Below are 57,671 nucleotides of genomic sequence, written 5' to 3'. Positions count from 1 at the left end.
GGTTATAATGTAATCCTCCATCGGAAAATGAATCCGGGGTCACATTCAGTATACCCATGATCTGTGTGGAATGTCCGAGTGTAAGCTCGGCATCCCCCATTCGGTAACTACGTTGATAAAGGGTCGGTATGTTCACTTGATCCCTGCTTTCTGTCTATAATCGTGCAACAGCAAAGCTGTTATGGACCTGGGCTGCGTCAAGGGAACCGAAAAATGATTCGTTGTTCCTCCCGGCTCCAACAACAAATCCACGGGCCGTATTTCTTGTATAGAGTTGGTCATAAAAATTTCATCAGCCTGTTTCAACTCGTCCCAGCGGTACAGGCCCTGCTCACAAGGAATGTCTCGCAGATGCGCCAGCTCCAAAATGAATTCACGCGTAATGCCTGGCAGAATCCCTGTAGACAAGTCAGGTGTATACAGCGTATTATTCCGCACAAAGAACAGATTGCTGACCATTCCCTCTGCCAGGAAACCATTGGCCGTAAGCATCATTCCTTCAGCCTTATAACGGACAGCTTCGGCATACTGCTGAAGTTCCCGTTTCGCAAGAATATTATTCATATAATGGAGCGACTTCAAGCGAACCTCACCCTCTGGAGTGTTTCTGGGGATTCGCAACAACTGAAGCGCCGATGGGGAAGTCGATTGCCCAATTTGTGTATTGGTAGAGGGCAACGGCTTGGCAAACAAAATATGGTTGGGACGCGTATAGTCACCCGTCGGCAATCCTAGCACCTCTTCACCCGCTGATACGGTGTAGCGGATGTAGGCTTCATCCAACCCATTTGCCACCATCAGATGCTGGATGTGTTTCGTAAGCTGCTCCTCATCAGGTTGAAAAGGAATGCCGAGCATTCGGCAGCCTTCCTGTAGTCGATGCAGATGCCGATCCAGCAAGAATGGGGCGCCCTTGTAGGTGCGGAATGTTTCAAACAAGCCCATTCCGTATAAAAAGCCGTGATCACTTACGTGAACCACGGCTTTTGCGGCTTCCGTGAGGACGCCGTTGACTCCGATATATTTCATGAATCAAACGCCTACCTTGCGTTTTAGGAAATTGCGTAACAGCTGATGCCCGTAATCCGTAATAATGGATTCTGGATGGAACTGAACTCCTTCTACGGCAAATTCTTTATGCCGCAAACCCATAATTTCACCTTCTGCGGTTTCAGCGGTAATCTCTAGACACTCAGGTAGACTCTCGCGCTCTACCAGCAATGAGTGATACCGGGTTGCTGTGAACGGAGAAGGCAAGCCTTCAAATACTGACGTATTGTGATGAAGAATCGGTGAGGTTTTACCGTGCATGAGTCGTTCAGCCCGGATAACCTTACCGCCAAAAGCCTGTCCGATGGCCTGATGGCCGAGGCAAACGCCAAAAATCGGAATGCGACCTTTAAAATGGCTGATCACATCCAGTGATATCCCCGCCTCATTCGGCGTGCATGGACCCGGCGAGATCAAAATATGCTCTGGTGCCAGCTCTTCTATGCCTTTCACATCAATCTCATCGTTCCGTTTTACGATTACTTCTTCGCCAAGTTCACCCAAATACTGAACAAGATTGTACGTAAACGAATCATAATTATCAATCACCAAAATCATACGACTCACCCTCCTGTGATACCGCTTCTGCTCAAAGCGGCTTCTTCTTCACCACATTGTACCGCCTTCATGACAGCTTTGGCCTTGTTCCGACATTCCCGATATTCCCTGTACGGGTCTGAATCAATGACGATCCCCGCACCTGTCTGTAAATAGGCAGTGCTGCCTTTAACAGCTAGTGTTCTTATTATAATATTTAATTCCATATTACCGTTATAGTCAATCCATCCAAGGGACCCAGTATAAGGCCCCCGCCGGACAGGCTCTAATTCTTCGATGATTTCCATCGTGCGCACCTTGGGTGCCCCGGTAATGGTTCCGCCTGGAAAAGTAGCCGCAATTACATCTATAGCTGTACGACCTGAGGCTAACTTCCCCTCCACCTGAGAAACCAAATGCATAACGTGCGAATAATACTCGACAGTCAGCAGTTCAGGTACATGCACCGATCCGTATTCGGCAATCCGTCCGATATCGTTACGCTCCAGATCGACGAGCATAATATGCTCGGCGCGTTCTTTTTCGCTTGATAGAAGCTCCGCTGCCATAGCGGCATCTTCGTCCGGTGTTAGCCCCCTTCTTCTCGTACCTGCAATAGGTCGGGCGCTCACACGTCCATCCTCCAGCTTCACCAACAATTCTGGCGATCCACTGACGATCCGTAAATCCGGCATACGCAGCATACCCATATAAGGGGATGGATTCAGCAGACGAAGCCATTCATATATATTCTCAGGAAGGGCTGCAAGCGTACGTTGCTGACGAATCGACAAGTTAACCTGGAATACATCCCCTTGGGCAATATATTCCTGCACACGTCTTACGGCCTGTTCAAAATCTTGTTGGCTGAATGCCGCTGTCCAACCTTCAGATTCTTGATGAGCAGCCTCTAATCCTTTTTCGGACAGCCGAGCACAACGGCGAGGATGAGCTGGATCAGTCTCTCCCGCATGTATGATGTTCTTCCACTGAGTCAGCATGCGTTCTGCACGTTGGACCGCTTCGGCATAAAGTTTGCCAAGTATCGATATGGTCTCATCCACCATAAGCTCATTAGCCAAATCAGTCTGGCTACTGAATTCACCGGAGCGGGCAGGATTGGGCATATGAACAGCACAATATATGCAGGATTTTTCGTGATCATAAATCCATAACTCATTCACCCTCATCCATACATAATCAGGTATGCCCGTATCGTCTGCAGCTTGAGATGGCAAACGCTCCAACGAGCGAGCTACATCGTATCCAAGATAACCCGCAAATCCTCCAGAGAAAAAGGGCATGCCAGGTACACGCGGTGCACGGTAAGGAGCGATCCAGTTGTTCATGACTTTCAAAGGTTGACCATGTATATCTCCATGCTTCCCACTTTGCAAGTCAGTCCAAACTGCATGTTCTCCCTTGCCTTCCAATACAGCAACCGGATTTAAGGCCAGATAGGTGTACCTCCCACCTTTAGCGCTCTCCAGCAAAAAGGCATATGGCGACGAATCCTCCCAAGCCTTCCGCCACGATGACGGTAGCCCTCCCACGGGTAATGGGTACTCAGCGATATAGGGAAGTATGCTCCAGCCTTCCTCCTGCCAAACCTGCCACTGCGCCTCCGTCACTCTAGCTGTCGATTTCATCAGTGTGTGCTTCCCCTTCCCAACTTTTCAATAAGTCTACATTCTCTCCTTAAAAAGAAACCCCCACTCCCCTGCAACAGGGAAATGAGGGAATCCTTACGTATAGTATACACAATTACGACATAATTACAGCTCGAAATTGTACAGTGGTGTACTCAGGTAACGTTCTCCATTACTTGGAATAATGACAACGATCCGTTTACCCTTGCCCAATTGCTTAGCAAGTTTCAAAGCCGCATGGACAGCCGCGCCAGATGAAATACCGGACAAAATGCCCTCTTCCTTGGCCACTCTACGTGCTACCTCGAAAGCTTCGTCGTTTTCTACATGAATAATTTCATCATAGATATCACGGTTTAAAATTTCAGGAATAAAGTTGGCACCCAACCCTTGGATCTTGTGGGGTCCTGGCTTACCGCCTGCTAACAGCGGGGAAGAGGCAGGTTCTACGGCCACAACTTTAATATCAGGGAATTCTTTCTTAAGCACTTCACCGGCTCCAGAAATGGTTCCGCCAGTACCTATTCCCGCTATAAAAGCGTCCAGAGTTCCGCCAATGGAATGAATGGCTTCCACAATCTCAGGACCGGTCGTTTCACGGTGAATTTTGATATTAGCTTTGTTCTTGAACTGCTCAGCAGCAAAATAATCCGGATTTTCACTCAGCAATTCTTCCATTTTCTTAACGGACCCGTTCATGCCTTCTGATCCTGGTGTTAACACAAGTTCGGCTCCATAAGCGCGCAACAAATTACGACGCTCTATGCTCATCGTTTCTGGCATAACGATGACTGCCTTATAGCCCTTCGCAGCAGCAACCATAGCCAAGCCGATTCCTGTATTACCGCTAGTTGCTTCAATAATGGTACCGCCTGGCTTAAGCAGACCTTCACGTTCAGCTTCTTCTACCATACTAATCGCAATACGGTCTTTTACACTGGAGCCTGGGTTCTGATATTCCAGTTTCAAATAGATTTCAGCGCTATCTTCCGGTACGATCCGGTTGAGGCGAACGAGGGGGGTTTCCCCGATAAGTTCGGTGATGTTATTAACAACTTTAGCCATGATAATTCCTCCCTGACTGTAGATGATATATTAAAAAATGCGAAATCATATTGTAGATCAATCTTAGTCAATCACTTTAATTTTGTACCGTTCATTTAATTTCCGATAAAAATAGTGGGTTTTATACGCTAATCATAACAATCTTCAATTCCAATGTCAATACGAGTGAGTAAGCTGCGATGCTGTCAACCCGCGTTATCAGCATCGCGCTTCCTTCAAACCAATGTTCTTTCACTACGTTACAGAGAAGCGGAGGATGCATTCTTTCCAGATAAAATACGCGCTCCATACTTATCACGCAGACTCTTCTCAACCTCTTCCAAAGGAGCGGCTTGTGCAAGCGCAAGAGATCGACGAATTTGCTGCCGGATCTGCTGCTTATCCGGAGAATTCTTCAACCGGACATCCTGTACATAAATGACAGCATAGCCATCGTTAACAGAGATTGGACCCGCAACATCCCCAGAGCTTAGCTCTCTCGCCGCCTTCATAATCGCCTCCGGTTGCAATGGATCATATTCATCCACCCATCCCAGCTGTCCACTGCTATCTTTGTCGAAAGGCTTACCTGAATGCTCTTGAATCAGCACATCGAAGCTCTCCCCCTGCTTAACCCGGTCTAGCAACGCTTCTGCTTCCTCCGCATTATCCACATAAAGAGCTGTCAATTGGATCTGCTTACCGACGGCAAATTCCTCGGGATGCTGCTCCCAATACTCGTCAATCTCAGCTTCCTGAACTTGAATACCCTGCGTAGCTATTTTCTCCAAACCAATCCGGTATTCCGCTTCATTCCGCAAGTCAACCGGATCTAAGCCAAACTGTCGCTGCATTTCATCAAAGTAGGTATGATCTGATTCATACCCTTTACTATCCTGCTCCAGCACCTGCTGTAAATCCTCTTGGGTGATCTTGATACCGAGACGCTTGGTTTCAGCCTGCACGGCTTTACGATTCAACATTTGCAACAGCGTATTGGTTCCATATCGCTTTTTCAGTTCCGCTACCCACTGTTCCTCCGATATGCCTTCCTGACCCATCTCCGCCACAGTATGATCGCCGTCATCCTTGCTTACATCACCCGGCTTTGGCAGCCCCCGAAGCATGATAAGACCACCCAAGGCGGCGACGCTAACGGTCAGAATAATGACAGCTGTCCATAATCCCTTTTCCCGTGTAGTCATCGCTTGCACCGCCCATCCGGTTAGGCTTTGGCTTGATCTAACAGATTTTGCAGCTCATCTTTATTAAACTGATAAGCCTCATTACAAAAGTGACATACGACCTCAGCCTGTCCTTCTTCCTCAATTAACTGCTCTAATTCGCTTTCTCCCAAACTGATCAATGTTTTTTCCACGCGCTCACGTGAACACTCACATTGAAAATGGATATCCAATTCATCGAGAATCCGAACGTCCGGCAACATCCAGCGCAGCATTTCATCAAGTTCCAACCCTTGATCCAGCAAAGCGGTAACGGGCGGAATGGAGCTGACTGCATTTTCGATCGCAGTTATCTCATCATCATTCAAGCCTGGAAGCAATTGAATAATAAATCCACCGGCCACAATAACCGAGTTATCAGTATCTACCAGCACACCCAAGCCCACCGCTGACGGGGTCTGCTCCGATTTGGCAAAATAATAGGTAAAGTCCTCACCCAGTTCACCGGAAATAATCGGAGTACTGCCGCGATACGGTTCTTTTAACCCCAAATCCTTGATGATATGAATGAACCCCTCTGTACCTACAGCACCCGCTACATCCAGTTTGCCCATACTATTGCTCGGCAAATGCACATGTGGTTCAGTAACATAACCTCGCACTTCCCCTACAGCATTGGCATCAACGACGATTTGCCCAATCGGTCCATCACCTTTAACTTGAATGGTTAATCGCTCTTTGCCTTTTAGCATAGAACCCATAATAGCTCCTGCTGTGAGGGTTCGCCCCAAAGCAGCGGTAGCCGTTGGATACGTATCATGTCTTCTCCGCAATTCCTCTACCAATTGAGTTGTCCGAACAGCAAAAGCTCTAACCCTCCCATCCATGGCTGTGCCACGAATAAGTCGATCCTGCTTATTTTCCATATTGATATCCTCCCCTATTCTCCAGGACAGCTATGCTGCTTATTTTCGTTAGTATTGCTCATCATTGAAGCATAATTTCCTACTATATAAACAACCTGCATCGACAGATCACGCGAATTGTTCAAAAACGTAACATATTTCAGTATAGACGAAAAACGCCGCTAATCCAAACCGATAAGATCATCGGTTGGACGCAGCGGCAGCTTATATCCACTTTTTTATTCAGCGTTACGTTGGTAAATGATACGTAATCCTTCGAGCGTCAACATCGGCAACACTTTCTGAATGCTCTCTGTCTCTGATGCGATTAGCTCTGCAAGACCTCCGGTAGCAATAACCGTAGGCTCCGCCTGCATTTCTTCCTTAATGCGCCTCACAATGCCATCCACTTGCCCAGCATAACCGAAGATAATCCCAGCTTGCATGGCATGAACCGTATTACGACCAATAACCTTTTTGGGTTTCTCCAACTCGATGCGGGGCAGCTTGGAAGCCCGTTGATACAGTGCCTCTGTCGAAATCCCGATACCCGGTACAATTACACCACCCAGGTAGTTTCCCTTATCGTCAATACAATCAAACGTCGTCGCGGTTCCAAAATCCACCACAACCAGCGGCCCGCCGAACCGTTCGACAGCCGCAACAGCGTTCACGATCCGATCCGCACCTACTTCACGCGGATTCTCATAACGCAGGTTAAGACCGGTCTTGATTCCCGGTCCGACGATTAACGGCGTTTTGCCTATGTATTTATCGCACATTTCTTCTAATACACGGACCAATGGCGGAACGACAGAGGAAATAATAACTCCTTGGATGTCATCCTTTAATACGCCACCCATACTAAAAAGATTATGTATGAGTACGCCGTATTCATCTGCGGTTGCCTGTCTGGAGGTACTTATCCGGTAATGGTGCAACAGCTCCCGCCCTTCGTACATCCCCAGAACAATATTGGTATTACCTACATCCACTACAAGAATCAATGGGTGTCACCTATCTTTCTTTGCGTTAAGGTCAAGGCTGATATCCAGACTATGAAAAGAGTATGTCAGCCTGCCTACAGAAATCACATCTACGCCACTCTCAGCCATCTCACGCACTGTATCCAGCGATACATTGCCCGAGGCTTCTGTTTTGACATGTGGTGCCCGTTCCCGAATGAACCGAACGGCTTCCTTCATATCTGGGGCAGACATGTTATCCAGCATAATGATATCCGCCCCAGCTTCCAGGGCTTCCTGCACTTGTTTCATGTTTTCCGTCTCTACTTCAATCGTCATCGTATGCGGTATATTAGCACGCGCTCGACTCACAGCTTGTTCAATCCCACCTGCGCCCTTAATATGATTATCCTTAATCATAACAGCATCGTACAGGCCAAAGCGATGATTCGAGCCACCGCCTACACGAACAGCATACTTCTCCAGCAGCCGATGTCCTGGTGTTGTTTTGCGTGTATCCACCAAGCGGGTGGACAAACCATGCAATTGATCTATAAAAGCTCGAGTCCGCGTGGCAATGCCAGACATTCGTTGGAGCAAATTTAACGCCAGTCGCTCTCCAGTCAAAATCGCATGGGTACTTCCATTTACTTCAGCCAAAACGCTTCCCTTTTCAATCCACTGTCCATCGGTCACCAGCGGAGTAAACGACAAGGAAGGGTCCACTACCTGAAATACAAGGGCAGCCACGGGTAAACCCGCAACTACGCCGCTCTCCTTGGCATGAATGACAGCTTTGGATTGGTGGCCCTGCTCAATCGTCCAGCGCGTGGTCACATCACCAGAGCCTGTATCTTCTCGCAGCCAGCTGCGAATTTGTGCCGTCAGTTCCTCCTGATATCCACTAAACTCTCCATAAAGCTCGCTGTTAGATGTCATGAACGTACTCCTCCGTTATCCCTTGATCACGTCGCTGCTGAACATGCTTTCGCCAGGCGCTATCATCTGTCTCAGGAAAATCCTCGCGATAATGCGCTCCCCGGCTCTCCTCACGCAGTAACGCACCATCTGTTACTAATAAAGCACATGTGAGCAAATTGGCAAATTCGATCTCTTCCCGGCTAGCGATCACAGCCTCGAAAATAGGCAATTGCCCTTGCAGCTCATCTAATGCTGCTTGCAGCCCCTCGCCGTGCCGACGAACTCCAGCATAACGAACCATTACTTCTTGCAGCTTATGCCGTTGCTCCGTGACGGATGAAGCCGGGAACTCTGTGCGGTTATCGCTATAAGATATCAACGTATGGCCGACCAGCGGTGGCAATGAATGCAGTCGCTCAATAATCCTGCTGGCGAATACAATAGCTTCAGATAATGAATTGCTCGCAAGACGATTAGCTCCGTGAACACCTGTAGAAGAGGTCTCCCCGCAAGCGAATAAACGCGCAATGGAGCTTTCCCCGTGTAAATTGGTCTGAACACCACCCATCATATAATGGGCAGCAGGCGCAATGGGAATCCAGTCTGTCGTCATATCCAAACCAAATGACAGACATGTCCGATAAATAGTTGGAAAACGTCGCTTCACCCGCTCAGGCGGCTCATGCGTAATATCCAAGTATACAAACGCAGCTTGGGTGCGTTCCATCTCATGAATGATAGCACGAGCTACGATATCTCTGGGTGCAAGCTCCTGCCGTGAATCATACTTGTCCATGAAGCGTTCTCCGTGAATATTGCGTAACACGGCTCCCTCTCCCCGTACAGCTTCGGAAATTAGAAACCTTGGAGCGCCCGGATGGCACAACGCCGTAGGATGAAACTGTATGAATTCCATATCCCGGACAATCGCCCCAGCACGATACGCCATAGCAATACCATCCCCGGTTGCAATATCCGGGTTGGTCGTATAACGGTATAATTGCCCGCTACCTCCTGAGCACAAAATCGTTGCATTAGCAGTGATATACGACCTTTCCCCACCTGGCTTTTGGACGAGGGCCCCAATACACTCACCATGCTCAGTCAGCAGGTCGATGACCATGCACTCTTCCCACACTTCGATACCGGGATGAGCAGCAACCTGCTTTGACAACGCACGAACAATTTCATAACCCGTAGCGTCCCCATTCGCATGCAGAATACGCCGATGGCTATGCGCTCCTTCCCGTGTCAATGCTAGTTCACCATCCACACGATCAAAAGCCGTTCCCATACGTATTAACTCTTGAATACCACCTGGACCTTCATGGACAAGCGTTCTGACCGCCTCAGGTTCGCACAAACCTGCACCAGCAATCAGGGTGTCCTGCATATGATAAGCAGGTGTATCCTCATCCGATGTGACAGCAGCAATGCCGCCTTGAGCATAACGTGTGTTGCTTTCCATCAAAGTCTTCTTGGTGATCAGCAACACTTTCCGATTCTCTGCAGCCTTAATGGCTGTATATAAGCCCGCAATGCCCGAGCCGATAATTAACACGTCGGCTTCCAATCGGGTCAATTCCGCTACATCAAAATCAACTAGATATCTTGGAATCATGACTTCACCTGATTTCACAGAAGAATAGCGCACACCATAGGTTCTACAGTATGCGCTCACGTATATGTTCAAAATAATAGAAAGTCGATTGCAGCAGCTGTTGGCTTTTATAAGCTAAGAAGACGACAGCCGTTTATTTAACAATAAATGTACACAACGTTCCGGTGTCTGTCAAATCACGTTAGCAATAATCTTCCATTTAAAAAGCTCCGGAAAACCAATAATACCTGGTTCCCCGGAGCTTGCATATAAGCTTATTCAACTATCCATTGAATGATTAGGTTGTTGTCGGTGGAGTACCACCGGAGTTGCCCGAATTGTTATCATCCTCTGGCTTTTGCAGATTAGGGATATCATTCGGTTGATCTGTTGTATTCTTAGGCTCTTCATCCTTACCTTGAATACGTACACGGACGTCTCCAATGTTGTCGATCACAGGCTCACCGTTTTCCGGTGTTCCTTCTCCTTCAGTCGTGCCACCATCCAAAGAACCTGTCTCAATCAAACGTTTGATTTGTTCAAGTTCCAAGGTTTCTTCTACCAGCAAGGTTTGAGCAATCAAATGAACCTCTTTGGAATACTTGGTCAGGAGTTCTCTAGCACGCTCATAAGATTCAGTGATGAAACGATTCATCTCCTGGTCAATCTGATAAGCAATCTGATCACTGTAGTTCTGCTCATGACCGATATCGCGTCCAAGGAATACTTGGCCTTGTGAAGTACCGAACTGCATCGGACCAAGTTTCTCACTCATACCATATTCTACGATCATGCTACGTGCGATGCTTGTTGCTTGTTGGAAGTCGCTATAGGCTCCTGTTCCGATCTCACCAATGAACAGTTCCTCGGATACGCGTCCACCCAACAATCCAGTGATTTTGTCCAGCAATTCCTGCTTAGTTGTCAGCATGCGGTCTTCCTTCGGAAGCATGATGACATATCCGCCTGCACGTCCACGTGGAATAATCGTTACCTTGTGAACCATGTCGGCATTTTCCAAGAAGAAACCAATAATCGTATGGCCTGCTTCATGATAAGCAACAATTCGTTTCTCGCGGTCACTGATTACGCGGCTGCGTTTTTCTGTACCTACGATAACACGGTCGATGGCTTCATCTACTTCTCGCATCGAAATATCCCTGCGGTTACGACGAGCCGCCAACAAGGCAGCTTCGTTCAACAGATTTTCGAGATCAGCGCCTGTAAAGCCTGTTGTACGTTTCGCAATTACGTCCAATTTAACATCCTTCGTTAACGGCTTGTTGCGAGCATGTACATACAATACTGCTTCACGGCCTTTAACATCTGGACGGTCAACCGTAATTTGCCGGTCAAAACGTCCTGGACGAAGCAACGCCGGGTCTAGAATATCCGGACGGTTTGTAGCAGCTACGATGATAATACCTTCGTTTGCGCCGAATCCATCCATTTCTACGAGCAATTGGTTGAGCGTCTGCTCACGTTCATCATGTCCGCCACCCAATCCAGCGCCACGTTGACGTCCAACGGCATCAATCTCATCAATGAAAATGATACAAGGTGCGTTCTTCTTAGCGTTCTCGAACAAATCGCGAACACGGGAAGCACCGACCCCGACGAACATTTCTACAAAATCAGAACCTGAGATACTGAAAAACGGTACTCCAGCCTCGCCTGCAACAGCTCTTGCCAAGAGTGTTTTACCCGTACCTGGAGGGCCCACTAACAGAACACCTTTCGGGATACGAGCGCCCACAGCTGCAAACTTGCGTGGGTCCTTCAAGAATTCTACGACTTCGACAAGCTCCTGCTTCTCTTCGTCAGCCCCTGCCACGTCCTCGAACGTAACCTTCTTCTTCTCTTCGTTATACAGACGGGCTTTGCTCTTGCCGAAGTTCATAACTTTGCCGCCACCGCCCTGTGCCTGATTAAACAGGAAGAAGAACAACAGGAACATGATCACCAAAGGAATGATAGAAGTCAAAAACGTCAGCCAGATGCTTTCGCCTTCCATTTTCTTCTGTACATATTCAAACCCGTTCGTTTCGCTGGCATTTACCAGTTCACTTAGTGCTTGATCCGTTGGTGGAACATATACGGAAAAATTGGTCGATTTAGCATTAGCCGGCTGCTTCTTATATGCACCGGTTACAAGATAGGCGTAACCGTCAAATTGGACCGTTACTTTAGAGATGTTATTAGCTTTAACCTCTTGCCGTAATTGGTCATATCTAGGGAGATCGGAGGCTTCGTTACTGTTACTAACAAACTGAACGATACCCACCACAACTAAAAAAAGAATCAAATAAAAACCAGAATTCCGGATGAACCGATTCATCCCCTACCTCCTCTCGAGACACTTAAGTTATTTTACCATAGCCTGTAAGTCCTTCTCAACAAAGGGCCTTATTTAGTCCTAGGACTGGAGGCTGAGATTAGCTGGTATAGATTTCCGGCTTCAAAATCCCTATGTATGGGAGGTTCCGGTAGTGCTCGGCATAGTCCAGACCATAGCCGACAACAAACGAATCTGGAAGCGTAAATCCAGTATAATCTGCTTCAAGATTAACCGTCCGGCGTGCAGGCTTGTCGAACAAGGTTACGACACATACCGAATTGGCATTACGATTCTTGAGCAGTTCAATCAAATGTGTCAGCGTCAGGCCGCTGTCGATAATATCTTCGACAATCAGAACGTCGCGTCCTTCCACAGATGCGTCCAAATCCTTAATGATTTTGATGATACCTGAGGATTTTGTGGACGCTCCATAACTTGATACAGCCATGAAATCAAGCTCCAATGGCACTGTAATGGATTTAACCAAATCAGCCATAAAGATAAACGCACCTTTCAGTACGCAAATCACCAATGGATTTTTCCCTTCATATTTTACGCTGAGCTGTGCACCCAATTCCTTAATTTTACTCTGAATTTCTTCTTCGCTGATCAATATTTCCTGAATATCATTTTGCAACGGTGTAAACCTCCTAAGTTTATACTATGAAAGCCGTTCCTGTGCAATTACCGGTGCCCCGGACTCTCTCGTCTTTGCCATGACATATATATAACCGAAGACGTGTGCTCTTGCACCGCGGCATGTACAGAACGTCGTACGCCCGGAATCCAGAGAATAGCTCCAGAGTGGTCGCAGACGATGGGAATAACGGAACGCATTGAAGGAGGTATTTTTTCATTAATAAAAATATCTTTAACCTTTTTTCTTCCGTTTAATCCCATTACATACATGGTATCTCCAGGTAATCGCGAGCGTACAGTCAAAGGCAGACTCAATTGATCTGCGTCGAACCACGCTTCCTCCTTATTGGCCGGATGATCCCCATCCAAATAGGAAGCCCTTCGCCACCGGAGTATACCACCTGCCTCAGGCAACTCTAGCTCACCGGAAATAGGCAATACACTTAGTCCATAGCACCATTCGCCCATAACGACTTGCGTACGGTCAAACAAAACCGCTTGGTCATATTCGCGGACTCCAACCGCACCGCCTCCCAAATCCAAACTCCATGTAGACGATGCCTCTTGGAGAAGTCTTAGTCGAACGGTCTCAATTTTACGAAAATCAAAATTTTCACTGTCCGAAGGCAGATAATTTAATATTAGTTTAATCAACCTCCGTTGTAAAGCAACGGGTAGCTTACGGTATGAAGCGATGGGAAACATGTACCTGCCATTATCCAAGCTCACCATTTTCTCGTATGCTGACAGCGTAGATGCCTCCATAAAGTCATTTTCGTCAGCCATCGTTTCGGCCAGCCGGTTTAGAGACGGTGTCAGTCGCTCATTATATTGCCCCAAAAAAGGAAGCACATCCATGCGAATGGCGTTACGGCGGTATTTGGACGATAAATTAGTGCTGTCTATCACGTAAGAAAGACCATACAAGTTACAAAACTCAATCAGGTCAGCCTTGTACATACGTAGCAGCGGGCGAATGAGTTGCACATTTTTTTCATTGCGTGCCAAACGCATACCCGCCAAACCTGCTGGGCCGCTACCACGCAGCAAGTGCAAAAGAACCGTTTCAGCTTGATCGTCGCCGTGGTGAGCCATTGCAATATGCTGTGCTTCCCACTTTGTAGCCATATCATGTAAAAAGCTGTAGCGCAGCTCGCGTGCTGCTTCCTGTGGTCCCTTCCCACTCTCCTTCATATAAGCGGGTACATCAACCCGAGTCATTTCAAATGGAAGTTCTAGCTTTCGAGCAATATTGCGTACCACTTCAGCCTCCGCATCCGATTCCTCTGGTCTGAATCCATGATGAACGTGAGCGCAGACGAGTTGTAAAGGCATATGTATAACGGATATTTCATGTAAAATGTGCAAAAGGGCCACCGAATCCGGCCCACCGGATACAGCAACCACAATGCGGTCTCCGGGGCTCCACAGTGAATGATCTCGCGCCAAGGCGAGCACTTCCTGTACAACACCGGTCGGTTTTGTTGTTCCCATTCCCGACCCTCTTTTCTCCCTACCGTAAAAATGATGATCATCTGTTATCTTATGTAAGTCATGCTGCTACCTTAACGCAATCCAGAGCGCTCCGGCAAGCAGCAAAAGCGATACCGTGAAAGCATATCCCAGCCAGCGTGGATTCCCTCTTTTGACCGACGATTGCCTGACATGTGCGGAAGCCAAACGTGACCAAGATCGGGCCGCTGCACGAGTATCGGAATATTCTCCACGCACAGCACCCAGTAGCCATTCGGCATAGGGGCGTAATACACGGCTGCGGCGAATGATGACCGTCAATTCTGCCGTATTACGCAACTGTGGCAGCCTGCTGGCAGCCGCCTTTAACGATTCGCTCTCCAATATATGAATCGTTAGAAGAGCGAAGGCAAACAGGTCATACTGGGAATCGGCATTTCGGCTGCCAGCATTCCAAAATCCCCTGTCATACCATTCTGTAAATTGTTTAACACTCCGGCCAGCAAGAGACACCCCACCGTAGTCAATTAATTCAGCCTCTCCATAGGCATTGACCAAAATATTCTGCGGCTTCAGGTCGCCAAACACCCACCCTGCCTGATGGAGATCCGCCAGACGATTCAGTATACCGGTTCCAGCCACGCCATACCATTCCGGCCCTTTGGCTGCCACAAAGCGATGAAGTGGATCACCCTTAACGTACCGCATAACATAAAAGGGTATCTCTCCGCTGTGTAACACTACATCATCCACCTCAAACAAAAAGGAAGGATTTCCATTTCGCTGGAGGGCGGCCTGAGTGCCCTGAGACTGCAATGTGGTCAGCACATTAATCTCCGATTGCAGATCAAGCGTGTTCTTCCCCATTTTCAGAGCAAATTGCCGATCGGCCTGTGCTTCTTTTACCAAATATACAGTTCCGTTCGCTCCCCGGCCCAGCAAGCGCTGGATGACATAGCTGCTCCGCTTCCACTTGCCCTTGATGACCGTTCCGGGTGCAAGAACGGGATCAGACGACGTAGTCACCGAGCATCCCTTCTCCTTTGCCATAGGATTCTTCCAGATCTTTCTGTTCTCCTAGTGTAACATATCGGTAATAATCAATCACTTGTAAAATGGCAGGACCTGTCGGCGTCGCCCCTTTCATCCGCAAGCGTCCAAATATCGATTTGATCTGGTTAAGCTCAGAGGTCCAACCGATATCCATGACTGCGTCTTCTCCCATTTTGCCGCCCGGAAAATGAAATACCGATAGACGGCTGTGTCCGCTTCTCGACTGCAAGCTGAGCAGCAAATCGCGAATGCTGTCCTCTACAGCAGGCAGCTTGGGCTTCATGCTCGCACTTGCATCAATGAGCAAGGCAATCTCCAGGGTGCTTGTTTCTGTCAGCTCGTCCATCACCTCAACTACTTGGGCTCGTTTTGCCGGAGGAAGTTCACCGATATGTTTGGCGCCACCCTCGCCCAAAATGTGCGTTAACTCTCTATTAACCGCCTGCTGAATGGTTTGAACCACCGTTTTGCGCGTCATCATCTGCATGGTCTGTGCCAACTGCTTCGTCCCAACGATTTGGCTAAACCCTCCCCCTGCTTTAGCAATTTCTTGAATCTCCGCGCTGCCAAGCTCGCCAATAGTTCCATAATCTATGACTCCGGCGACATTCACTGTAATACCTTCCCGTAGAGCTTGGGCAGCCGCCATGACTGGACTAACACCTACATTTGAGCACCCGTCTGTAATGATCAAAATTTGCTTCATCGTTTTTTGACCTCCGCTTCCTCTTAATCTATTCCGATAGATTCTATCTTTGCCTAATCCGGAACGATTCAAACGAAGGATGCGGATTTTTAAAAAACGAATAAGGAATTTCCCGGGCAATGTCGGATTAGCTCACCGTCCGTGGACGTTCCAACCACCTCATGCCAGGTACATGGAGAGTTGCCCATTCTGGGCGGAAGTGATCTATTTTACTAACGACTACTGTCATATCGTCATAGATTTGATTTTGTTGGTATCGAATAACCCTTTCTAGTAAACAGTCGGCCAACTGCTGAGGATCTTCGCTTTCAATTTCCTGAATCATGCGTTTCATCCATATTTCCTTATTAACCGCATAACCCGGTGAGTCGTATATACCGTCTGTAATCATAATGAGAATATCACCCGGCTGGAGCTGCAGGGATACCAAATCAATTTCAATATCCTGTATAATGCCAATCGGCAAATTGCTGGCAGATACGGGAATGACCTCCTCTCCTCTTTTAATAAAGCTTGGCGTAGACCCAATTTTCATAAAGGTTGTCTGGGCCGTATACTGATCAATCAGCGCCATATCGACCGTAGCATACATTTCCTCAGGTGATCGCAGCATCAGGACAGAGTTAACCGACTTGATCGCCAATTTTTCGTCCATACCCGATTGCAGTAATTCCTCCAAAATGTTAAGTGCTGCACTGCTCTCTTGCTGCGCGCGCTCTCCGTTTCCCATGCCATCGCTTAAGGAGACTGCAAAAGTCCCGTTCCCTAGCTCCATCATGCTGTAGCTGTCTCCTGAGAAAAAATCGCCTCCTTTGGCGGCGCTAGCTACCCCTGTAGCAATCTCATACGTTTTAGCAGAGCCGAACATGACTGTAGCCAAGCCTTGGCGGCGATCTGCCTCCGTTTCGCGCATCACAGCTATATGCTCGTCCAGTATGTCCGACAGCAGTGGAGCAATGATTTTCCGACATTCATCAAATCCCCTTGTATAGGCATGGACAATCTCAATTTCTACCTGACCTGCATCCAGATTAATAATCTCAATAGATTGGATGGACAAGCCCAGTCTATCAAGAGCCTCCCGTATTTGCTCCTCCTGCCGATGCATGGTCTGCCCTTCCCGCTGAATTTCTCGCGCTAAATCCTCCATGATTTGTGATACGCCCGATAGCTGGTCAGCAACAAGCTGACGACTATCGTATACTTGGCGCTTCCACTGCATATTATGTTGGTAGAGGCTATACTGCTGCTTCATCACTTGCAGGACAGCGCCCGTTTTAGCACATGCCTTACTCCATTGCGGGGGAATCTGTTCCGGCTCCAAATCCGGGTTATCCTCAATGGCGCTCATCATTTCAGTCATATACTGATGGGTTTGCATGAACTTGCCGTCCCAGCACTGCTCACACTTGAAGCAGGAGGCACATGTCCCTTCGGCCACCGCATTCATAAAGTGTTCGATTTCACCATCCGACTTCGCGCCCTCACTCGCAGATATCTGGTGAAAGCTGCGGGATAACTGACTGAATACACGGGAAAACTTCGTTACCCGCTCTGCGGTGAGATCGCGAACCCTTTTGGCATATTCATGCTGATATTTAGCATGGTCCTGCGTACCGGGAACATAGGTAGAAACCGCTTTAAAGAAACTTTTTGGGGTCATTAAAAATAATAGAATCGCCGCACAGCTCTCCCAGGTTGACGTCAGCACGTCCCCGGTCCCATCCAAATAGATCGTCAGAATGGAGGAGCCTAGCAGCATCCCAAGCGCAACAGCACCTTTTTTCCCTTCACGCAGCATCCCTGCCAGCAAACCTGCAAAAGCGAGTAAACTCATCTGCACAATTGCAGACATATTGGCCAAGCTTAAAATTAAACCGGTAATTACACCGACCGATGCACCCAGCGAAGCACCTCCCACCAAAGCAAACACCAAGACCAAATATCGCGACAATACATGATCGACAGACAATGAATGAACAGTCCATCCTACTGCTCCCGTCATCACAGAGGCTAATAATATAATAAGACATAAAATTTCCTCATTTTTGAGCTGGCTTGTCTTCTTGCGGTACGTAAACAACGGTATGGCCTGTGTAAATACCAGCGTAAGCATAAAGCTGAGAACCGCATCCGTTCCCACAATGATAAGTTCATACCATGTGAAAGTTGGAGCCATCACGGCGTTAAATAAATTGACCATAAACACAGACAAGAAAACCATAAGCGGAGCATAGGATAGTTCCAGACGATCGAAGGTTCGTAACCCGCGATACAGGAGATAAAATACCAGTAGCTCACCACCAATCATAAATAACGATGGGTAAGGAGCTAACAGGCTGCCTAACACAACGGACACAGCTACAGGCAGCATCAGGTCACGCCGAAGGAACGTTATGACCGCAAAATAAGCGAGGGCAAAAGGAGAAAGCTCGTCCAAAATAGTGGCGCGTCCCAGTAGAACTCCCATAGCCGACAATAGCAGCATCCATCTTTGCGCTGTTACCCATTGCACCACTTTATGTGAATCCAGCCGTTTTCTGAGTCTGGAAGACCAACCTTCCGTACGCTCTTTGGATTTGGACTTTCTAGATTTTAACCCCGGAAAATGTACCACGTTCCATTTCTCCATCATGCGTCAGGCACCCCATTCATCAATTTGATGTTCCCATCTTAAACCGGAATGATTGAGAAAGTTTGTCAGAACCTCACGTCTTATTCCAAGAAATTTCCGACAAAAAAACGTTCTGCGCGAAAGGACAGAGCATCACCTTGAACATCAAGCTACGCCCGTATGGAAGCAGATGGAAGTTGCGTCTCTTAACTCCTTGCTTGACCTCTCTATGTCGTCCATCACTATGACCAAGACTAGCGATTTGCACAGAAGATAGACGGAAAACCGTTGGAGTTTGTCGGACGATTATGTCCTCACGACAAAAAAAACATTCGCTTTCCAGCACGAATGCTTCCTCGTCTTCATCAAAATTGCGAATCTCATAAAATACATGTATAACGATAACCGGATTTATCGCCCACAGCCATTGCATGTCGCATCTATTGTCGGTAGAACGCAAAAAAACCGTAGCAGTCTTTCGACTGTACGGTTTTCCGTGTATGGTTGATACGGTTGTCAAAGTGAATTAAACACGCTTCGCGCCGCGTCCCCCGCGTTTACCTTCGGTGTTCTTTTTCAGCGACGAAATGCGTTCCTCACTATCTTTCAGGAAGCGTGACATTTTATCCTCAAATGAAGGTTTACCCGGTGCAGGCTTGAAAGAACGGCCTCCACGATCGCGGTTGAAACCACCGCCACCACCACCGCGTCCTTGACTTGGACCTGAACCTCCACCGCCGAAACGGTCGCCTCCGCCTGGTCCTCCTGTACGCTCCGGTCTTGGAGCTCTTGGGGGACGGGCTTCACTTGCCGGCTTGTCAATCGTTTGCTTAATGGAAAGTCCGATTTTGCCATCTTTGTCAACATTAATGACTTTCACCGTCACGACATCATTAATCTTCAGGTGGTCGTTAACATCCTTAACATAGTTATCGGCGATTTCCGAGATGTGAACGAGACCCGTGACACCTCCAGACAAATCCACAAATGCTCCAAAATGCGTGATGCCTGTCACTTTGCCCTCTAACTTGGTGCCCACTTCAATTGCCATAGAATAAAATGATCCTCCCTTAAAATATACAACCGATTTTTTTGCAAAAAAATCCCGCTGTGGTGATTTGATTATACAAAATGGCGGAACCAAGGTCAACTAAGCATTGGCCCGATAATGTTCCTATTTCTGATCTCCGATGATTGGCGTCTCTTCCGGTTTGTAAAGACCGTACTTGCTTCTGGCAATCTCGCCAATGTACTCAGGGTCCTTGAGACGATTCACTTCGGTTTGAAGCTGTTGTTCCGTTTGTGTAGCAGCTTGCTTCTGCTTTTCCTTCTGGATGAGCTGTTCATTTCGATCGGCCATAATCATGCCTTGAGAAAAAAAGGTAAAAATTGCCCAACTACCAAAGGCGGCAAGCGATAGCAACCAAATCATGATTCGCCTGCGCCCGCCCGCGTTGGACTTGGACGTAGAAGATGAATGGCGATCTACAGACGAATTACGCATGATACTACCTCCTTCCAAACCATCTTTTCGCTGTGTTTTTCAGTCTGATACCCAGCTTTACGAGCGACTCTGGAGTCCCCCAGCGCGCTTTAAGTGGACCGATCAGCCATAGGATCGGCTTCCAAACCGGCATCAGGATGTATATCAGCATCCTTCCCAGGAACACAATAAGTGCCCATGTCCATCCGACTAGCTTGCGTAACAGCCGATACAGCGCTAACACCGGAAGAACAATCAGGATGCGCAGTATGCTGTTCACGATCAACGTCAGTCTGCGAACTATCTCTAATAACATTACCACAAAACGTTGGGTTGTAACACTAAAGGCCCAAAAATAGAGCCAAACCCCCAAAAGTAGTCCTAAAAAGACATAAAACCGCAGCTCACCGCGATTACTCGCGTATAGCACACGGAAAATAAACAAAGCCGAGGCCACCCAGTACAGCACGTCCAATATATGAACGCTCCAGCGGGCAAAATGAAAGCGGATGGACAGCACCCGGTAGCTGTCAAACACCACTCCCATGGCTATGCCCGACACCAGCATCCACGTTAACGTCAGCCATTGCGTGTAAGGGTTCATTTGAAGATCTTGCCGAATAGGCTTTTTCCGTTTTTAGCCGGGGCCCCGGGCTCCAGGTAGACGAGGGAAGTAATCAGACCTTCAATGGACAACAGTCCCTCTTCTAGGCTGAGGTTTTTGATATGTAAATGTTGTCCGCGAATGGTGAGATGGCCCAGCTCGGTCTGAAGCAAAAATTCTTCACTGTCAAAGCTCTCCACATTGCTGACGCCTGAAATATCGAGTTGCTTGCGGCTTTGCATGCGCAGATCATGGTGCTTCGACTTCCCTTGTTCAATCATGGCATGTACCCCTCCTTCTGTTCTTAGCTTATGAAGGGGGCCGTATGATTTAGAACCGCTTTTGCTGTTAATCAGCATATGATGGACGAAAACTCGTCATCTAAAGAAAAAAAGCATTCCTTCATAAAATAATGAAGGAATGCTTTCATGTACAGTTGTGAGAAAGTCAGATGTCTGCTTACCAGTTTAAACCATTGTCCCTGGCAATAGGCTCTTCCTTTACCAACGTGTACATACTTGCAGCCTCGTCCTTGCGTGTAGTGTCGGCGAGCCGTTCCACTCGCACGGTCACCAGCTTCTGGCCAAACTGGACGGTAATTTCATCGCCTACTTTGACCGCACTGCTCGGCTTGGCTTCGCGTCCGTTCACCAGCACTCTCCCTTGTTCGGAGACGTCTTTGGCTACCGTACGCCGCTTAATCAGCCGCGAGACTTTCAAGAATTTATCAAGACGCATTAGTTAACGGCTTCTTTAAGCTTATTACCGGCTTTAAAAGCAGGAACGGTCGATTCTGGAATTTCAATCGTGTTACCGGTTTGTGGATTGCGGCCTGTACGGCTGGAACGCTTGCGTGTTTCGAAAGTACCAAAGCCGATCAGTTGCACTTTGTCACCGCTAGCGAGTGCATCTGTAATTTCACCAAGAACGCCATTCAATACAGCTTCAACGTCACGTTTGCTCAAACCGCTTTTGCTGGAAATATTGTTGATCAGATCTGTCTTGTTCATAAGATAAAAGCCTCCCAAATGTCAAAAAATAATCATCACGCTACATGTCCATTGATGGAGCAGACGTGAGGTCCAACTGTGGCCGAAGCCCTTCTGAATGTCACTGTAACACGCTTAACTATAAGCTACAGTTATTTTCAGAATTACTACAAGTTATTCTGGCTTGTCCGTAAAAATCCTGCAATGACAGGCGTTTTTTTATTCGACCCCAGTTAAGCCAACATCCTACTACAAAACTCTGCCCATTGGCAAGTCCTCTCAAACTGGGCCTTCTTTCAACCCTGCATATGTCTCATTTTACTGTTCTGTGCAGCCAAAAGCGAATATGTGGAATCACGCTTTACCAAGGAACTTTTTCGCTTCCTGCCAGTAAGTCTCCATTTCATCTACGCTGCTTTCTTCGGGACGACGCCCCTGCTCGCGTAATTTCTGCTCAATATACTGGAAACGGTCGACAAATTTGCGATTGGTAGCCGACAATGCCTCTTCCGGGTCTACTCCCATAAACCGGGCTGCATTCACGGCAACAAATAGCACATCGCCTAACTCCAGCAACTGGGCTTCCGCAGCATGCCCTTCACGAACCGCTTCCTTCAGCTCAGCCACTTCTTCGTCCAATTTATCGAATACGCCCTCAATGCTATCCCAGTTAAAGCCCACTTTAGCTGCTTTCTTCTGGAGCTTGTACGATTTCATAAGAGCAGGCAGATCTCGCGGAACCCCGTCCAGTACAGAAGGGTATGCCGCCGTCGTGCCTTTAAGCCGTTTTTCCTCAGCCTTCATCTGCTCCCAGTTTTGCAGCGCTTCTTCCGCATCATTCGCTTGATTGTCACCAAATACATGTGGATGACGGAAAATAAGCTTATCATTCAGCCCCTGGATAACATCATACACATTGAAGGTTCCGACTTCCTCTTCCATTTGGGCATGCAGCAAAATTTGCAACAACAGATCGCCCAGCTCTTCCTTCATATGCTCAGGGTCGTCCTCATCTATCGTTTCGATGACTTCATACGTTTCTTCGATCAGATTTTTGCGAATCGACTGATGTGTCTGTTCACGATCCCAAGGACAGCCTTCCGGGCTGCGCAAAATATCGACAATCTCGTGTAAACGGTCAAAAGAACGCCGTTTCAGCGCTTCATCTTCACTGCGAGGTACGTATACCAAGGATAGGTTCCCGTAGCCCTCTACTCGATCCAGCTCGTACAGCGGTACCTTGTGCACCGCTTCCTCCCCTTCTACCCCAAGAGCGTGACCGACATATACCTCATAATCGTCAGGATACCGCTCCATCAGGCACAGCTTCACATCAGAAGCCGTAAAGGTGTCATACACCTGTCCGATCAGCGTATGCAGCTGAGGCTGGAGCCAGCTGGCATCCAGTGTTCCTGCGTCCAGCAGCTGAAAACCCTCAATCGGATCAAAACCAAGACGCACAAAAGCTTCATCCAGGAAACTTTCGCCGCCCAGAATATTCAGTTCAATCCCTTGCGCAGGACAACGCTCCTTAAGCAACTGCACCGCTGCTTCTGCCACCATAGGGTGACCAGGAACCGCATAGACGATTTCGCTTCCGTCTGCCGCCTTAGCAGCCGTCGTAATCAATTGGCTGGTAATTTCCTCGTATACCTCTGGGAAAGACTCTTTTGTCTCATATACCTCGTCAAACGACTCAAAAGCCACCTCAAACTCATTCAGCACTTGAACCGCAGGATGCTCCTTGGTCCGCAGATACAGCGCTGAAGCGCCTCGCATTTTGTTCAATATCCCTATCGTAAGCTGATCCGGATCCCCCGAGCCCAAACCTACGACCGTTAATGTTACGCTCATATCCCATCCTCCGTTTCGCAGAAACAAGGCTCATGCTCGAAAAAATGCACGGCCTAACCCCGCCTCCGCTTCCTTTGCTTTGGCATTACTATACCACAAAGTGGTATAGGCTCATAAAATGGCTGTGCCGATTCACGCCGTAAGCCGTATGCCTGGCTAAGCCAGTACACGTAGCCTGCGCAGCACGGCTGCCAGCGGGCGTCCGAGCTTGGGCACCGCCACAAGCTCGGCTTCCGTGATCAGCCTCAAGCGTGCGAGGCCGATCACGAACACTGCGGCGCCTGCGGCTACACCCAGCAGGCTCTCCACGGCTGCCGTGGCACGACCTTCGGCAGCCCACCCCAAGGCACCCAGCACAGCGCTGGTGCCCCACATCGCTGCCCCGGCCGCACCAGCCAGGGCGATAAGCAGCGCCGCCGGCTTGAGCACGCTGGCGGACCAGCTCGCGCGCAGGCCTACCAAGCGAGCCAGCAGCACGATGTTGATCACTGCCGCCAGCAGATAGGCGACAGCCCCCGCAATGGCGGCTCCAGCCGTGCCTAGCTGCGGCACGAGCAGCCAGTTTAGCAGCGCCTTGGCTGCTGCGGCCGCGAGCATCGCTAGAGCCGGCGCGCGAACCGCGCCAAGCCCTTGCAGCAGCGCAGCCGAGATGATGCTGAGCGTGCCGCCAACGGCGGTTAGCGCCATCCAGCGCATGACCCCGCTGCCGGTGTCGTCCGCATACAGCATCACATTGACGGGCACAGCCAGCACGATCAAGCCTGTCGCAGCGGCCAGTCCCAGTAGCCAAAACCAGCGCAGCGATTGCTCGCACTGGCGACGTGCCAGTTCCGTACCGCCGGTTACCCGGGCCTCAGCCAGCGATGGAATGAATAATGCCGACAGGGTGGTGGCAAACATCATGACTAGCTGTACCAGCGGCAGACCTCGGTTATACACGCCAAAGGCCACCATAACCGCAGTATCGTCCAATCCCTCCTGCTTTAACAAGCGAGGTACAGTAAATGTGTCTACCAGGCTAATTAACGGAACGGCTAGCGCTCCAAGGCAAACAGGCAGGGCATAACGCAGTATCGCCTTTAACAAGGCACCATTGCTTTCCGCTGGGTGTAGCTCTCCAGCTTGTGCTTGCACTGTCGCCATGACCGTCCCTTGCCTTCTAAGCCTCTTCCTGTGATTTCGCCAATATAGCAACATGACGACCAAGCCCGCTGCTCCACCTGCTGCTGAACCAAACACGGCTCCGGCAGCAATCATATCTGCTCCCGCTCCTTGTGACAGCATGAGCAGCAACAGTATAATCATCACGCTTACCCTTATCGCCTGCTCCGTCACTTGGGAAACAGCAGTCGGAAGCATATTTTGCAAACCTTGAAAATATCCTCTCAGTCCCGCCATAACCGGCACGAACAAAAAGGCAAACGCCGCCGCCCTCACCGACGGAATGACGTGAGCATTGTCGATCCATTGACCAATGAGCGGCGCACACGTATACATCAGCACGCCCAGGATTAATCCGAAGACACCCAAGACAAGCGAAGATAACCGAGCAACACGTTGCCCCGCTGCTCGGTTTCCCACTGCCTCAAACTCAGCTACAAATTTGGATATTGCAGCCGGAAATCCAGCAGCTGCAATGGTAATGAACAGCGTATAAAAAGGATAAACCGTATTATAAATGCCAAACACGCCGTCGCCGCCGATATTCTGCAGCGGGATTTTTTGCACTGTGCCGATCAGCTTGCTCGCTACCGCTGCCAGTGTCAAAATGACAGCACCTCGTAGCAGCCGCGAAGCGGCGCGATTTTCCTGCATTCTCCGTCTCCACTCCCACCTGAAATATGCATCTTACCCGAGTCCTATTATACCGCCTCTTCTCACGGAAAGAAAAAAAACCCTGTGCAACGTAGGACGGCTTTCGCCATTCTGTACGTCATACAGGGGTGAAACGGGATGTTACTGTTCCATTTGTTTGCCCAGGAAGCCAGCGGCTGTTTCAGCCATTTTGACCTCCATTTCGGACATTTTTACATTTTCGTCCTTGTTCAACAATACAACGGAACCAATGGGATCACCACCGGAAACAATGGGAGCCGCCACAAAGGACGAGAGTGTTTCTTCGTGGTCTCGCGTTAGCTCATAAGAGCCGCTGGCTGTCTCCAGCACAGTTTTGCGATTATCCATACTACCTTCGATAATGCTACCGATTGGCTTGTCCAGAAACTCTTTTTTAGAGCCTCCAGCCACCGTAATAATGGTGTCCCGATCGGTAATCATTGTAATATGGCCCGTGCTTTCAAACAGGGACTCAGCATATTCTTTGGCGAAATCACCAAGTTCACCAATAGGTGAATACTTTTTCAAAATGACTTCTCCGTCACGATCCACAAAAATCTCAAGCGGATCTCCTTCACGAATTCTCAAGGTGCGGCGAATTTCCTTTGGAATAACTACCCGCCCAAGGTCATCAATACGGCGAACTATACCAGTAGCTTTCATTTCACATGTTGCCCCACTTTCTCAAGAAGAATTTAGTAAACTACTGACGGTATCGAAAGACGCTTCCACTCCCCCAGAAGCGGTCACGAAGAACGTCACGGTCATGGTGTTTATGGTGATATCTGACCATAGTATTCATCTGTTCCCAATTCCTTATGCATGTTCAGTTATTTACCTTCGTTTGTAGCTCCATCTTTGGCTGTTCCTGCCTTGGCATCGCCCGTACCGTTTGTTGTTGCGCCCGGTGTAGTTGTGCTACCGGCACCAGAAGTTGCACCGCTTTTCTCTTGCGTAGCTGGTACCTTCGGCAGATTGATTTTCAAATCAAGTTTCGTCAAATCATTTTCGGTAAAGTTTTGGATACTTTCCCCGGCCAATTTATTTTTCAGGGCAGCCTTTTCGTTGTCTTTCAATTTATCAAACGTTGGCTCATTGCGGGACTCCACTTTGATCACGTGATATCCGTATTCCGTTTCCACCGGCTCACCGATTTTGTTAATCGGTTGGGTCTCAGCGGCCTCTTTAAAGGCAGGTACCCATTGCGCTACGGATGCATTCTCATACAGACCTCCGTTAGACGCAGAACCTGGGTCTTCTGAATATTTCTTGGCAATCGTCGCAAAATCCGCTCCTCCGTCCAGCTTCGCCTTCACTTCTTTCGCCAGCTTGAGGGCATCCTCTTTTTTGCGCTGTTTCTTTGTTTTAGGATCTTGGAAGTTAATCAATACATGACGCACGGTTGCTGTCGTGAATTGATCTTTATTTTTCTCAAATTCCTGTTTTAGCTGATCATCTGTTACTTTGTTAGTTTCGCTGTTGATTACCGTCATTACACGCGTGAAGTAATCTTTCACACCTTGTTCAGTCAGTTTCTTATCACTCAGAAATGTCTTGAACTTATCTTCTCCGACTGACTTTTTATACTGCTCCAGTTGTTCGTTCCCTTCTTTGGCACCCTGCTCCTTGGCTTTGTCGTCCGCTTTAGCCGCCAGAAGCTTGTACACCACTTCCTGCTTTACAATTTGCTCTCGTACCTGATCCGAAGCTAACGCAGCCTCATACTCTGGGTACAGGAATTTCATCATACTGATTTCTTGGTTGAACTCATTTTCGGTAATCGTTCCACCCTTATAGGTCACGACAACCTTGCTGTTGTCCTTCGGTTCATCCTTGACCTTGTTCTCATCCGGTTGCTTCGTACATGCTGCCAGAACCGATATAGCTAGCAGCGCTGCCATTCCCAAGGAGAGCATTCTCCAAGGTTTTCTTTTATTTAGTTGTGGCATTTTGCAGTTCCTCCTTCAATGTGAATGCTTCTTTCAATGCACTCAAAAATTGTTCCAGCAGTTCTAGCAACTGTGGATCATTTAGACCTTTGCCCTTTATGCGTGCGCTCATAGATGTGCCCTGTTCAAATTGTACACGTCTTTCAAAGCGATTGCCAATCTCGGCAAGTTTGGCGGTCTGTACCGCCTGCTGACGCCCTTCATGGAATTTCAACACGATATTGTCATCCCGTTGCACTATGGACTCGATGCCATACATGCGTCCATATACCTTGAGGCGAGCCACGGCTAGCAAATGACGCACAGCCTCTGGCAGATCGCCAAATCGGTCGACCAGTTCATCCTCCAGTTCAGAAGCCTCGTCAAAGGTACTGACCGCTGCAACCTTTTTATAAATCTCAATTTTCTGGATGCTGTCATAAATATAGTCACCCGGCAGGTAAGCATCGACGCCTAAATCAATCGACGTACTCCAATTCCGATTGGACTGATCCTCTTCTCCAAGTACGCTGACTTTACGTTTATTAATTTCCTCAGCCAGCATCTGCGAGTAAAGATCAAAGCCGACGGATGCGATGAATCCATGCTGCTCAGCGCCAAGCAAGTTACCCGCGCCGCGGATGGACAAATCGCGCATTGCAATCTTGAAGCCGGAGCCCAGCTCTGTAAATTCTTTAATCGACTGAAGGCGCTTCTCCGCCACTTCCGTAAGCACCTTATCCCGCTGGTACGTGAAATAAGCATAGGCAATCCGATTGGAACGACCTACACGCCCACGCAGCTGATAAAGCTGAGATAGCCCCATTTTATCGGCATCATGCACAATGAGTGTATTCACATTGGGAATATCCACGCCAGTTTCGATAATGCTGGTGCTGACCAGGACATCATATTCGCCATCCAGGAAATCCAAAATAGTTTTCTCCAGTTCGGTTTCGGACATCTGTCCGTGACCCACGCCCACCTTGGCCTCCGGTACAAGTGCATTGATCTCGGCAGCCATCTCCTGAATGCCCTGCACGCGATTATACAGATAGTACACCTGTCCACCGCGTGCCATCTCGCGTTCAATGGCCTCACGAACTAGAGTCTGGCTGTGCTCAACCACATAGGTTTGCACTGGAAAACGGTTTTCCGGTGGCGTCTCAATGACTGACAAGTCACGTACACCCAGCATGGACATATGCAACGTACGTGGAATAGGTGTTGCCGTTAACGTCAGCACATCTACGTTCGTTTTCAGCTTCTTCAGCTTTTCCTTGTGAGTTACGCCAAATCGCTGTTCTTCATCGACAATCAGCATTCCGAGATCCTTAAACACCAGATCCTGCGACAACAGACGATGGGTACCAATGACAATATCGACTGTGCCTTGCCGAACTCCTTTAATCGTCTCATTCTGCTCTTTGCGCGAGCGGAAACGGCTCAATACCTGAATATTGAACGGATACCCTGAAAAACGTTCACGGAACGTCTCATAGTGTTGTTGTGCCAAAATCGTCGTCGGTACCAGCACCGCTACTTGTTTGCCCTCAATAGCAGACTTAAAAGCAGCACGAATAGCGACTTCAGTTTTGCCGTAACCTACATCACCGCATAGCAAACGATCCATCGGGCGACTCTGCTCCATGTCCTTCTTAATCTCTTCAATGGCCCGAATCTGGTCACGAGTCTCATCATACGGGAACATATCCTCAAACTCTTGTTGCTCCGGTGAATCCTTTTCAAAAGCAAACCCTGGTGCCGACTGTCGTTCTGCATATAGCTTAATCAAGTCATCCGCAATATCCTGAACCGAGCTGCGCACCTTACTTTTAACCCGTGTCCACTCATTGCCACCCAGTTTATAAATCTTGGGTTCCTTGTCCTCTGAGCCGACATATTTCTGAATCAGATCAATTTGTTCAATCGGCACAGACAGCTTATCTCCACCCGCGTAGAGGACATGCATGTAATCCTTATGGATACCGCCAACCTCCAGCGTGCCGATCCCCATGTACTTCCCGATCCCGTGATTTTGGTGTACGACGTAGTCGCCCACCTTCAGCTCGCTATAGCTCTTAATCCGTTCTGCATTGTCCACATGCCGGCCCTGCTTACGAGCTTTCCGCTGCTTCTGAGAAAACATCTCTCCCTCAGTAATGACTGCCAGATGAATAGATGGCATTTCAAAACCGCTTTGCAGATTGCCGATAGCCATCGTCGGCTCATCAATACCGTAATCTTCAAGCACTCGGCGCATCCGGTCCAGACGTTCATCTCCACTTGCCAGCATCATAACCTGTGTGCCGGCTTTGCGCCAACGATCCATCTCCGCCTTGAGCACATTCATTTGGCCATGGAAATCCTGCATTCCTCGGCAGATGAAATTCAAAATATTTTGTGGCTGGGTATGAGGAACCTGACGGAGGAAAATCGACAGGAACAACGTCTGAAATCTCCGGTTGTACAACAGATTGTCCGCGTCATCTGACAGTTCTAGCTGCGGTAACGTTTTACCGTTTTGAAGCAAATGCAGATTCCATTCTGACTCATCCCGTTCCAGTTGCTTGGCTGTTTCCAGCATACGTGCCGGTTCGTCAATAATCAGAATCGTATCTTCCGGCATATAGTCTGCTAGGGTTTTACGTTCAGGATACAGCAGGGAGATATATTTATAGATTTCGTCAAAATACACATGCTCTCGCAGCAACTCAATTTCACGATGAATCTCTTCTTTCAGGTGCTGCTTAGCTTGACGATCCGTCATTTTGCCCAGCTGCTCCTCCAACAAAATAGCAGCGGCATCCGCCGCCTGGTCCATACGCTGGTTATTCGCAATAACTTCCTTACACGGTGTTACGGCAACGTCCTGAACCTTTTCCACCGAACGCTGATCTTGCGGATCAAACTTACGGATCGAATCAATTTCATCGTCAAACAGCTCCACACGATAACCCCAACGGGTTGTCATTGGATAAAAATCAATAATTCCTCCGCGTACGCTCATCTCTCCACGTGATTCTACACGCTCTACACGTTGGTAGCCCATCTCGACCATATGTAGCAAAAACGCTTCCAGCTGAAGCGTTTCGCCTTCTTTCAGCTCAATACGAGCCTCACGCCATGTTTCCGGGATTGGCAGTAAACGTCGGACACCAGAAAACGGCACGACAACAATCCCACGAAAACCCTGGGCGCAGCGTATCAATACATCAATTCGTTGGGACAATGTCTCTGGACTGGATATGGCAGCTTCAGCAGCTACCAGTTCATTAGCAGGATACAATAAAACCTGATCAGGAGAAAGCGCTTCCTGTAAGTCATCTGCTATTTTTTGAGCGGCAAACATATTGTGCGTCATGACCATTAACGGTCGTCCGGTATCTTCGGCAAGCGCGGCCATCAGTACCTGTCGGGAAGAGCCTGATAAACCTGATATCAGTTGTTCCTTCATCCCTGATGAAATACCTGCTGCAATGGATGCATAATCAGCATCCTTCGTAAAAGCCTGAATAAGTGCTTGTAACAAAAAAGGCACCCCTTTATGCTTATAAATAGTTACATGTAAACCGAAAAAGAAGCCTCAGCAATGCTGCCAAGGCTCCATAAGCGGAATTGCCGCTTCACCTCTCAAGCTGGTACATCCTACCAGTTGAATACCTGTTATTGGAGCGGATTAACGAGCAGACTCAGCTCTGGATTATTCTCCAATGCTTGACTGCAATGCTCGCAAATGACTTTGACGGTCACTTCACCACCCGAATTATACGCTATTATATCTCTACGTTCGGCAGGGGTCAAGGAATGGAAGCCCAACCTTTCTTCGGTTATTGCCGCGGAATCAATTCGTCCCAAGAAAGTTCGACAATGTCTGCATACATAATTAACAACCATGTAATGTATATGCCTCCTGAAAGTTTTCTATACCTTTCAGTATGTCCAACAATCTTCCATTTAAGCCCGTCTGCCTACGTCTGAACTTACTTGTTGAATTCGGCCATCGTCCGTTCAAACGGATGACTCAAGCTGTGTTCTAAGGCGTTGCACGTGTCCTCGATCATTCCGGCCAGTAATTCTTTTTCCTTCTTTGGAAAGGTACCCAGAACATAATCGACAATAGCATGTCCAGGCTCCGGGCGGGAAATGCCCATACGAATCCGATTGAAGGACTGCGTGCCGGTATGCTGAATGATCGATTTAATGCCGTTATGACCGCCTGCGCTACCTTGATAACGCAATCTTATTTTACCGACTTCTGTATCCAGATCATCGTACACGACAATCAGATCTTCCATATCGGCCTTGTAATAGTCCATATAGGCACGTAGAGACTCGCCTGATAGATTCATATAGGTCATTGGCTTAATCAGTACGGTTTTTACGCCACCAATGTGGCCCTCTCCAATCAACGCCTTGCATTTGCTTTGGTTAATCTGGATGTTATGACGCGAGGCAAGAGCATCCAATGCCATAAATCCGACATTATGTCTCGTTTTCTCGTATTGGGGACCGGGGTTGCCCAATCCTACAATCCACTTCATAACCTTGACACCCTCTTTCGCAGTCTTGATTTTTTGGTAAAATAGTTGTATTGAGGATTTTGCAAAAATCTAATAAGCGACTTTCAATGAACAATATATAGATCGAAATGGTCTAGTTCGTCTATATATTGCACTTTGGAGCGACTGGAATCGAATTTTGCAAAATCCTGTTATGAATAGGAAGGTGCGTGCCGGTATGCTCAATCAAGGTGATATCCTCTTATATGACAGCCATTTTCTATATCATTTAAAACATTCCGTTCCTGTCCAGATATATGACGGGAATGTACATATTCAGATTGGCATCGTTGCGCGTTTTAATGAGCATTTTGTCGAAATAGAGGACACACTATACAATCGTCAACGTTTCACATTCATATCTCGCCCAGGCTTTTAGCCTGACATGCTGATAGGGGTTACCTTTTCCATATGGAAAAGGCAACCCCTTTTTTGATGAGCCAGCGCTTATTCGATTTCAAACAGTTTGCTGATCGACAATTCTTCATGCACACGGATGATAGCTTCTCCCATTAATGGAGCCACAGACAATACCTTCAGCTTGCTTGTCGGATTCGGGTGAACGATCGGGATTGTATCCGTCACAACCACCTCTTTTAATGGTGAATTCTCCAGTCTTTCCATCGCAGGACCGGACAGCACAGCATGTGTACAACACGCATACACATCTTTTACGCCGCCTTCTTTAAGCGCATTTGCACCTAATACAATCGTTCCGGCTGTATCAATGATATCATCAATTAAAATAGCCGTTTTACCCTCAATGTTCCCGATGATGTTCATCACTTCACTGACATTTGGTTCTGGACGACGCTTATCAATAATAGCAAGCGGTGCACTCAGGAAGTCCGCCAGCTTGCGCGCACGAACAACCCCGCCATGATCGGGTGAAACTACAATTGGGTTCTCAATTTGCTTGGAACGGAAATATTGGGCCAAAATTGGCGCTCCCAGCATATGATCCACTGGAATATCAAAGAATCCCTGAATCTGCATCGCATGCAAATCCATACTGATTACGCGGTGAGCTCCCGCTTTTTCAATCAAGTTAGCGACAAGTTTCGCTGTAATCGGATCGCGTGAACGAGCTTTACGATCCTGACGAGCGTAACCGTAATATGGCATAACGACATTGATACTTTTGGCAGAAGCGCGTTTAAGTGCATCAATCATAACCAATAACTCCATCAAGTTGTCGTTAACCGGCAGACAAGTTGACTGCACAATATACACATGGCAGCCGCGTACGCTTTCCGACAGCTTAACCTGGATTTCACCGTCACTAAACGATGTGGTATGGGATTCCCCCATTGGGATGCCGATATAGTCCGCAATCTGGTGGGCTAACTTCGGATTGGAGTTACAAGTAAATATTTTGAGTTTGGAATCGCAATAAGTCATTAATAGAAACCCTCCGTGCTGGTTCATTCATTACAGATTCAACAGCTTGCTGATTAAGGTCATTCCGATCTTTTCTTCTTCGCTTTGGCACGTGCGCGGATTTTGTCCGCATATCCGGCTTTGTTCTCTTGACGTGGTCTGGCAATGGCCAGATCGTTATCAGGGACAGCATGTGTTACAGTGGAGCCTGCTACAACATAAGCACCTTTTCCAATCTTAATCGGGGCGATCAGATTCACGTTGCTGCCAATAAAGGCATCGTCTTCAATTTCTGTAATGGATTTATTATATCCATCATAATTGACCGTTATTGCCCCGCAGCCAATATTTACGTTTGTACCCACCTTGGCATCACCGACATAGCTCAAATGAGACACCTTGGAATGATCTCCAATGGTCGCATTTTTCACCTCAACAAAATCACCAATTTTCACATGTTCGCCAAGCTTCGCGCCTGGACGCAGATAAGCAAACGGCCCCACAGATGTACTGCTTCCCACTTCCGCTTCGTTCAACACCGAATGTTTTACCGTCGCGCCTGAATGGATAATCGTATTCTGAATCTCAGCCTGCGGACCAATCACACAATCTTCTCCGATTTGTGTTTGACCATGCAGCCATGTGTTCGGGTACAGTACCGTATCGGAACCAATAATAACCTCGCTCCCGATATAGGTAGAAGACGGATCAATGACAGTGACGCCATTCAGCATATGCTTGCGAACGATGCGCTCACGCATATAGCCCTCAGCTACCGACAAAGCGACTCTGTCGTTAACACCAATGGATTCAGACACATCATGTGTCAAATACGCCTCAACCTGCTCACCTTCACCATGCAAAATACCAATGACATCTGTCAGGTAATATTCCTGCTGTGCATTGGTGTTCGTTACCTTGTCCAGCGCTGCAAACAGCTTGGCATTGTCAAAGCAGTACGTTCCCGTATTGATCTCCCGGACAGCATCTTCCTCAGGTGAACAATCTTTCTGTTCCACGATCTTGAGCACGGCCCCGGAAGCATCACGAATAACTCGTCCATATCCTTTCGGGTCGTCCAACTCAGCGGTCAGAATCGTCGCAGCCGCCCCACGGCTCTCGTGCAGTTGCACCAAGCCCTCCAGCGTTTCCGCTGTGATCAAAGGAGTATCCCCACAAATGACAATGGTTGTACCTTTTTCCTGACCGAGCAAGTCCTTGGCTTGCTTGACAGCATGGCCCGTTCCCAACTGCTCTGCCTGAAGCGCATATTCTGCCGACGGTCCCAAATAAGACTGTACCGCCTCTGCTCCGTGACCCACGACGACTACACTTCGGGACACACCGACTTCACGAACCGTGTCGAGCACATGCCCGACCATCGGTTTTCCGCACACCGGATGCAGAACTTTATATAATTTGGATTTCATACGTTTTCCCTGCCCTGCGGCAAGAATGACTGCCAACCTTTCCAACAAGTCCAACCTCCTATCCTGAAAATAACAGTTACCCCTTGGCTAAAACGTTAATTCCCAGATCAGATTTTGCTTAACTTTTCACAATCCTCCTGAAAAATAACGGCGAACCTTTGGTTAATGGCTATTTTTTCAGGCCAGCTTGTGCTGGACATTCATCCCCGGGACGCATCGCTGCCTAGTCCCTGTCTTATGAAAAAGCCGCTTCGGCAGCCCGGATGGCTCCAAGTTGCCTTAAAACTGACTGTTAACTCACTAAAGAATATATCTCATTCCAGACAAAAAGAAAAGAGAGCCACAGTTAGTGGCTCTCTTTTTCTTTTGTTCCCCAATCCTGCTTTAGGCGAATTAAGCGCCTTCTTCAATAGCAACTTCTTCATCCACAGCTGCACGTTCGTACTCAGTCAATACAGCAGCTTGGATCTTCTCACGGGTTCCTGAAGATATCGGGTGAGCGATATCGCGAAACTCTCCGTCTGGAGTTCGTTTGCTTGGCATAGCCACGAACATCCCGTTATTACCGTCGATAACTCGGATGTCATGAACAACAAACTCGTTATCAATCGTAATGGATGCAATCGCCTTCATTCTTCCCTCTGAGTTCACTCGGCGGAGTCTAACATCCGTAATCTGCATGTGTGTTTCACCACCTTTTTCCAAATAGGACTTGGTGTATACATTCCACACAGCAGTTCGAAATCCTTCTTTTTTTCGGCAATTCGTATCCTAAATTCAGGTAATTTTTTTGAAAAGATTTCTTTTCGACATATTTAGGTATTTTATGATGGATTGTGACAATTTACTGCCTTGTTCACTCATCAAAATAATTGCCCAGCTTGACCGTAATTTGCTTGCTTCGAGAATCGACTGCGGTCAGATTCGCCAGTGAAATATAATCGTGCAGCAGGCGCTCTTCGTTCTCCACCTCGCCCGATTCTACCAGCACACCTACACCGGCCACCTCAGCATCAAACTCAGCCAGCAAGTCGACCATCCCCTGAATCGTGCCCCCGGCCTTCATAAAATCATCTACGATGAGCACACGCGATTTCTCACGCATCGCACGTCTGGATAAAGACATCGTATGCAGGCTCTTTTGTGATCCTGAAACATAATTAATACTTACAGCCGAGCCTTCTGTTACCTGATGATCACGCCGTACGAGAACGACTGGCAAATTCAGCTGTGCTCCGGTTGCATAGGCAAGTGGAATACCCTTGGTCTCCACCGTCATAACCACATCAATCTGACGATTGGCAAAAGCGGTTGCGAATATTTTACCAGCTTCGTTCATCATCGCAGGTTGGCCCAGCAAATCGGACAAATACAGGTATCCTCCCGGTAATATGCGGTCAGGCTGCTCCAGTTGCGCACACAGGTCGTTCGCAAACGCAAGCGCATGCTGCTTGGAAAGCCTCGGGATCAGTTTCACGCCCCCTGCCGCTCCCGCCAGCGTCAGAAGCTCGCCAGTGCCCTCATCCTCAAATACTTCCTTGATGATGGCCAGATCCTCGCTTATGGACGACTTAGCTGCCCCGTAGCGATCCGCAAAATGAGTAAGAGGCACCAGCGTATGCGGCCGTGACAACAAAAATTGCGTCATTTCCACCAATCGTGAGCTTCTTTTAAGTTTTTTCACAACAATTCCTCGCGATCTATTCTCCTGCCGCCCGCTTTGTACAGTAAAGCACCGGCGGACTGGCCGGTTGCTGGCGGAATGTAAGTGATATAGTAAAATCCGAATATTTAATAGTAAATATATCATCTTCGTACGTATTTGTACAACAATTACCACTATAATAAGAAAAAAGTATCTAAAATCAGGTCAAAAGTCGTACTGCATACACATCTTTACAGAACCCTCTTAGTCCATTGTAAATCCGTGGCACTTTGGCTTCCTTCGATACCAGTCCGAACACCGTAGGTCCACTACCTGACATCAGCACACCGTCTGCTCCTAAGCGAATCATGGAGTTTTTGAGATGCTCTACCTCTGGATACAGCTTTAGTGTTACATCCTCAAGTACATTCCCCAGCGCGTTGCATACATCGGTAAAAGAAGCGTTACGGATCGCATGCTCCATCTGGCGGGCAGACGGGTGGTACGCAATCTGATCTGCTTTGACACGACCATACACTTCTGCCGTCGATACATTAATCGGCGGCTTCGCAAGGATCACCCAGCATTGTGGCGGATTCGGAAGTGGCTTGAGCAGTTCTCCGCGTCCGCTCGCTAAAGCTGTACCCCCTGTAATACAGAAAGGTACATCTGAGCCCAGCTCCGCACCCAGCACCCTCAATTCTGCATCCGAGATACCAAGCTTCCATAGCTTGTTCAGTCCACGCAGCGCTGCGGCAGCATCACTACTTCCACCCGCTAACCCTGCCGCCACCGGGATGTGCTTATCCAGATGGATGTGGACGCCCGTAGACACGTTATAACGTTCTTTGATCAGACGCGCAGCCTGAAAAGCCAAATTCTTTTCATCCAATGGTATGTACCCGGCTTGACTTGAAATAATAATGGTATCACGCGGTAACTCGGACATCGTCAATCGGTCAGACAGATCGACCATGGTCATAATCATTTCGACCTCGTGATAACCATCGTCCCGCTTACGTAGAACATCAAGCATTAAATTGATTTTCGCCGGTGCTTTTTCATATATTTTCAAGGCGTTCACCCACCTTCAACTTTTCCCTCAAGACAGCTTAACATATTATATCAGACTCAGCGTGTCAAGTCATGAGGTTCAAAAAAGCGGAGATAACCCGGTCTAATCCCGGATATCCCCGCTTTTCATCAGCACCACCGATGTTTACGATTTGCGGGAAGCTGCCTGCTCGGCAAGTTGGATAGCCCGCTTGACCATATTGCCCGCATCCTTGGCTTTAATGCCTCCCCAGCCTTCTTCCTTGACCGTGTCGTAAAATCCAAGATCTTTGGCCAGCTCGTACTTTAGCTCCTCCGACATGACACTCCGTCTTCTTCTGCTCATACATACGCCCCCTTCGGCAATGGAATAAGGAAGATCATTCCCGGCTTAGTATGTGCAGAGATGTCATGCTTCATCCTGCTCTGTATATACAAAACGGCCCCGTCATTTGAAATGACGAAGCCGTCGTTAAACCTGCAAAGCTGGTATAAATCACGAAATCAATTAAGGTGTTTCAAAATATTCGACTACACTTGTATGGGAGTCGGGATCATATACGCTGACTTCCACCGACTCGGTAAGAATGTCAGCATAGCTGTAGGAGACACGTTTAAACGTCTGTTGCTCCTGATCCAGCTTGACGATAAAAACAGAAGGGTACGTTTCTTCCAAGACACCAGTTCGTTCGACGGTCTTACGGCGTCCGCCGTTAGCCCGCAGCAAAATTTTTTGCCCTACATGTGCGTCGAGACTGCGTTTGATTTCCAACAGCGTATTTTTAGCCATTGCCTAACGACCACCTCTTTCCTTGTCCATTATAACGAATTTTAGAGGGATTGTCAAATCAAGCTAAATATTATAACAACACGAAAAATAAGTTGTCAATTTAATTTTTTGCGTACAGGAATAATTTATATAAAAAATGACAAAAAGCCTCTGAAAGCAGAGGCTTTTTGTTCAAGTCAATCCTATTGGCACATTTGAATCCTAGATTGCAGAAGGCGTTACTTTAAGCGTTGACAAATTTTCAAGCTTCGGCAGGCCGATGCGATAGCTTCCTCTGGTTTCAATTCCACCCACTCCGCGACTGCCGCTGATTGTCTGGTGAAACAGGTCCCCCATATTCACCGTATCACGGATCGAAGTAAAGGCCGCCTTGGCAGCCACGTAAACGGGGTCCAGCGCGTGAATCAGGATACGCCCTGGTGAGCTGGCGAAGTTCGCTCCCGCACGTAGCAGCGCCTCAAAATGGGATTGGCACGCCCCCGCTACAATCGTCAGCGAATCCAGATGACGTTCATATTGTCTTGCTACCTGAATTGCCGCCACAAAATTTTGCGAATTTTTATAACTTTTCAAGCTGTACAAATCGTAAGGCTGTGGCTGCTTCAGCACACCGTCATGTCCGGTAATGACTACGATATCCGGACGGATACGGGGAAGCAGTCGGTACAACGTGTCCGCCATTGCCGATTCGTGAACGTGATGTCCCTCTGCAGGAACACGGAGCTGTTCATATAAAGTAAGACATTTTTTCAGATAGCTGGGATCTCCATCCAGATGAAGAACCTTTCCCGGCATTTCAAAATACGTTGACTCGACCGGATCACTCCAGTCCCCTACGAGAGCTGCCTGACTACGAGCAGCTTGCTGCTGGCGTGCCCGTTGCAAGAGATTAAGAGACTCACCAGCCTTAATGTGGGCCTGCTGAGTCTTACCGCTAATCTGGTCTGCAGGCACTCTGACCAGATCGTTCACCGGAGAATCAGCCAGCAGCCGAAATTCTATTCCCTTAATGATCGCTTTATCCCGCTGGATGTCCTCAACACGGAACGTGACATCTCCGCCGTACGATTTCCGAACGACCAAGTCTCCTAAACTCATCACACTGTATCACCCCTCCTATATCGTATGGGTGAATGCACAGTTTGGTTCCAGCTTAGGATATACCTGCCTCCAACAGCACAGCGCTGAGACGCGCAAATTCCTCAATACTTAGCGTTTCTCCTCGACGGGAGGGTTCAATACCAGCCTGTTGCAACAACGGCTCCAGCGTGTCCCTGTTCTCTTTGGTGAAGAAACGGCTTTTTAAGTTATTGGAGATGGTTTTACGACGCTGGGCAAAAGCAGCATGAACCACTTCAAAGAAGTGCTTCTCATCCACCACTTCCACCGGAGGGGCTTCCCGTACACGCAGCCGGATGACTGCAGACTCCACATTCGGCTGGGGAATAAATACTGTATTCGGCACAGTACAGACTAATTCAGGTTCGCTGTAATATTGCACCGCAATGCTCAGACTGCCGTAATCCTTCGTTCCAGGAGACGCAGCCATGCGTTCAGCCACTTCTTTTTGGATCATAACGACGATATTCTCCAGAGGGAGCTTGTCCTCCAGCAGCCTCATCAGAATCGGTGTAGTAACGTAGTACGGCAGATTAGCCACGACACTTACTTTGCTCACGTCTGCAAAATCGGCTGCGAACACCTCGCGCAAATCCAGCTTCAGCACGTCTCCATGACGTACCTTCACATGCTCGTAAGGGGCCAACACCTCTTCGAGAATTGGCAGCAGCCGCTGGTCAATCTCGACAGCGGTAACTGTCTTGGCCGATTGCGCCAGTTTCTCAGTCAAAGCGCCAATCCCAGGACCGATCTCAAGTGCACCCTTCGTCTCATCCAATCCGGCAGCATTTACAATCTTATTGAGAATATTTTGATCAATCAGGAAATTTTGTCCCAAGCTCTTTTTGAACGAAAAACCGTGCCGTTGAATAATTTCCTTCGTACGCCGCGGTGTTGCTATATCTTGAATCCCTGTCATACGGACATCACAATCCTTCACTTTCAATTTGTGCCAGCGCCCCGGCAAATTCCTCGCGGCTGATCTGAAATACAGAGAGCCGTTTATGTAGCTGCTTTCCGTTACAATAACCAATACCTAGCACATTCCCTAAGGCCATACGGCGTGCAGCAGCATTGGGGTGGGTGATAAGTCCAGCATCAATCAGGTCCGCCCACTCAATCAGCGGGTCGGCGCCTTCCACTGTCGTATGGACCCGTGCAAGGGCGTGTCTGATCGCTTCTGGTGAGGCATTCTCCACGCCAATATCTCCTTTGCGCGTCGCTTCTGCCTCGGGTATAAAAGCCTGCTTGCAGCCGGGTACCTTGGAAGCGATAATCTTACGAATGCGCTCCCCTGCATGATCGGGATCGGTTAAAATGATGACCCCCCGCCGCTCCTGCGCCAATGCAATTTTACGCAGCGTCATTTTATTAATGGCTGAGCCGCCAGTTTCTATTGTATCCGCTTCAACAGCGCGGCGAATGGCCACCGTATCATCCCGGCCCTCTACCACGATCACTTCCTTGATCATTTGCATTTCCCTCCACTGCTAACAGCAAGCTATATTTATCTTTCCCTGCTTTTGAAAACAAAATAAGAAGAGGATATCCTCTTCTTAGCATGGCATAACTATGTTGTTAATACTATCGCATTGCCCTCAATATACACAACCTGTTTTAGTTGATTTCAGGCTTTACCGGTCCGATAACATATACGGTTTTACCGTGCTTACGACCAAATTGGTTGGCTCGGCTCAAACTCTCATAATACACATCGATTTTGTGGCCTTTAATCGCGCCACCGGTATCCTCCGCACGGCGGAAGCCCACCCCTTCGATATACACCCACCAACCGATTGGAATTACACTCGGATCGACCGCGATGGTGCGTCCTTCCGTGACACGTGCGCCGGATGCAGTACGTGTACCGATACCTGGCTCCTGTGAGGAATATGCCGTCATGGAGACATTTTGTAAAACTTTGCTATACTTAAAATTTACGCCTGCTTTACGGACAGCACTGCCCGAACTAACCGTTGTTGCCTTAACCGCATCATTGGGACCGACGGAAGCAGCAAGAACGACCGGTTTTTTCTTCGTTCCTACCGCAATGACCTTATCCACACGGTTTTGTGCAACTTCCTTGTTAACCAGCTGTTTGGATACCAATTTTCCATCATGATATACCTTTTGAACGTGCTGGACGACCACACCCGATTTGCCACTTTGAATGACCCGATTATCGCCTTTATAAAGACTCGGATCGGCCGTTTTGATGACCTGATAAGGCACCTGTTTTTTCTGTTCGACCTGCTGTTTCTTCACACGGACGATTTTTATGTCCATGTTAGACGAAACAGAGGCATCCAACGCAGGATAAACTTTATCCGTTGACGATAATTTATAGCCCGAGGTACGAATGGCACCTTCTACTGTATTTTCTGTTGTGTACAGCTTTTTCGTCTCATTGCCTGAAGATACTTTAACCTGATTGGCACGTTTAATGACTACGCGATCCCCATCCTGTATTGCTCCATTTAGCGGCATGGAAACTGTATCATGCGGCTGAAGTGAAATGGAATGCTCGCTCAGCAAATCTTGAAGCTTGGATTCCCGGGTTTCTACCGCAGATGCCTTGCCATCGATGACAAAAAAGACTTGTTTTTTAGATTGCGTGTACATCAGAATTGAAATCATAATCGTTAGCGCGATTAGAAAAATAGCAACCAAAGCAGCCTGGCGCACATTCTCTTGCTTCCAACGCAATACGTAAGACATGCTGGATGAGCGTGACTCATGGGTATCCTTTTTTTGGAAAATGCCCATTTCCTCCGTCCTCCTTACATAGCCCGCCGTCTGGAGTAAGACATAGTTGAGATTTGACGTGACTATAACAGATTTTCTACAAGACAAGCCCAAACTACGACTGTCCTGCACCATGTACCCGTCTTCGCGGCATGCTGTCCTCCCCTGTTTAACCACAGTATGATGACAGATTTTCTTTTATTCACAACAAAAAAAGCCAGAGAAAGAGACTAGAGAGCTCTTTCGTGGCTTCCGGCATGTGTGAATATGCGGGAAAACTCATGCACGAGATGGCTTCTCTCTTGTTACGCTTACGGGGTTAGCTGTCGGGTTCGGACGTAGAGAGTCGCCCTAGCTTGGGTCAACCGCTCATGGCGGTCGCCTTCACATTCACCCCGAAGACCCAGAAAGAAATCGAAATACGGCTCCTCCACCTGTTCAATCCCATCCGGGAAAAGAATTTAGGTCGAGCCGGCTGGCGGAAGAGACGTTCCCTTCTTGCACATACGCCGGACGTACTGTAAGCCATATCGGTTCCCCCGTTCCCTGTAAAAGGGACTCAGCGAGACTGGTTCATGAAATGACTTGTTGATGTTTACATTCAAACAACAATTCACTGAAAAGATGATATCCTGTTTCTATGCATGTTGTAAAGCAGGTTTCAAGTACATTTTTTAAAATATTCGGTTAAAATATTGTAATATTCTCGAGTTTCCTGCAACAAATTCATGATTAGCTTCGTCTATCTCTTTATTTTGATCGATTTCTTCACTTTTTCATTGAATGTCAAATCGTTCCAGGGCATTTCGGGTCGTTATTGACACTAATTCCTCCACTGTAATCCCCTTGATTTGGGCTGCAGCCTCTGCCACCAGTCTCACATGTGCAGACTCATTTCGCTTCCCACGAAACGGGTGAGGCGTCAGATAGGGAGCATCAGTTTCAATGAGCAGACGGTCCAGCGGCACCTGTGCGAGCACCTCTTTTGGCTGCTTGGCATTTTTGAACGTTATTGGACCACCGAAGGAAAGATGAAATCCCATATCCAGCACCATTTTGGCTGTCTCCCAGCTACCCGAAAAGGAATGCATGACTCCGCCAATCTCACTCGCTTTTTCCTCGCGCAAAATCTTAACAATATCTTCATGTGCATCCCGGTTATGAATAACAATAGGCATTTTGAGCTCACGAGCCAGACCAATTTGGTTTCGAAACACCCGATGCTGCACATCCTTCGGTGATGTATCCCAATAATAATCCAGACCGATCTCCCCGATGGCTACAACCTTCTTATGACTGCATAACGATGCAATCCATTCTAGATCGCCCTCCTGCATTGTAATCGCATCCTGCGGATGCCATCCAACTGCCGCATAAATAAAATCGTACGTCTCGGCCAATTTCATGGTGGATGGAATGGTCTCACGATTAAATCCGATATTGATCATCCGCGTTACTCCTGATTCGACAGCACGTGCTATAACTTCTTCACGATCTTCGTCAAATTGTGGCGCATCCAAGTGAGTATGAGTGTCGAATAATTCCAAGGCTTACATCTCCTTTTTTTACTTACATTTCTATATAGTTGTCTATTCTTTGACAAAATAATTCCTTATTTCGGCAGGAAGCCTGTCTTTTACCGCGTTCAATTTATTCTGGGGAAAATACATATGATATTTTCCTCGGTGAATACCACTTATTGAGCGCACAATTTCCGAAACTTCGGATATTTCACTCACCTCGCCCTGACGTCCAAGCAGTAAAATCTGGTTGTCCGTCGAGCCACCCTGCCGAAACACATCATAAGGAAGATCTGTTGGAAAATCAATTTCAAAATCATATTCAGGGTGCAAACCAGCCTCTTTCAAAGCTTCGCGAATACTGTCAATGGTATCTGTATCCATATTTTCAATCTCTACATATTTATACAATCTACGGTCCATAAAACGGCTGCTCAAATCACTTAAAATCTCGTCCTTTTCTCGTTTCCACTGGCTAAATACAGTCTGGATTAATGACTCGTCGAGCATCAGATACTGCTCTACTGTAAGCTCCCCTTTCAACAGATCCGGCAACGGGTCCAGCAGAAAACCAAACTCATATCCGTTTTTAAACAATTCCTTTGCTCGCTTGAAAATTTTACGTAAAAGGATTTCCGAGCTGCGTGTTACAGGATGAAAATAAATTTGCCAATACATCTGATAGCGTGACATTAAATAATCTTCTACTGCATGCATACCTGATTCCTTCACAACAATTCTCCCATTATGAGGACGCAGCAGTCGTAAAATACGATCCAAATCAATCGTGCCGTAGTTGACGCCTGTCGAGTGAGCATCCCGCAACAAATAATCCATACGATCGGCATCTAGCGGACTGGTTACCAGGTTGACAACAATCGGCTTATCATACGTTTTGGCTATAACCGCAGCCACCTTTTGTGGAAGCTTCTCGTCGACTTGCCGTAGCACGGCGTTGATCTTCGTGTCTCCCAGTACAATGCGGCATGTCCAATCCTCATGGTTCATATGAAAGGCTTCCTCAATTGAATGAGAAAATGGGCCGTGCCCCACATCATGCAATAGAGCCGCACACAGAGCAACCAGCCTTTCCTCCTTCGGCCAATCTGGGAAATCTCCACGTTCAAATTGAGAAATAATACTTCTCGTAATCTCATATACGCCCAATGAGTGTGAAAACCGGCTATGCTCCGCTCCATGAAACGTAAGATACGACGTGCCTAGCTGCCGTATGCGCCGTAAACGCTGGAACTCCGGCGTGTTGATCAACCGCCATATCACAGTATCCTGAACATGGATGTAATTATGTACCGGGTCTTTAAAAACTTTTTCTTCACTGAGTGGCTGGTGCAAGATATCAGCTCCTTTAATATTCGGAATAATGGATTAAAATACAATAAAATCCTAAATGATTCCCCTCATTCGACATCCTTTGTCGTAATATGTCGAATTATAGTTTTTCGACATTTCCAAATCGACAAACTGAATAAATCATCAATAAGATAAGGCAATACACACAAGTAAAGCTCTTTAATCTAAATACTTTTGCATAATCAGACTGTTACTACATTTTTAAGGTTGACTGTTTTGGGAATCGTTGGTATAGTAAATATCAGAAAAGAGAAAATTTTGTCGAATCATGACACTTATATTATTTTAAACGGCGAGAGGAGCCTGATTTATTATGATGAAATCCACTGGTATTGTAAGAAAAGTTGACGAGCTCGGACGTGTTGTTATTCCAATCGAATTGCGCCGTACCCTGGGAATCGGAGAGAAAGACGCTTTGGAAATTTATGTTGATGGCGAACGCATCATGCTTAAAAAATACGAGCCTGCTTGTATCTTCTGCGGCAATGCTGAGAACGTAATTTACTTCAAAGGAAAAATTGTTTGCCAAGATTGCATTTCTGAAATCCCAACACCTGTGACAAACTGAGAATTTTAGTATATAATAGACTTATCAGATATTGTTAATTCTAACCTTTTTCATATATACTCCTTGTTGCCTTCCACGGTTTGAACCCAACCGTTGGAAGGCCCTTTTTTGTTTAGGCAGATATTCATAAGAGTGCGTTGTAAACATCTCTCTTAGAGATTGAACGATCTGTGGCTGTACGCTTCATTGCATCCTTGCGTGTGAGTCCTTCTGCCTCATAATGTGCGACGTGGGACTCCAAAGATAAGGACTGCCACCATGCCTGACGTTCCTGTTCCTCTTCCTCTTCGTCTTTCCCTTCAACCACCAGACAATATTCACCAATTGGCGGATTCTCCTCTAGTTTAGCAAGGCATTGCTCCACGGTTCCCCGCACCCATTCCTCATGCAGCTTGGTCAGCTCACGCGCAAGCACTACTTTGCGTGAACCTAATGTTTCCTTCAATACCATCAATGTCTTCACGATGCGGTGAGGCGATTCATAAAAAATAATTGTGCCGTGAGATACCTGAAACGATAGCAACAGCTTCTCTAGGTCCTTTTTCTCCCGTGGTGGAAAGCCAGCGAAGGTGAACCTTTCTGTATCCAGTCCTGAGGCAATTAATGCCGATAGTGCCGCATTTGCTCCTGGGATAGGAATGACGCTAATTTCCGCTTCCAGTGCCAGTTTGACCAGATCCGAACCAGGGTCAGAAATGGCTGGTAGACCTGCATCGCTAACCAGTGCCAAATTTTTTCCTTCTATTATATAACGTATCAGTTCAGGCCCACTGGCAGCCTTATTATGTTCATGATAACTAAAGAGCATATCCGGTGTAATTTCGAAATGGGTGAGCAGTTTGCGTGTCTGCCGTGTATCTTCGGCAGCGATAATACTACATGATTTTAAGGTGTTAATTGCCCTAAAGGTCATATCATCCAGATTCCCAATGGGTGTTGCAACAAGATACAACTTTCCCCGTTCTTCTTCGCTGGTACTAAAGCTTTTTTGTACAGCTGCTTTCACACAGAATCCCCCTTGCTTACTTCTCCATAGATATCTCTTATTTCCTGAGTATAATTCCCATTTTCCTGATATACAATGAGCGGGGGCAACAAACGAACCTCCGGTTTACCGTCACGTAATGCTTCAACCAGTACCATATTGGCTTCCATATGAACTCGTGGGTGAACAAAACGTATTCGTTTGGGTTCCAAACTATGTTTACGCATCAAGGTTATAATCTCACCCAGCCGCTGCGGGCGATGAACCATAGATACCTTTCCCCCATTACGGACAAGCCGGGTGGATGCCTGAATGACTTCTTCCAGTGTGCAGTTCACTTCATGACGGGCAATTGCCTGGTGAGGATTCAGCTTGATATCGCTACCATTTAGCGGCATATAGGGGGGATTCACGGTAATCGCATCATAAACACCATGTCCCGTGATGTGAACCAGCTCACGTAGGTCCCCTTCCCGAATCTGAATTGCTGCTTCTAATCCATTCAAGCTGACACTACGTCTAGCCATATCTGCCAAACGTGGTTGAATCTCAATTCCTTCAATAGACGCTTTTGTTCGTGTCGTTAGCAACAGCGGGACAACCCCATTGCCAGTACACAGGTCCAGAATCTTCCCACGCTGCGGAATACCGGCGAAACGTGCCAGCAAGACAGCATCCATCGAGAAGCTGAATACTTCATCACTTTGGATAATACGCAAATTATGTGAAAGCAGATCATCAATTCGTTCAGACTTCTTTTCATTTTCGTACATAGTGCTCTCCCATCTTTTATAACCAAAATCGCTTTTCACTCATACTTCCTTACAAAAAAGCCGTAGGCATCTTGCTCCTACGGCTTGTTTTTATTTATTCAAAAATGACAGACAGAAGAGGCAATCGCCTTCCGTTCGCAAATGTCCGTAATACACGTTGCATATATGAAATCCTTCATGATACAGCCTCGCTAGATTGTCGTAGCCTTCGCCCACGACCTCACCCGTTTGCCCTTCATCCTTAATGACGATCGGAGGAGGAAGCTTCGGCTTGTTTGCCGTCTTTTCTTCTCCAGAGGTTTCACGTTTGAGCATCTTGCGCACCTGTTCGTTTTCAATCGTTAGTCGTTGATTTTCCTCCAGCAGTTCTTTTACTACCAGTTTCAATTCACCCAGATCGCTATGCAACTGTCCCATTTGGGTTTCCATTTCGTGAATACGCGCAAAAACATTTAATTTATCCAAGTTTCCACCCCGAAGCAACCTAATGGTTTACTTGACGACTACATCGTCCATTGGAAGTTCCTTGACCTTACTGATCTCAAACAGTTGAACATGCACCGTGCGATGACCTGCATTCACACCTACGACTTTACCTTCCCCCAAAGAGGTGATAACCATCTTACCCACCTGAGGTAGCTCTTCTCGCATGCTTTCGTAGTTATCATGTTCAAACTTGAGGCAGCACATCAATCTCCCGCACAACCCGGAAATCTTCGTCGGATTCAGCGACAAACTCTGATCCTTCGCCATCTTAATAGATACCGGCTCAAAATCCCCCAGCCATGAGGAGCAACACAGAATACGTCCACAAGGTCCGATTCCGCCAAGCATTTTAGCCTCATCCCGTACGCCAATCTGCCGTAGCTCGATCCGTGTACGAAAAATACTGGCCAAGTCCTTTACAAGCTCTCGAAAATCCACCCGACCCTCTGCCGTAAAATAAAAAATGATCTTATTACGGTCAAATGTAAATTCTACATCTACCAGCTTCATTTTAAGGCCATGGTCTTTAATTTTATTTAAACACGTGCCGAATGCATCCTTGGCCGCCAATTTATTCTCTTCTACAACAAGAGCGTCATCATCCCCAGCAATACGAATGACTTTTTTTAAGGGCAGGACAACATCCGAATCATTTACCTCTTTTTTGCCCACTACAACCTTGCCATATTCAATACCGCGCGCGGTCTCTACAATGACGCAGTTTTCTTTCTCCACTGGAAGGTCCAGCGGATCAAAATAATAAGTCTTGCCCGCCTTCTTGAAACGGACACCCACTACACTATACAAAAATTAACCCCCTTGTATGCCACTAAACCTCATTTGAAGCCGACATTGTACGAATGGCCGCAATTGAAGTCTCACTGTCGCACAAACCGGGAACCTGGCGTCGCGGATTGTGCAGAGTGGAACAAGCGCGCCTTCCTGTTAGCCGGTGATAGAACCGCTTGTATCGGACAACCCAATCAGAAGCTGCTCCACGCATAATTGCCCGTTGACGTGAAAACGGAGCTTCTTCCTGCAATTCGCGGCCAAATCCATATAAGAGACCCATTGTTCCGTGCTGCGGGTGATTGCCAATTTGGAGACGGACTCCAAATGATCTATGAAAACAATGCTTTCGTGCCTTCCGTAACGGAAATGAAGCATATCCTTAAACCACAAATGAAACAGATGAAACAGAATATCCAGGTGTTCAGAAAGTCCAGTTTTAAAAATCTTCTGTTGAGCCAGAATAATAGACGAGCTCCCCCGACTCATGGACTCCTTCACTAATTGTAACACTACGTTTCTAATTTCTGCAAACCAATTCTGCTGGAGAATTTCTCTACATGATTCCAGTCCTGAAGCAATATGAACGACCGACCGGACAAGCCCTGCCGTATAGCCTTCCCCAATTAATGCCTGCATCATCACTTCCGGCTGTAAAGCGTGGAAAGGAACCTGCTGCGTCCGTGATTGAATCGTAGGCAGCAACGCCTGTCCATTTTCAGAAATGAGTATGCCGACCACTGGAATCTGGGGCTCCTCCAGAAATTTAAGTAGGCTATTAGCAGCCTGCACTGTCATGGTATCCGCCTGCCGAATGATATATACCTTCGGATTGGAGCTTTCAGATTTGTAAGAAAAAATACGTTGAAGCCCGCGAATCTGATCAATTTTAATCGTAGCTCCATCCGGCTCTACAATATGCAAATCTGGATGATTCCCGTGCTCTACCTTGCGGCATGACAAACACTCCCCGCATGCATCATCCGTCTGTCGCTCACAAAATAAAGCCTTAGCAAAGATCTGCGCCATGTTCATCTGCCCGCTTCCCGGCGGCCCGCTAAAAACATAGGCATGGTTGACCGTATGATTCCGTAGTGCACTTTGCAGCATTTTTTTGGCTACATCCTGGCCCATTATATGTTGAAAAGACATATTTCCTCACTTTCTCCACTGAAAACAACTGTGATCCATCGGCAAACCGTTGTTCTTCCGGGCATGTACATAGTCAAAAATAATCTGCCAGCATGATCAGCAAGCAGATTATTTCCTCGTGGCAACAGCCCGTCTGTATTCGTTTATAACATAAGTCTGCATTAAAATGAGAGATTAATTAGCAATCCTCTGATCTCACCGACCCCTTGCAAAAGCTCAATCTTGCCTTGCTCGGTTTCTAGCAGCTCATCCGCCATTTTGAGCAACAGCTCATCCACTTCATCAATCAGCTTATAACGTTTGCTGCGTCCCCGGCGATCCCAGCCCTTTGTGTCCTTCATGGACACGCCTCGCCGAACGGTATCTTCCAAAAACCGTTTAACCAGCATCTTATAAGCCTTCAGCTCACGAATCGTCATTGAACGTGCAAGACGATCTCCCTGCATTTGTATTTCCTTAAAGCGCCGATTCAATTCCTCCTGCGAAGCTTGCTCCCCATTTTGCTGCATAACGTCGGAGAAGCTCTTGGGCTGAATTGGCTTTGCACTCATTTCATTTGTAGACAATGTACTTTGTAAAGGGCGATAGCCCGGATTTATTTTCATATAAACCTGCTTTCTCCCCGGATGCTTCCACTTTCCCCTTTCATGAACAGTTCAACCTAGAACTCAGGGTTTCTTCGGCTTTCCGGGGACTGCGCTGTAGCGCTGCCGTTTTAGTGGATCTGCCCTCACTCTCATCATGTGAGAAGATACAGGCAATTCCCCTATCATATCGGCAGAATAGGCCCTATTGTGTAGATTCAGAAATGCTCGAAACGGTCTACAGGCATCACGAATACCGTCGCTCCACCCACCTGGACTTCAACAGGCAACGGTAAATAGGAATCCGTCGTCCCGCTCATAGGGGTAACGGGTGTGACCAGCTGTTCACGAACCTTGCAACTGCTGCGAATGACGTTCATTAATGAGTCCACCTGATTGTCATCAACACCGATCATAAATGTCGTATTACCAGCACGCAGAAATCCTCCTGTGCTCGCCAATTTAGTAGCACGGAAATTAGCTTTCACCAGTCCGCTGGATAATCTATTACTGTCCTTATCCTGTACAATCGCAATAATCAGCTTCATCCTGTATTCCTCCTTCAAGTCATATTAGAGACAACCTTGTCCCTAGCTCAATTTTACCGTATATCCTTCGACAATTATATGCTAAAATTCTGAACAAACCGCTTTTTCAGCAAATCCTTCAATACCTGCTCCACCTGCTCTGGCGCCGGAGATGCATCAACAATTGTAATTCGCTCCGGAAATTTGCGAGCCAACTCCAAATACGCCTCTCGCACCTTATGGTGAAACGATATACTCTCCATGTCGAGGCGATCCATTTCTGCTCCTCGTGACGCATTAATTCTTGCCAATCCCAATTCGGGCTCAATATCCAGATAAAATGTGGCATCCGGCTCCCAATCATCCACCGCGAAGCGATTAATTGAAGCTACCTCTTCAATTCCGATCCCTCTTGCAAATCCTTGATAGACCAAGCTACTATCCACAAAACGATCACATAATACGATAGCTCCCTGTTCAATAGCCGGCTTTACCTTCTCCACCAAATGCTGACGCCGCGCCGCCGCGTATAAAAGTGCCTCTGTTCGAGCATCCATACTGGTATGAGCAGGGTCCAAAATGATAGAACGAATCTTTTCGGAAATTTCGATGCCACCCGGCTCCCTCGTCGTGATGACTGGATAGCCTTCCTCCTCCATAAACTTCGCCAGCCGTTGAATCATAGTTGTTTTACCGGAGCCGTCTCCCCCCTCCAGTGTGATAAAAATGCCTTTGCGATTCATGCTATTCCCTGCTTTCCTGCCTGAAAAATAAAAGTCACCCATAGGCTACGTATGCTTCTTTTATTCAGTCTTCTGTATTTGTTAAGTCTCTAGTATCTAATCTTTATTGTAAACGGAATACCCGAATTGTAAGCATACTTTCATCTGCTACCCCGTGCCACTTGGCTCCCAGCTCACGTAGACGACTCATCCGCAATGCAATCGCTTCTGTGATCGTTTCTCCTGCATATAGCAGTGGAATACCTGGAGGATACGGGATAATCATTTCAGCCGCTACCCTGCCAGCGGATTCGTCTACAGGCACGGTCTCCATCTGATCCGGGCTAATCGGTCGAAGCCCAAACGGCACCGGACTAGAGTATCCCTTCATTCTATCATTGTTCCACGTGGAAAAATCTAATTCGAATCTTTGCTGCTCTTTTTCCGTTGACCCCGGCTCACCAGCCGTCTCCTTAAATCTTATATCATTATCTATATGCACAAGAGCCTGCAACAGGTGACTCGCATCCTTAGCCGTAGAGCCTAACGTAAACAATAAAACAACATATTTTTCGTCGCTCATCTCTGGAACACATCCGTAAGTCTCCAACTCATGCTTTAACCCAAACCCATCTAATACACCCCATGTATCATACAGCACCAATTTAAAAGGGTCCTGGGTTGAATATCCGTTTATTCCCTCATCAGCCCTTTCTAGGACCTCAGAGATTCCCCTGTGAGCGTCCTTTCTCTCTAGTGCCTGCTGCTGTATAGGTTCTAGTAAGCGAAAGCGTGGGAGTTGCTCCAGGCCCTTTCTAAAAGCATCTACCGCTGCTAAGCCCACTGTAAAGGCATCTGCACCATGCGCCTCGATATACCATCTTGCCAAATCCAGCGAGGCCATTAACGGATAAGAAGGGCTAGAGCTTTGCACCATCGCCAAACGCTGACGAAGCAGTTCCCGATGGATTCTCTCTCCCTGCACATGTAACATGGCCCCCATGGTCATGGCTGGAAGCATTTTATGTGTCGACTGGACGACCACATCAGCCCCGCAGGATAGCGCAGAGGCTGGCAAACGAGGATGCAACCCATAATGGGCACCGTGTGCCTCATCTATCAATAGCGGCACATGGGCTGCATGACAGGCCTTAGCCGTTGCCGTCAGGTCATGCCCCATCCCATAGTAATTAGGTAGTGTAAGTAACACCCCTTTAGCCGAAGGATAGACCTTCAGTGCAGCTTTTATAGTATCCGTCGTTGGGGCAACTGCCAGCCCGCTTAGTGTATCTATTTCCGGATCTAGGAATACCGCATTAGCCCCTGACAGAATGAGACCGTTCAGGACAGATTTGTGTACATTTCTCTGTACCAGTAATAGATCTCCCGGCTCCGTACATACAGTTAAAATCATAGCTAAATTACCGACCGTGCTTCCTCCAATTAGCCAAAAGCTCTCTTCAGCACCAAAGCACTTTGCAGCCAGCTCTTGCCCATCACGAATCACATCTTCTGGGTGATGCAAATCATCCAGTCCAGTAATTTCTGTCGCATCAATAGACATCACTTCTTGCAACAGAGACGCAATATTTTCATGCTCATATACTTGTCCATTTTTATGACCGGGTACATGGAAAGAAGCATTGCCCTGAGTCCGGTAACGTATTAGAGCTTCCATTAATGGTGCGTGTACCGCCTTTTTCCCCATCATTCTGCAATCCTTCCAAACAAAGCTTTATATCTACCTTATTTTATCGTAAAATCAAGCGGAATCCTACTTTTACTCACAGAAAAAAAGGCCCGTATCGACAGACCTTGGAATGCCAATCCTTTAAAGACTAATTAGCAAAGGATATTATGCATTTTTCTGTACCCAGATTTGCTTTAGTTGATCAATAAAAAAATGATATTTGGCATCAGTTGCATCCGTGTGCACCATTTCAGCTTCACACGTATCACAGATAAACTCGGAAACGATAAAAATGCCTTCATGCTTGTGCTGCCCGCATATAATGCAGCGGTGGCCGCCTTGATCATGCATATCCATCCCACCTTGTTTCTTTTACTATTAGTATGGGGCACTTTCTACTATTTTAAACCTTTTCATAGCTCAGTTCGACGATATACTCTATATATATTCCTCCTGGGCCATTATGGTGTTTGTACCCCGTATGTTTAAAAAATAGCCGTCTATGCCGATATAATAAGAAAAGCTCTTATGCATGGATACCCTTTCATCGGAGCCCTTGAACACTTCATCAGTGATAGCCTTTCCAGTAATTATAGAGTAGGCTAGCTAGCACTGAATGTCGATCATTCTGTATTTCTACAAAAACGATTTAATGCTTATTTAAAGCGGCATGAGCGAAGTACCGTCCCTTTTTCCGGCTGTGGACGGGAAGCCACTTGTGATGCAGTAGATTAATGAAAGGACTGTTCGCATGACAGAGGAAACCGGAACCAAAGCTACCTACTATCAATACAAGCTCATAAAAAAAATCAGTATACCGCGTCAACTAATATGGAGTCATATCACACTGCCTGTTATTATGCTTCTCTTTCTGCTTCTTGCCTTTTCCTGGACTAGCGTGTTTTTGTTTGCTCTTGCCTTTTTCCTAACCTTATGGGTACACTTCGTAATCTCACGATCTGTCCTATACATCGGTGGCGGAACATCCTTCCGCAAACGCTGGGCATTCCACCGTAAATTACCTTGGCTAGGCTATATGACAGACCAGTACATAGGCTATAGCATCTTTCGTCGTGTGCACATACATACCCTCTGGATCGGTATCTGCTTATCAGCCGTTTTCATTCTCTGGTCTCCACCAGCCTTTACTGTATCCTTACTCTTCTGGCATCTTTGGCTTATTGCGCCGCGTCTATACATCCTCAGTCGGCTTACAGGCGAGAGAAAAGACGGCATGTTGAAGTTTACCGATGAAGATGCCTCATATTATCAACAGTAAATCTAACCACTCATTATCCGTACAGATAGAAGACTCACGTCTGAACTAACCTACAACGATCTAGACTGAAGCAATAAAAAAGGAGCAACCTCAAACGGTTACTCCTTTTTTTGTGTCTTAACAACTAAAATCGCTTTATTCTCTTATCAAGTAAACTTTTCCTCATCTTTATCCTCGATATTCATGTAGAGCATTTGATCAACATGCAAATATATAAAAGGAAGCCACTCCCTACTCTACCGGCAGTTCTAGTGCTTCCCCATATCCGATCTCTTCATTCATCATTATAGACAGCATACAATACACTATGAGTTTGCTATAAATATGATCTACAATAAGTCCTATGCTGCTTACTCGTTTGAAAACCGTGTCCCTAATTAAGATCCACACTTTTGCTCTTCACAACAGCCTTTCTGTCTTTTGGAACCAATACAGTAAAAGAACCATCATGCACAGACAGATGCACCATGTGTTTATTTTTCTGAAACACCTTCTGATTCGAGGTGGATAAATTCGGTTCCTCAGTCCAGCCCCAAGCTGCAATCTCCTCTAGATAAGGAGCAGGTAGACTATCACTTTCCTTCAACGCTGGCAGTGCATAGCGAACATAGTCCATGTCCGAATTACTGCTGGCCCGATCGGTTTTACTAGCTTCTTTGGGAACCGGAAACGTCTTCTCGTTGGCAGCACCCTCAAACGATGTCCAAGAAGGCTCCTCTTCCACGCACCCGGTAAGAATCGCGACAGCGACACTGAATAGCACCAATAGAGCAAGCCATTTATTTCGCCGCATGATCTTCCCTCCTTACCAGCCTGATTGACTATACAAAATCCTATGATGGAGTTTGCATAATTCTGCAATAATGCAGCGTGTGTGTATGGGATTCAATACCTATATTATACAGGGTTTACTCCTACATTCCGTAACAAAAATGTTACCTTCCTTTTGTAAGGATATTTCTAAAATATACGTATATGCAAAAGAGGACCATAATCTCAATGAGATCATGGTCCTCTTTACTTGTTGCTTGGCGACGTCCTACTCTCCCAGGACCCTGCGGTCCAAGTACCATCGGCGCTGGAGGGCTTAACGGTCGTGTTCGGGATGGGTACGTGTGGAACCCCTCCGCTATCGCCACCAAACATGAATTTGCTGTGCAAATTCTTCCGTACGGTTATTCGGTTCATCACTTATCGTGTGAATGAATAGCCATGCGCTTGTTGTATGTATTTCTACATACCTTCAAGGTTACACCCTGAAAACTGGATCCGAAACTTATTTGCGTTTTATTTTAGGATAAGCCCTCGACCGATTAGTATTGGTCAGCTCCATGCATTACTGCACTTCCACCCCCAACCTATCTACCTCGTCGTCTTCAAGGGGTCTTACATACTGGGAAATCTCATCTTGAGGGGGGCTTCACGCTTAGATGCTTTCAGCGCTTATCCCTTCCGTACATAGCTACCCAGCGGTGCTCCTGGCGGAACAACTGGTACACCAGCGGTACGTCCATCCCGGTCCTCTCGTACTAAGGACAGCTCCTCTCAAATTTCCTACGCCCACGACAGATAGGGACCGAACTGTCTCACGACGTTCTGAACCCAGCTCGCGTACCGCTTTAATGGGCGAACAGCCCAACCCTTGGGACCTACTTCAGCCCCAGGATGCGATGAGCCGACATCGAGGTGCCAAACCTCCCCGTCGATGTGGACTCTTGGGGGAGATAAGCCTGTTATCCCCAGGGTAGCTTTTATCCGTTGAGCGATGGCCCTTCCATGCGGTACCACCGGATCACTAAGCCCGACTTTCGTCCCTGCTCGACTTGTAGGTCTCGCAGTCAAGCTCCCTTCTGCCTTTGCACTCTTCGAATGATTTCCAACCATTCTGAGGGAACCTTGGGGCGCCTCCGTTACTCTTTAGGAGGCGACCGCCCCAGTCAAACTGCCCACCTGACACTGTCCTCGCACCGGATCACGGTACCAAGTTAGAACCTAGATACGATCAGGGTGGTATCCCAAGGATGCCTCCTCTCAAGCTGGCGCTCAAGATTCTACGGCTCCCACCTATCCTGTACAGATCGTACCCAAATTCAATATCAAGCTGCAGTAAAGCTCCATGGGGTCTTTCCGTCTTGTCGCGGGTAACCTGCATCTTCACAGGTATTAAAATTTCACCGGATCTCTCGTTGAGACAGCGCCCAAGTCGTTACGCCATTCGTGCGGGTCAGAATTTACCTGACAAGGAATTTCGCTACCTTAGGACCGTTATAGTTACGGCCGCCGTTTACTGGGGCTTCGGTTCATAGCTTCGCCCGAAGGCTTACCACTCCCCTTAACCTTCCAGCACCGGGCAGGCGTCAGCCCGTATACTTCGCCTTGCGGCTTCGCACAGACCTGTGTTTTTGCTAAACAGTCGCTTGGGCCTTTTCACTGCGGCCCCCTCGGGCTATTCACCCTACCGAGGCACCCCTTCTCCCGAAGTTACGGGGTCATTTTGCCGAGTTCCTTAACGAGAGTTCTTCCGCGCGCCTTAGAATTCTCTTCTCGCCTACCTGTGTCGGTTTGCGGTACGGGCACCTTCTCCTGGCTAGAGGCTTTTCTTGGCAGTCTGAGATCATGACCTTCGCTACTACAATTTTCGCTCCCCATCACAGCCCAGCCTTACGATGTGCGGATTTGCCTACACACCAGCCTCACTGCTTAGACGGACATCCATCAGTCCGCGTCACTACCCTACTGCGTCACCCCATCGCTCATAACGGATTACGGTGGTACAGGAATTTCGACCTGTTGTCCTTCGACTACGCCTATCGGCCTCGCCTTAGGTCCCGACTTACCCTGAGCGGACGAACCTTCCTCAGGAACCCTTAGGCTTTCGGCGGATCTGATTCTCACAGATCTTTTCGTTACTCATACCGGCATTCTCACTTGAATGCAGTCCAGCGCTCCTTACGGTACACCTTCAACCCGCATTCAACGCTCCCCTACCCCTGATGCAAGCATCAAGCCATAGCTTCGGTGGTGTGTTTAGCCCCGTTACATTTTCGGCGCAGAGTCACTCGACCAGTGAGCTATTACGCACTCTTTCAATGGTGGCTGCTTCTAAGCCAACATCCTGGTTGTCTGTGC

57 protein-coding genes, 2 rRNA genes and 1 riboswitch (2 of these 60 only partly in view) are annotated in these 57,671 nt (G+C 47.5%); of the genes, 3 read left to right on the top strand and 56 right to left on the bottom strand.

Annotation, left to right across the window (positions count from 1 at the left end; all coding sequences use genetic code 11):
* The 30 genes from folP to pth all read right to left on the bottom strand — a co-directional run.
* A protein-coding gene (gene folP, locus MKY75_RS00345) for a dihydropteroate synthase (protein WP_165150714.1) crosses the window boundary here: on the bottom strand, window positions 1-136 show its beginning. Its footprint begins 731 nt before the window's first position; the window shows 136 of its 867 coding nt (coding positions 1-136); its start codon is at window positions 134-136; its stop codon lies beyond the left edge, outside the window.
* Window positions 133-1,029: an aminotransferase class IV gene (locus tag MKY75_RS00340; RefSeq protein WP_029514633.1), complete on the bottom strand. Its 897-nt coding sequence runs from the start codon at window positions 1,027-1,029 to the stop codon at window positions 133-135. Before MKY75_RS00340 ends, folP begins: the two co-directional genes overlap by 4 nt.
* A 3-nt stretch (window positions 1,030-1,032) precedes the next feature.
* Window positions 1,033-1,608 carry an aminodeoxychorismate/anthranilate synthase component II gene (gene pabA / locus MKY75_RS00335; RefSeq protein WP_029514632.1) on the bottom strand — a complete coding sequence of 192 codons (576 nt, stop codon included), beginning with the start codon at window positions 1,606-1,608 and terminating at the stop codon, window positions 1,033-1,035.
* Window positions 1,609-1,613: 5 nt separating this feature from the next.
* Window positions 1,614-3,236 carry an anthranilate synthase component I family protein gene (locus MKY75_RS00330; protein ID WP_340883967.1) on the bottom strand — a complete coding sequence of 541 codons (1,623 nt, stop codon included), beginning with the start codon at window positions 3,234-3,236 and terminating at the stop codon, window positions 1,614-1,616.
* A 126-nt stretch (window positions 3,237-3,362) separates the two neighbouring features.
* Window positions 3,363-4,301, bottom strand: a complete 939-nt coding sequence (cysK, locus tag MKY75_RS00325) for a cysteine synthase A (RefSeq protein WP_029514630.1) — start codon at window positions 4,299-4,301, stop codon at window positions 3,363-3,365.
* 239 nt (window positions 4,302-4,540) lie between these two features.
* Window positions 4,541-5,485 carry a peptidyl-prolyl cis-trans isomerase gene (locus MKY75_RS00320; protein WP_340883964.1) on the bottom strand — a complete coding sequence of 315 codons (945 nt, stop codon included), beginning with the start codon at window positions 5,483-5,485 and terminating at the stop codon, window positions 4,541-4,543.
* Between the two features lie 20 nt (window positions 5,486-5,505).
* A complete protein-coding gene (gene hslO / locus MKY75_RS00315) occupies window positions 5,506-6,390 on the bottom strand; it encodes an Hsp33 family molecular chaperone HslO (RefSeq protein ID WP_025718327.1) in 885 nt (294 codons plus the stop codon).
* A 218-nt stretch (window positions 6,391-6,608) separates the two neighbouring features.
* Entirely contained in the window at window positions 6,609-7,376 is a 768-nt protein-coding gene (locus MKY75_RS00310; protein WP_013308148.1) for a type III pantothenate kinase, read from the bottom strand.
* 6 nt (window positions 7,377-7,382) lie between these two features.
* Window positions 7,383-8,273, bottom strand: coding sequence for a carboxylating nicotinate-nucleotide diphosphorylase (nadC, locus tag MKY75_RS00305; protein WP_039274023.1), 891 nt, complete (start codon window positions 8,271-8,273; stop codon window positions 7,383-7,385).
* A complete protein-coding gene (nadB, locus tag MKY75_RS00300; protein WP_340883962.1) occupies window positions 8,263-9,876 on the bottom strand; it encodes an L-aspartate oxidase in 1,614 nt (537 codons plus the stop codon). The genes nadC and nadB overlap by 11 nt, the downstream gene beginning before the upstream one ends.
* 277 nt (window positions 9,877-10,153) lie before the next feature.
* Entirely contained in the window at window positions 10,154-12,193 is a 2,040-nt protein-coding gene (ftsH, locus tag MKY75_RS00295) for an ATP-dependent zinc metalloprotease FtsH (protein ID WP_029514626.1), read from the bottom strand.
* Between the two features lie 97 nt (window positions 12,194-12,290).
* Window positions 12,291-12,830 carry a hypoxanthine phosphoribosyltransferase gene (gene hpt / locus MKY75_RS00290; RefSeq protein WP_340883961.1) on the bottom strand — a complete coding sequence of 180 codons (540 nt, stop codon included), beginning with the start codon at window positions 12,828-12,830 and terminating at the stop codon, window positions 12,291-12,293.
* A gap of 47 nt (window positions 12,831-12,877) precedes the next feature.
* Window positions 12,878-14,326: a tRNA lysidine(34) synthetase TilS gene (gene tilS, locus MKY75_RS00285; protein ID WP_029514625.1), complete on the bottom strand. Its 1,449-nt coding sequence runs from the start codon at window positions 14,324-14,326 to the stop codon at window positions 12,878-12,880.
* Between the two features lie 66 nt (window positions 14,327-14,392).
* Window positions 14,393-15,331: a protein kinase domain-containing protein gene (locus MKY75_RS00280; RefSeq protein WP_340887051.1), complete on the bottom strand. Its 939-nt coding sequence runs from the start codon at window positions 15,329-15,331 to the stop codon at window positions 14,393-14,395.
* Entirely contained in the window at window positions 15,315-16,064 is a 750-nt protein-coding gene (locus MKY75_RS00275) for a VWA domain-containing protein (protein ID WP_029514624.1), read from the bottom strand. The genes MKY75_RS00280 and MKY75_RS00275 overlap by 17 nt, the downstream gene beginning before the upstream one ends.
* A 127-nt stretch (window positions 16,065-16,191) precedes the next feature.
* Window positions 16,192-18,699: a stage II sporulation protein E gene (gene spoIIE, locus MKY75_RS00270; protein WP_340883959.1), complete on the bottom strand. Its 2,508-nt coding sequence runs from the start codon at window positions 18,697-18,699 to the stop codon at window positions 16,192-16,194.
* Between the two features lie 73 nt (window positions 18,700-18,772).
* On the bottom strand, window positions 18,773-19,111 hold the full coding sequence (locus tag MKY75_RS00265) for a hypothetical protein (RefSeq protein WP_209950317.1): 339 nt from the start codon (window positions 19,109-19,111) through the stop codon (window positions 18,773-18,775).
* A gap of 93 nt (window positions 19,112-19,204) precedes the next feature.
* Window positions 19,205-19,729 carry a S1 domain-containing RNA-binding protein gene (locus tag MKY75_RS00260; protein WP_014279051.1) on the bottom strand — a complete coding sequence of 175 codons (525 nt, stop codon included), beginning with the start codon at window positions 19,727-19,729 and terminating at the stop codon, window positions 19,205-19,207.
* 123 nt (window positions 19,730-19,852) lie between these two features.
* Window positions 19,853-20,182: an FtsB family cell division protein gene (locus MKY75_RS00255; protein WP_029514621.1), complete on the bottom strand. Its 330-nt coding sequence runs from the start codon at window positions 20,180-20,182 to the stop codon at window positions 19,853-19,855.
* Window positions 20,183-20,186: 4 nt separating this feature from the next.
* A complete protein-coding gene (gene yabQ, locus MKY75_RS00250) occupies window positions 20,187-20,765 on the bottom strand; it encodes a spore cortex biosynthesis protein YabQ (protein WP_340883957.1) in 579 nt (192 codons plus the stop codon).
* Window positions 20,762-21,046, bottom strand: coding sequence for a sporulation protein YabP (yabP, locus tag MKY75_RS00245; protein ID WP_025721693.1), 285 nt, complete (start codon window positions 21,044-21,046; stop codon window positions 20,762-20,764). Before yabP ends, yabQ begins: the two co-directional genes overlap by 4 nt.
* 178 nt (window positions 21,047-21,224) lie before the next feature.
* Window positions 21,225-21,503 carry an RNA-binding S4 domain-containing protein gene (locus MKY75_RS00240; protein WP_016818913.1) on the bottom strand — a complete coding sequence of 93 codons (279 nt, stop codon included), beginning with the start codon at window positions 21,501-21,503 and terminating at the stop codon, window positions 21,225-21,227.
* Window positions 21,503-21,775 carry an HU family DNA-binding protein gene (locus MKY75_RS00235; protein WP_007428028.1) on the bottom strand — a complete coding sequence of 91 codons (273 nt, stop codon included), beginning with the start codon at window positions 21,773-21,775 and terminating at the stop codon, window positions 21,503-21,505. Before MKY75_RS00235 ends, MKY75_RS00240 begins: the two co-directional genes overlap by 1 nt.
* A gap of 333 nt (window positions 21,776-22,108) precedes the next feature.
* Window positions 22,109-23,608 carry a nucleoside triphosphate pyrophosphohydrolase gene (mazG, locus tag MKY75_RS00230; RefSeq protein WP_340883956.1) on the bottom strand — a complete coding sequence of 500 codons (1,500 nt, stop codon included), beginning with the start codon at window positions 23,606-23,608 and terminating at the stop codon, window positions 22,109-22,111.
* Between the two features lie 156 nt (window positions 23,609-23,764).
* Window positions 23,765-25,423 (bottom strand): putative polysaccharide biosynthesis protein, encoded by a 1,659-nt coding sequence (locus MKY75_RS00225; RefSeq protein ID WP_340883954.1) that lies wholly within the window; start codon window positions 25,421-25,423, stop codon window positions 23,765-23,767.
* 141 nt (window positions 25,424-25,564) lie between these two features.
* Window positions 25,565-26,107, bottom strand: coding sequence for a stage V sporulation protein T (gene spoVT / locus MKY75_RS00220; protein WP_029519371.1), 543 nt, complete (start codon window positions 26,105-26,107; stop codon window positions 25,565-25,567).
* A gap of 167 nt (window positions 26,108-26,274) precedes the next feature.
* Window positions 26,275-27,393, bottom strand: coding sequence for a peptidylprolyl isomerase (locus tag MKY75_RS00215; protein WP_209950314.1), 1,119 nt, complete (start codon window positions 27,391-27,393; stop codon window positions 26,275-26,277).
* Window positions 27,377-30,904, bottom strand: coding sequence for a transcription-repair coupling factor (gene mfd, locus MKY75_RS00210; RefSeq protein ID WP_340883952.1), 3,528 nt, complete (start codon window positions 30,902-30,904; stop codon window positions 27,377-27,379). Before mfd ends, MKY75_RS00215 begins: the two co-directional genes overlap by 17 nt.
* Window positions 30,905-31,038: 134 nt before the next feature.
* Window positions 31,039-31,269, bottom strand: a complete 231-nt coding sequence (locus tag MKY75_RS00205; protein ID WP_007428020.1) for an anti-sigma-F factor Fin family protein — start codon at window positions 31,267-31,269, stop codon at window positions 31,039-31,041.
* Window positions 31,270-31,355: 86 nt separating this feature from the next.
* A complete protein-coding gene (gene pth / locus MKY75_RS00200) occupies window positions 31,356-31,916 on the bottom strand; it encodes an aminoacyl-tRNA hydrolase (protein ID WP_061831840.1) in 561 nt (186 codons plus the stop codon).
* 196 nt (window positions 31,917-32,112) lie between these two features.
* Between pth and MKY75_RS00195 the strand changes: the two genes are divergently transcribed.
* Window positions 32,113-32,313 (top strand): hypothetical protein, encoded by a 201-nt coding sequence (locus MKY75_RS00195; RefSeq protein ID WP_023986434.1) that lies wholly within the window; start codon window positions 32,113-32,115, stop codon window positions 32,311-32,313.
* Between the two features lie 68 nt (window positions 32,314-32,381).
* Here MKY75_RS00195 and MKY75_RS00190 read toward each other — a convergent pair whose 3' ends face one another.
* From MKY75_RS00190 to MKY75_RS00130, 13 genes are all read right to left on the bottom strand, one after another.
* Window positions 32,382-33,335, bottom strand: a complete 954-nt coding sequence (locus tag MKY75_RS00190) for a ribose-phosphate diphosphokinase (RefSeq protein ID WP_013308125.1) — start codon at window positions 33,333-33,335, stop codon at window positions 32,382-32,384.
* 59 nt (window positions 33,336-33,394) lie between these two features.
* Window positions 33,395-34,792: a bifunctional UDP-N-acetylglucosamine diphosphorylase/glucosamine-1-phosphate N-acetyltransferase GlmU gene (gene glmU / locus MKY75_RS00185; RefSeq protein ID WP_340883950.1), complete on the bottom strand. Its 1,398-nt coding sequence runs from the start codon at window positions 34,790-34,792 to the stop codon at window positions 33,395-33,397.
* A gap of 345 nt (window positions 34,793-35,137) precedes the next feature.
* A complete protein-coding gene (spoVG, locus tag MKY75_RS00180) occupies window positions 35,138-35,425 on the bottom strand; it encodes a septation regulator SpoVG (protein ID WP_007428016.1) in 288 nt (95 codons plus the stop codon).
* A 175-nt stretch (window positions 35,426-35,600) separates the two neighbouring features.
* Window positions 35,601-36,428, bottom strand: a complete 828-nt coding sequence (gene purR, locus MKY75_RS00175; protein WP_013308122.1) for a pur operon repressor — start codon at window positions 36,426-36,428, stop codon at window positions 35,601-35,603.
* 181 nt (window positions 36,429-36,609) lie between these two features.
* Window positions 36,610-37,464, bottom strand: a complete 855-nt coding sequence (ispE, locus tag MKY75_RS00170; RefSeq protein ID WP_340883948.1) for a 4-(cytidine 5'-diphospho)-2-C-methyl-D-erythritol kinase — start codon at window positions 37,462-37,464, stop codon at window positions 36,610-36,612.
* 144 nt (window positions 37,465-37,608) lie between these two features.
* Window positions 37,609-37,788 carry a small, acid-soluble spore protein, alpha/beta type gene (locus MKY75_RS00165; protein ID WP_007428013.1) on the bottom strand — a complete coding sequence of 60 codons (180 nt, stop codon included), beginning with the start codon at window positions 37,786-37,788 and terminating at the stop codon, window positions 37,609-37,611.
* Window positions 37,789-37,950: 162 nt separating this feature from the next.
* On the bottom strand, window positions 37,951-38,232 hold the full coding sequence (veg, locus tag MKY75_RS00160; RefSeq protein WP_013308120.1) for a biofilm formation stimulator Veg: 282 nt from the start codon (window positions 38,230-38,232) through the stop codon (window positions 37,951-37,953).
* A gap of 201 nt (window positions 38,233-38,433) precedes the next feature.
* Window positions 38,434-39,330: a sporulation peptidase YabG gene (gene yabG / locus MKY75_RS00155; protein ID WP_340887050.1), complete on the bottom strand. Its 897-nt coding sequence runs from the start codon at window positions 39,328-39,330 to the stop codon at window positions 38,434-38,436.
* A gap of 55 nt (window positions 39,331-39,385) precedes the next feature.
* Window positions 39,386-40,270, bottom strand: a complete 885-nt coding sequence (gene rsmA, locus MKY75_RS00150) for a 16S rRNA (adenine(1518)-N(6)/adenine(1519)-N(6))-dimethyltransferase RsmA (protein WP_340883946.1) — start codon at window positions 40,268-40,270, stop codon at window positions 39,386-39,388.
* Between the two features lie 7 nt (window positions 40,271-40,277).
* Complete coding sequence (gene rnmV, locus MKY75_RS00145) at window positions 40,278-40,823, bottom strand: ribonuclease M5 (protein ID WP_013308117.1); 546 nt, start codon at window positions 40,821-40,823, stop codon at window positions 40,278-40,280.
* A gap of 145 nt (window positions 40,824-40,968) precedes the next feature.
* On the bottom strand, window positions 40,969-42,117 hold the full coding sequence (locus MKY75_RS00140) for a 3D domain-containing protein (RefSeq protein WP_023986430.1): 1,149 nt from the start codon (window positions 42,115-42,117) through the stop codon (window positions 40,969-40,971).
* Between the two features lie 271 nt (window positions 42,118-42,388).
* A riboswitch (cyclic di-AMP (ydaO/yuaA leader) is annotated at window positions 42,389-42,671 on the bottom strand.
* A 201-nt stretch (window positions 42,672-42,872) separates the two neighbouring features.
* Complete coding sequence (locus MKY75_RS00135) at window positions 42,873-43,643, bottom strand: TatD family hydrolase (RefSeq protein ID WP_340883943.1); 771 nt, start codon at window positions 43,641-43,643, stop codon at window positions 42,873-42,875.
* Window positions 43,644-43,685: 42 nt separating this feature from the next.
* Window positions 43,686-44,969, bottom strand: a complete 1,284-nt coding sequence (locus tag MKY75_RS00130; protein WP_103049269.1) for an HD domain-containing protein — start codon at window positions 44,967-44,969, stop codon at window positions 43,686-43,688.
* Between the two features lie 331 nt (window positions 44,970-45,300).
* Here MKY75_RS00130 and MKY75_RS00125 point away from each other — a divergent pair, with 331 nt between their 5' ends.
* The gene (locus tag MKY75_RS00125; protein ID WP_007428005.1) at window positions 45,301-45,555 is read left to right on the top strand and encodes an AbrB/MazE/SpoVT family DNA-binding domain-containing protein; all 255 of its coding nucleotides are present in this window, start codon (window positions 45,301-45,303) and stop codon (window positions 45,553-45,555) included.
* A gap of 124 nt (window positions 45,556-45,679) precedes the next feature.
* Here MKY75_RS00125 and rsmI read toward each other — a convergent pair whose 3' ends face one another.
* From rsmI to MKY75_RS00075, 10 genes are all read right to left on the bottom strand, one after another.
* Window positions 45,680-46,561, bottom strand: a complete 882-nt coding sequence (rsmI, locus tag MKY75_RS00120) for a 16S rRNA (cytidine(1402)-2'-O)-methyltransferase (protein ID WP_053324314.1) — start codon at window positions 46,559-46,561, stop codon at window positions 45,680-45,682.
* Entirely contained in the window at window positions 46,558-47,313 is a 756-nt protein-coding gene (locus MKY75_RS00115) for a tRNA1(Val) (adenine(37)-N6)-methyltransferase (protein WP_025722559.1), read from the bottom strand. The genes rsmI and MKY75_RS00115 overlap by 4 nt, the downstream gene beginning before the upstream one ends.
* Window positions 47,314-47,403: 90 nt before the next feature.
* Entirely contained in the window at window positions 47,404-47,778 is a 375-nt protein-coding gene (gene yabA / locus MKY75_RS00110; protein WP_340883941.1) for a DNA replication initiation control protein YabA, read from the bottom strand.
* A gap of 27 nt (window positions 47,779-47,805) precedes the next feature.
* Complete coding sequence (locus MKY75_RS00105) at window positions 47,806-48,606, bottom strand: PSP1 domain-containing protein (protein WP_013308110.1); 801 nt, start codon at window positions 48,604-48,606, stop codon at window positions 47,806-47,808.
* Between the two features lie 138 nt (window positions 48,607-48,744).
* Window positions 48,745-49,740, bottom strand: a complete 996-nt coding sequence (gene holB / locus MKY75_RS00100; protein WP_023986424.1) for a DNA polymerase III subunit delta' — start codon at window positions 49,738-49,740, stop codon at window positions 48,745-48,747.
* A 161-nt stretch (window positions 49,741-49,901) separates the two neighbouring features.
* Complete coding sequence (locus MKY75_RS00095) at window positions 49,902-50,345, bottom strand: YaaR family protein (protein ID WP_013308108.1); 444 nt, start codon at window positions 50,343-50,345, stop codon at window positions 49,902-49,904.
* A 197-nt stretch (window positions 50,346-50,542) separates the two neighbouring features.
* Window positions 50,543-50,872: a cyclic-di-AMP receptor gene (locus MKY75_RS00090; protein WP_007427998.1), complete on the bottom strand. Its 330-nt coding sequence runs from the start codon at window positions 50,870-50,872 to the stop codon at window positions 50,543-50,545.
* A gap of 74 nt (window positions 50,873-50,946) precedes the next feature.
* Window positions 50,947-51,594, bottom strand: coding sequence for a dTMP kinase (gene tmk / locus MKY75_RS00085; protein WP_013308107.1), 648 nt, complete (start codon window positions 51,592-51,594; stop codon window positions 50,947-50,949).
* A gap of 103 nt (window positions 51,595-51,697) precedes the next feature.
* Entirely contained in the window at window positions 51,698-53,284 is a 1,587-nt protein-coding gene (locus tag MKY75_RS00080) for an aminotransferase class I/II-fold pyridoxal phosphate-dependent enzyme (RefSeq protein ID WP_340883940.1), read from the bottom strand.
* Window positions 53,285-53,428: 144 nt separating this feature from the next.
* Window positions 53,429-53,614 (bottom strand): sigma factor G inhibitor Gin, encoded by a 186-nt coding sequence (locus tag MKY75_RS00075; RefSeq protein ID WP_023986422.1) that lies wholly within the window; start codon window positions 53,612-53,614, stop codon window positions 53,429-53,431.
* A gap of 400 nt (window positions 53,615-54,014) precedes the next feature.
* Here MKY75_RS00075 and MKY75_RS00070 point away from each other — a divergent pair, with 400 nt between their 5' ends.
* On the top strand, window positions 54,015-54,542 hold the full coding sequence (locus MKY75_RS00070; RefSeq protein WP_274483381.1) for a hypothetical protein: 528 nt from the start codon (window positions 54,015-54,017) through the stop codon (window positions 54,540-54,542).
* A 373-nt stretch (window positions 54,543-54,915) separates the two neighbouring features.
* Here the strand turns inward: MKY75_RS00070 and MKY75_RS00065 are convergent, their stop codons facing one another.
* From MKY75_RS00065 to MKY75_RS00055, 3 genes are all read right to left on the bottom strand, one after another.
* The gene (locus MKY75_RS00065; RefSeq protein WP_013308104.1) at window positions 54,916-55,335 is read right to left on the bottom strand and encodes a hypothetical protein; all 420 of its coding nucleotides are present in this window, start codon (window positions 55,333-55,335) and stop codon (window positions 54,916-54,918) included.
* A gap of 233 nt (window positions 55,336-55,568) precedes the next feature.
* Window positions 55,569-55,685, bottom strand: a 5S ribosomal RNA gene (rrf, locus tag MKY75_RS00060).
* A 150-nt stretch (window positions 55,686-55,835) separates the two neighbouring features.
* Window positions 55,836-57,671, bottom strand: a 23S ribosomal RNA gene (locus MKY75_RS00055); it runs 1,089 nt beyond the window's last position.

The organism is Paenibacillus sp. FSL L8-0663 (assembly GCF_038008125.1).
GTDB lineage: Bacteria > Bacillota > Bacilli > Paenibacillales > Paenibacillaceae > Paenibacillus > Paenibacillus polymyxa_D.
Note: the sequence above shows the minus strand (reverse complement) of the source record. Positions and strands in the feature narration are given on the sequence as shown.

Bases quoted from the DNA above. Each gene is read 5' to 3' on its own strand.
- MKY75_RS00320 (WP_340883964.1), bottom strand. From the start codon at position 5,485: ATGACTACACGGGAAAAGGGATTATGGACAGCTGTCATTATTCTGACC.
- MKY75_RS00115 (WP_025722559.1), bottom strand. From the start codon at position 47,313: ATGTACGAAAATGAAAAGAAGTCTGAACGAATTGATGATCTGCTTTCA.
- mazG (WP_340883956.1), bottom strand. From the start codon at position 23,608: ATGAGCGTAACATTAACGGTCGTAGGTTTGGGCTCGGGGGATCCGGAT.
- MKY75_RS00140 (WP_023986430.1), bottom strand. From the start codon at position 42,117: ATGGGCATTTTCCAAAAAAAGGATACCCATGAGTCACGCTCATCCAGC.
- MKY75_RS00235 (WP_007428028.1), bottom strand. From the start codon at position 21,775: ATGAACAAGACAGATCTGATCAACAATATTTCCAGCAAAAGCGGTTTG.
- MKY75_RS00260 (WP_014279051.1), bottom strand. From the start codon at position 19,729: ATGGCAATTGAAGTGGGCACCAAGTTAGAGGGCAAAGTGACAGGCATC.
- MKY75_RS00225 (WP_340883954.1), bottom strand. From the start codon at position 25,423: ATGCAGGAAAATCGCGCCGCTTCGCGGCTGCTACGAGGTGCTGTCATT.
- yabG (WP_340887050.1), bottom strand. From the start codon at position 39,330: ATGAGTTTAGGAGACTTGGTCGTTCGGAAATCGTACGGCGGAGATGTC.
- MKY75_RS00075 (WP_023986422.1), bottom strand. From the start codon at position 53,614: ATGCATGATCAAGGCGGCCACCGCTGCATTATATGCGGGCAGCACAAG.
- MKY75_RS00190 (WP_013308125.1), bottom strand. From the start codon at position 33,335: ATGACTTATTGCGATTCCAAACTCAAAATATTTACTTGTAACTCCAAT.
- MKY75_RS00080 (WP_340883940.1), bottom strand. From the start codon at position 53,284: ATGATGGGGAAAAAGGCGGTACACGCACCATTAATGGAAGCTCTAATA.
- MKY75_RS00195 (WP_023986434.1), top strand. From the start codon at position 32,113: ATGCTCAATCAAGGTGATATCCTCTTATATGACAGCCATTTTCTATAT.
- yabP (WP_025721693.1), bottom strand. From the start codon at position 21,046: ATGATTGAACAAGGGAAGTCGAAGCACCATGATCTGCGCATGCAAAGC.
- cysK (WP_029514630.1), bottom strand. From the start codon at position 4,301: ATGGCTAAAGTTGTTAATAACATCACCGAACTTATCGGGGAAACCCCC.
- rnmV (WP_013308117.1), bottom strand. From the start codon at position 40,823: ATGATCAAGGAAGTGATCGTGGTAGAGGGCCGGGATGATACGGTGGCC.
- MKY75_RS00090 (WP_007427998.1), bottom strand. From the start codon at position 50,872: ATGAAGCTGATTATTGCGATTGTACAGGATAAGGACAGTAATAGATTA.
- holB (WP_023986424.1), bottom strand. From the start codon at position 49,740: ATGTCTTTTCAACATATAATGGGCCAGGATGTAGCCAAAAAAATGCTG.
- rsmA (WP_340883946.1), bottom strand. From the start codon at position 40,270: ATGACAGGGATTCAAGATATAGCAACACCGCGGCGTACGAAGGAAATT.
- MKY75_RS00275 (WP_029514624.1), bottom strand. From the start codon at position 16,064: ATGAAGCAAATTTTGATCATTACAGACGGGTGCTCAAATGTAGGTGTT.
- MKY75_RS00215 (WP_209950314.1), bottom strand. From the start codon at position 27,393: ATGCCACAACTAAATAAAAGAAAACCTTGGAGAATGCTCTCCTTGGGA.
- pabA (WP_029514632.1), bottom strand. From the start codon at position 1,608: ATGATTTTGGTGATTGATAATTATGATTCGTTTACGTACAATCTTGTT.
- tmk (WP_013308107.1), bottom strand. From the start codon at position 51,594: ATGAATCGCAAAGGCATTTTTATCACACTGGAGGGGGGAGACGGCTCC.
- pth (WP_061831840.1), bottom strand. From the start codon at position 31,916: ATGAAGTGGATTGTAGGATTGGGCAACCCCGGTCCCCAATACGAGAAA.
- MKY75_RS00240 (WP_016818913.1), bottom strand. From the start codon at position 21,503: ATGCGTCTTGATAAATTCTTGAAAGTCTCGCGGCTGATTAAGCGGCGT.
- MKY75_RS00330 (WP_340883967.1), bottom strand. From the start codon at position 3,236: ATGAAATCGACAGCTAGAGTGACGGAGGCGCAGTGGCAGGTTTGGCAG.
- nadC (WP_039274023.1), bottom strand. From the start codon at position 8,273: ATGACATCTAACAGCGAGCTTTATGGAGAGTTTAGTGGATATCAGGAG.
- MKY75_RS00165 (WP_007428013.1), bottom strand. From the start codon at position 37,788: ATGAGCAGAAGAAGACGGAGTGTCATGTCGGAGGAGCTAAAGTACGAG.
- hslO (WP_025718327.1), bottom strand. From the start codon at position 6,390: ATGGAAAATAAGCAGGATCGACTTATTCGTGGCACAGCCATGGATGGG.
- MKY75_RS00070 (WP_274483381.1), top strand. From the start codon at position 54,015: ATGACAGAGGAAACCGGAACCAAAGCTACCTACTATCAATACAAGCTC.
- MKY75_RS00255 (WP_029514621.1), bottom strand. From the start codon at position 20,182: ATGCGTAATTCGTCTGTAGATCGCCATTCATCTTCTACGTCCAAGTCC.
- yabQ (WP_340883957.1), bottom strand. From the start codon at position 20,765: ATGAACCCTTACACGCAATGGCTGACGTTAACGTGGATGCTGGTGTCG.
- spoIIE (WP_340883959.1), bottom strand. From the start codon at position 18,699: ATGATGGAGAAATGGAACGTGGTACATTTTCCGGGGTTAAAATCTAGA.
- MKY75_RS00125 (WP_007428005.1), top strand. From the start codon at position 45,301: ATGATGAAATCCACTGGTATTGTAAGAAAAGTTGACGAGCTCGGACGT.
- ftsH (WP_029514626.1), bottom strand. From the start codon at position 12,193: ATGAATCGGTTCATCCGGAATTCTGGTTTTTATTTGATTCTTTTTTTA.
- MKY75_RS00265 (WP_209950317.1), bottom strand. From the start codon at position 19,111: ATGCAATGGCTGTGGGCGATAAATCCGGTTATCGTTATACATGTATTT.
- nadB (WP_340883962.1), bottom strand. From the start codon at position 9,876: ATGATTCCAAGATATCTAGTTGATTTTGATGTAGCGGAATTGACCCGA.
- MKY75_RS00340 (WP_029514633.1), bottom strand. From the start codon at position 1,029: ATGAAATATATCGGAGTCAACGGCGTCCTCACGGAAGCCGCAAAAGCC.
- MKY75_RS00095 (WP_013308108.1), bottom strand. From the start codon at position 50,345: ATGAAAATAAATCCGGGCTATCGCCCTTTACAAAGTACATTGTCTACA.
- MKY75_RS00205 (WP_007428020.1), bottom strand. From the start codon at position 31,269: ATGGTTGTTAATTATGTATGCAGACATTGTCGAACTTTCTTGGGACGA.
- MKY75_RS00065 (WP_013308104.1), bottom strand. From the start codon at position 55,335: ATGCGGCGAAATAAATGGCTTGCTCTATTGGTGCTATTCAGTGTCGCT.
- tilS (WP_029514625.1), bottom strand. From the start codon at position 14,326: ATGGGAACAACAAAACCGACCGGTGTTGTACAGGAAGTGCTCGCCTTG.
- spoVG (WP_007428016.1), bottom strand. From the start codon at position 35,425: ATGCAGATTACGGATGTTAGACTCCGCCGAGTGAACTCAGAGGGAAGA.
- veg (WP_013308120.1), bottom strand. From the start codon at position 38,232: ATGGCTAAAAATACGCTGTTGGAAATCAAACGCAGTCTCGACGCACAT.
- spoVT (WP_029519371.1), bottom strand. From the start codon at position 26,107: ATGAAAGCTACTGGTATAGTTCGCCGTATTGATGACCTTGGGCGGGTA.